The organism is Gilliamella bombi, from assembly GCF_900103255.1.
GTDB classification, from domain to species: Bacteria; Pseudomonadota; Gammaproteobacteria; order Enterobacterales; family Orbaceae; genus Gilliamella; species Gilliamella bombi.
The window spans coordinates 1-57,671 of the sequence record NZ_FMWS01000042.1; the positions used below are offsets into that span (position 1 = coordinate 1).

Annotated in this window: 48 protein-coding genes and 1 pseudogene (1 of these 49 running past the window's edge); 7 read left to right on the plus strand and 42 right to left on the minus strand. The window is 33.3% G+C overall.

Annotated features, from left to right (window positions below; genetic code table 11):
• The first annotated feature begins 170 nt into the window (after positions 1–170).
• The 5 genes and pseudogenes from B9N71_RS08445 (at position 171) to B9N71_RS08465 (ending at position 6,952) form a co-directional block, all read left to right on the plus strand.
• Positions 171–2,141: an extracellular solute-binding protein gene (locus B9N71_RS08445; protein ID WP_085165510.1), complete on the plus strand. Its 1,971-nt coding sequence runs from the start codon at positions 171–173 to the stop codon at positions 2,139–2,141.
• A gap of 1 nt (position 2,142) precedes the next feature.
• Positions 2,143–3,231 (plus strand): microcin C ABC transporter permease YejB, encoded by a 1,089-nt coding sequence (locus B9N71_RS08450; RefSeq protein ID WP_034910220.1) that lies wholly within the window; start codon positions 2,143–2,145, stop codon positions 3,229–3,231.
• Positions 3,231–4,259: an ABC transporter permease gene (locus B9N71_RS08455; RefSeq protein WP_085165512.1), complete on the plus strand. Its 1,029-nt coding sequence runs from the start codon at positions 3,231–3,233 to the stop codon at positions 4,257–4,259. The genes B9N71_RS08450 and B9N71_RS08455 overlap by 1 nt, the downstream gene beginning before the upstream one ends.
• Positions 4,259–5,842 (plus strand): annotated as a pseudogene (gene yejF, locus B9N71_RS08460) (microcin C ABC transporter ATP-binding protein YejF); the annotation flags it as partial. The gene B9N71_RS08455 and the pseudogene yejF, both read left to right, overlap by 1 nt.
• Positions 5,843–6,088: 246 nt before the next feature.
• Positions 6,089–6,952 carry a hypothetical protein gene (locus B9N71_RS08465; protein ID WP_085165516.1) on the plus strand — a complete coding sequence of 288 codons (864 nt, stop codon included), beginning with the start codon at positions 6,089–6,091 and terminating at the stop codon, positions 6,950–6,952.
• An 83-nt stretch (positions 6,953–7,035) separates the two neighbouring features.
• Here B9N71_RS08465 and frdD read toward each other — a convergent pair whose 3' ends face one another.
• The 8 genes from frdD to moaC form a co-directional block, all read right to left on the minus strand.
• Entirely contained in the window at positions 7,036–7,392 is a 357-nt protein-coding gene (frdD, locus tag B9N71_RS08470; RefSeq protein WP_065560802.1) for a fumarate reductase subunit FrdD, read from the minus strand.
• A 14-nt stretch (positions 7,393–7,406) separates the two neighbouring features.
• On the minus strand, positions 7,407–7,802 hold the full coding sequence (locus B9N71_RS08475) for a succinate dehydrogenase/fumarate reductase transmembrane subunit (RefSeq protein WP_085165518.1): 396 nt from the start codon (positions 7,800–7,802) through the stop codon (positions 7,407–7,409).
• Positions 7,803–8,074: 272 nt separating this feature from the next.
• Positions 8,075–8,425, minus strand: a complete 351-nt coding sequence (locus B9N71_RS08480; RefSeq protein ID WP_065590373.1) for a hypothetical protein — start codon at positions 8,423–8,425, stop codon at positions 8,075–8,077.
• Between the two features lie 573 nt (positions 8,426–8,998).
• Entirely contained in the window at positions 8,999–10,843 is a 1,845-nt protein-coding gene (locus B9N71_RS08485) for a sulfatase-like hydrolase/transferase (protein WP_085165520.1), read from the minus strand.
• A gap of 170 nt (positions 10,844–11,013) precedes the next feature.
• Positions 11,014–11,712 carry a Bax inhibitor-1/YccA family protein gene (locus B9N71_RS08490; protein WP_085165522.1) on the minus strand — a complete coding sequence of 233 codons (699 nt, stop codon included), beginning with the start codon at positions 11,710–11,712 and terminating at the stop codon, positions 11,014–11,016.
• 60 nt (positions 11,713–11,772) lie between these two features.
• A complete protein-coding gene (moaE, locus tag B9N71_RS08495; RefSeq protein WP_143422094.1) occupies positions 11,773–12,216 on the minus strand; it encodes a molybdopterin synthase catalytic subunit MoaE in 444 nt (147 codons plus the stop codon).
• A gap of 4 nt (positions 12,217–12,220) precedes the next feature.
• The gene (gene moaD / locus B9N71_RS08500) at positions 12,221–12,466 is read right to left on the minus strand and encodes a molybdopterin synthase sulfur carrier subunit (protein ID WP_065590347.1); all 246 of its coding nucleotides are present in this window, start codon (positions 12,464–12,466) and stop codon (positions 12,221–12,223) included.
• 10 nt (positions 12,467–12,476) lie between these two features.
• Positions 12,477–12,962 (minus strand): cyclic pyranopterin monophosphate synthase MoaC, encoded by a 486-nt coding sequence (gene moaC, locus B9N71_RS08505; protein ID WP_065590346.1) that lies wholly within the window; start codon positions 12,960–12,962, stop codon positions 12,477–12,479.
• Positions 12,963–13,164: 202 nt separating this feature from the next.
• Between moaC and priA the strand changes: the two genes are divergently transcribed.
• Entirely contained in the window at positions 13,165–15,333 is a 2,169-nt protein-coding gene (gene priA, locus B9N71_RS08510) for a primosomal protein N' (protein ID WP_085165524.1), read from the plus strand.
• A gap of 43 nt (positions 15,334–15,376) precedes the next feature.
• Here the strand turns inward: priA and B9N71_RS08515 are convergent, their stop codons facing one another.
• The 21 genes from B9N71_RS08515 to accD form a co-directional block, all read right to left on the minus strand.
• Positions 15,377–15,688 carry a ComEA family DNA-binding protein gene (locus B9N71_RS08515; protein ID WP_065590344.1) on the minus strand — a complete coding sequence of 104 codons (312 nt, stop codon included), beginning with the start codon at positions 15,686–15,688 and terminating at the stop codon, positions 15,377–15,379.
• Positions 15,689–15,841: 153 nt separating this feature from the next.
• Entirely contained in the window at positions 15,842–17,701 is a 1,860-nt protein-coding gene (locus B9N71_RS08520; protein WP_085165526.1) for a SurA N-terminal domain-containing protein, read from the minus strand.
• 135 nt (positions 17,702–17,836) lie between these two features.
• Complete coding sequence (lon, locus tag B9N71_RS08525; RefSeq protein ID WP_065590342.1) at positions 17,837–20,251, minus strand: endopeptidase La; 2,415 nt, start codon at positions 20,249–20,251, stop codon at positions 17,837–17,839.
• Positions 20,252–20,439: 188 nt separating this feature from the next.
• Positions 20,440–21,714, minus strand: a complete 1,275-nt coding sequence (gene clpX, locus B9N71_RS08530) for an ATP-dependent protease ATP-binding subunit ClpX (RefSeq protein ID WP_085165528.1) — start codon at positions 21,712–21,714, stop codon at positions 20,440–20,442.
• Positions 21,715–21,724: 10 nt separating this feature from the next.
• Positions 21,725–22,327, minus strand: a complete 603-nt coding sequence (gene clpP / locus B9N71_RS08535) for an ATP-dependent Clp endopeptidase proteolytic subunit ClpP (RefSeq protein ID WP_065590340.1) — start codon at positions 22,325–22,327, stop codon at positions 21,725–21,727.
• A 93-nt stretch (positions 22,328–22,420) separates the two neighbouring features.
• Positions 22,421–23,722 carry a trigger factor gene (gene tig, locus B9N71_RS08540; RefSeq protein ID WP_065590339.1) on the minus strand — a complete coding sequence of 434 codons (1,302 nt, stop codon included), beginning with the start codon at positions 23,720–23,722 and terminating at the stop codon, positions 22,421–22,423.
• A gap of 106 nt (positions 23,723–23,828) precedes the next feature.
• Positions 23,829–24,857 (minus strand): UDP-3-O-(3-hydroxymyristoyl)glucosamine N-acyltransferase, encoded by a 1,029-nt coding sequence (lpxD, locus tag B9N71_RS08545; RefSeq protein ID WP_085165530.1) that lies wholly within the window; start codon positions 24,855–24,857, stop codon positions 23,829–23,831.
• Entirely contained in the window at positions 24,857–25,345 is a 489-nt protein-coding gene (locus tag B9N71_RS08550; protein ID WP_034910255.1) for an OmpH/Skp family outer membrane protein, read from the minus strand. The genes lpxD and B9N71_RS08550 overlap by 1 nt, the downstream gene beginning before the upstream one ends.
• Before the next feature lie 38 nt (positions 25,346–25,383).
• Positions 25,384–27,807 (minus strand): outer membrane protein assembly factor BamA, encoded by a 2,424-nt coding sequence (bamA, locus tag B9N71_RS08555; RefSeq protein ID WP_065610477.1) that lies wholly within the window; start codon positions 27,805–27,807, stop codon positions 25,384–25,386.
• A gap of 25 nt (positions 27,808–27,832) precedes the next feature.
• Complete coding sequence (gene rseP / locus B9N71_RS08560; RefSeq protein WP_085165532.1) at positions 27,833–29,152, minus strand: RIP metalloprotease RseP; 1,320 nt, start codon at positions 29,150–29,152, stop codon at positions 27,833–27,835.
• Positions 29,153–29,165: 13 nt separating this feature from the next.
• Positions 29,166–30,008 (minus strand): CDP-archaeol synthase, encoded by an 843-nt coding sequence (locus B9N71_RS08565; RefSeq protein WP_065590335.1) that lies wholly within the window; start codon positions 30,006–30,008, stop codon positions 29,166–29,168.
• Positions 30,002–30,733, minus strand: a complete 732-nt coding sequence (uppS, locus tag B9N71_RS08570) for an undecaprenyl pyrophosphate synthase (protein WP_218059337.1) — start codon at positions 30,731–30,733, stop codon at positions 30,002–30,004. Before uppS ends, B9N71_RS08565 begins: the two co-directional genes overlap by 7 nt.
• A gap of 52 nt (positions 30,734–30,785) precedes the next feature.
• On the minus strand, positions 30,786–31,415 hold the full coding sequence (gene crp / locus B9N71_RS08575; protein ID WP_034910269.1) for a cAMP-activated global transcriptional regulator CRP: 630 nt from the start codon (positions 31,413–31,415) through the stop codon (positions 30,786–30,788).
• Positions 31,416–31,498: 83 nt separating this feature from the next.
• Positions 31,499–31,705 carry a YheU family protein gene (locus B9N71_RS08580; RefSeq protein WP_065575078.1) on the minus strand — a complete coding sequence of 69 codons (207 nt, stop codon included), beginning with the start codon at positions 31,703–31,705 and terminating at the stop codon, positions 31,499–31,501.
• A 133-nt stretch (positions 31,706–31,838) separates the two neighbouring features.
• Positions 31,839–32,873, minus strand: a complete 1,035-nt coding sequence (locus B9N71_RS08585; protein ID WP_085165534.1) for a hypothetical protein — start codon at positions 32,871–32,873, stop codon at positions 31,839–31,841.
• A gap of 139 nt (positions 32,874–33,012) precedes the next feature.
• Complete coding sequence (locus B9N71_RS08590; protein WP_085165536.1) at positions 33,013–35,694, minus strand: inverse autotransporter beta domain-containing protein; 2,682 nt, start codon at positions 35,692–35,694, stop codon at positions 33,013–33,015.
• Between the two features lie 460 nt (positions 35,695–36,154).
• Complete coding sequence (purF, locus tag B9N71_RS08595; RefSeq protein WP_065590331.1) at positions 36,155–37,669, minus strand: amidophosphoribosyltransferase; 1,515 nt, start codon at positions 37,667–37,669, stop codon at positions 36,155–36,157.
• Positions 37,670–37,687: 18 nt separating this feature from the next.
• Positions 37,688–38,173 (minus strand): CvpA family protein, encoded by a 486-nt coding sequence (locus tag B9N71_RS08600; protein ID WP_085165571.1) that lies wholly within the window; start codon positions 38,171–38,173, stop codon positions 37,688–37,690.
• Positions 38,174–38,241: 68 nt separating this feature from the next.
• Positions 38,242–38,817 carry an SPOR domain-containing protein gene (locus B9N71_RS08605; RefSeq protein WP_085165538.1) on the minus strand — a complete coding sequence of 192 codons (576 nt, stop codon included), beginning with the start codon at positions 38,815–38,817 and terminating at the stop codon, positions 38,242–38,244.
• Between the two features lie 12 nt (positions 38,818–38,829).
• The gene (gene folC / locus B9N71_RS08610; RefSeq protein ID WP_065590329.1) at positions 38,830–40,101 is read right to left on the minus strand and encodes a bifunctional tetrahydrofolate synthase/dihydrofolate synthase; all 1,272 of its coding nucleotides are present in this window, start codon (positions 40,099–40,101) and stop codon (positions 38,830–38,832) included.
• A gap of 6 nt (positions 40,102–40,107) precedes the next feature.
• Positions 40,108–40,998, minus strand: coding sequence for an acetyl-CoA carboxylase, carboxyltransferase subunit beta (gene accD / locus B9N71_RS08615; RefSeq protein WP_085165539.1), 891 nt, complete (start codon positions 40,996–40,998; stop codon positions 40,108–40,110).
• A gap of 308 nt (positions 40,999–41,306) precedes the next feature.
• On the opposite strand from accD, the gene tmaR reads away from it, so the two are divergent.
• Positions 41,307–41,627: a PTS system regulator TmaR gene (gene tmaR / locus B9N71_RS08620; RefSeq protein ID WP_085165540.1), complete on the plus strand. Its 321-nt coding sequence runs from the start codon at positions 41,307–41,309 to the stop codon at positions 41,625–41,627.
• A 60-nt stretch (positions 41,628–41,687) separates the two neighbouring features.
• Here the strand turns inward: tmaR and yciH are convergent, their stop codons facing one another.
• The 13 genes from yciH to pcnB all read right to left on the minus strand — a co-directional run.
• On the minus strand, positions 41,688–42,008 hold the full coding sequence (yciH, locus tag B9N71_RS08625; RefSeq protein WP_085165542.1) for a stress response translation initiation inhibitor YciH: 321 nt from the start codon (positions 42,006–42,008) through the stop codon (positions 41,688–41,690).
• Between the two features lie 10 nt (positions 42,009–42,018).
• On the minus strand, positions 42,019–42,723 hold the full coding sequence (pyrF, locus tag B9N71_RS08630) for an orotidine-5'-phosphate decarboxylase (protein ID WP_034910287.1): 705 nt from the start codon (positions 42,721–42,723) through the stop codon (positions 42,019–42,021).
• Between the two features lie 29 nt (positions 42,724–42,752).
• Positions 42,753–43,928 carry a GDSL-type esterase/lipase family protein gene (locus B9N71_RS08635; RefSeq protein WP_065610250.1) on the minus strand — a complete coding sequence of 392 codons (1,176 nt, stop codon included), beginning with the start codon at positions 43,926–43,928 and terminating at the stop codon, positions 42,753–42,755.
• Positions 43,921–45,219: an SGNH/GDSL hydrolase family protein gene (locus B9N71_RS08640; protein ID WP_143422096.1), complete on the minus strand. Its 1,299-nt coding sequence runs from the start codon at positions 45,217–45,219 to the stop codon at positions 43,921–43,923. The genes B9N71_RS08635 and B9N71_RS08640 overlap by 8 nt, the downstream gene beginning before the upstream one ends.
• Positions 45,220–45,235: 16 nt before the next feature.
• Positions 45,236–46,636, minus strand: a complete 1,401-nt coding sequence (locus B9N71_RS08645; protein WP_065590324.1) for an MBOAT family O-acyltransferase — start codon at positions 46,634–46,636, stop codon at positions 45,236–45,238.
• 76 nt (positions 46,637–46,712) lie between these two features.
• Entirely contained in the window at positions 46,713–47,696 is a 984-nt protein-coding gene (gene holB, locus B9N71_RS08650) for a DNA polymerase III subunit delta' (protein ID WP_065590323.1), read from the minus strand.
• Positions 47,693–48,334 carry a dTMP kinase gene (tmk, locus tag B9N71_RS08655; RefSeq protein ID WP_085165546.1) on the minus strand — a complete coding sequence of 214 codons (642 nt, stop codon included), beginning with the start codon at positions 48,332–48,334 and terminating at the stop codon, positions 47,693–47,695. Before tmk ends, holB begins: the two co-directional genes overlap by 4 nt.
• 703 nt (positions 48,335–49,037) lie before the next feature.
• Complete coding sequence (sppA, locus tag B9N71_RS08660; RefSeq protein ID WP_143422097.1) at positions 49,038–50,870, minus strand: signal peptide peptidase SppA; 1,833 nt, start codon at positions 50,868–50,870, stop codon at positions 49,038–49,040.
• A 29-nt stretch (positions 50,871–50,899) separates the two neighbouring features.
• Positions 50,900–51,718, minus strand: a complete 819-nt coding sequence (apaH, locus tag B9N71_RS08665; protein ID WP_065590370.1) for a bis(5'-nucleosyl)-tetraphosphatase (symmetrical) ApaH — start codon at positions 51,716–51,718, stop codon at positions 50,900–50,902.
• 5 nt (positions 51,719–51,723) lie between these two features.
• Positions 51,724–52,521 (minus strand): 16S rRNA (adenine(1518)-N(6)/adenine(1519)-N(6))-dimethyltransferase RsmA, encoded by a 798-nt coding sequence (gene rsmA, locus B9N71_RS08670; RefSeq protein ID WP_085165550.1) that lies wholly within the window; start codon positions 52,519–52,521, stop codon positions 51,724–51,726.
• Positions 52,514–53,827, minus strand: coding sequence for a peptidylprolyl isomerase SurA (gene surA / locus B9N71_RS08675; RefSeq protein ID WP_085165552.1), 1,314 nt, complete (start codon positions 53,825–53,827; stop codon positions 52,514–52,516). Before surA ends, rsmA begins: the two co-directional genes overlap by 8 nt.
• Positions 53,828–53,906: 79 nt before the next feature.
• Positions 53,907–56,273: an LPS assembly protein LptD gene (gene lptD / locus B9N71_RS08680; RefSeq protein WP_085165554.1), complete on the minus strand. Its 2,367-nt coding sequence runs from the start codon at positions 56,271–56,273 to the stop codon at positions 53,907–53,909.
• Positions 56,274–56,348: 75 nt separating this feature from the next.
• A protein-coding gene (pcnB, locus tag B9N71_RS08685) for a polynucleotide adenylyltransferase PcnB (RefSeq protein WP_085165556.1) crosses the window boundary here: on the minus strand, positions 56,349–57,671 show its 3' portion. Its footprint extends 42 nt past the window's final position; 1,323 of the gene's 1,365 nt are visible here — the last part of the coding sequence; its start codon lies off the right edge, out of view — the gene reads right to left on this strand; the stop codon is at positions 56,349–56,351.

The window sequence follows — 57,671 nt, forward strand, 5'->3', positions numbered from 1 at the left end:
AGCAAAGATCAACAGCCCCTAATTAGTTTTTGCTCATTTAGTTGAAGTTTGGCAAAATAGACACCCTAGCTAGGCGATGATGATTGTCTTAAATGATTTGAATTTGTTAATAATAAATAAAAAGTAATATAAACATGTTATTGTTAAATAAAAGCAGGAACGGAATTAGGATGATTAGTCGAATTAAACAACCTACAAAAATATTATTCATCTTGAGTTGCCTAAGTGGTATAGCCATTTGTTCTGCACCTGCTTTTGCCGATGAAGAACAACAAATTTTACCGCAAACAATTTCACCTCAAACTGAGGAAGAAATCGATGTTAATATTCCTGTTCAATCATCTCAGGATAAACAAATTGATATCGTTATTCCTACTGAAAAACGTGAGGTAATTTACCACAAAACCATCTTTTCACTTTCAGGTCAACCAAAGTATCATGTTGACTTTCAACATGTTGATTATGTAAATCCTAATGCACCTAAAGGTGGAGTAATTAAACTGGCTGAAGTTGGCTCTTTTGATAATTTGAATCGCTATGCTAGCCGTGGAGCACCTGAGCGAAATTCGGGAGCGTTATATGACACGCTTTTTACCAATACGGCTGATGATATTACTAGTTTTTATCCACTTATTGCGACATCAATAACTTATTCTGATAGTTATCGTTGGGCTGAGGTTACTATTAATTCCAACGCTCGTTTTCAAGATGAGAAACCAATAACTGCCCATGATGTTGAGTTTACCTTTCACAAATTTATGACCGAAGGCGTGCCTCCGTATCGTGTTTATAATAAAGGCATTACAGTTAAGGCAATAGATGATCACCATGTGCGTGTTGATATTCCCGATTCCGATCGGGAAAAACTCTTTTCATTCGTTGGTAGTATGCGAGTTATACCGAAACATTTTTGGAAAGATCATGATCTTTCTGAACCACTAACTACACCACCAGTTGGTAGTGGTCCATACTACATTAGCGAATATAAATTAGGGCAATATGTTGTTTATCGACGTAATCCGAATTATTGGGCACGTAATTTACCTATTAATAAAGGCTTAGATAATTTTGACGAAAAACGTATTGATTATTATATGGATGATAACGTTTCGCTAGAAGCCTTTAAAGCTGGCGAATATGATTTGCGTGCTGAAGATCAACCTAAAAACTGGTTTACTCAATATCAAGGTAGATATTTTGATTCTAACCATATTATTAAACAAGAAAAACCAGTTCAAACAGCTACCGACACTAGATGGCTTGCGTTTAATTTACAAAAAGATCTATTCAAAGATATTAAAGTTCGTGAAGCCATTACCTTGGCATTTGATTTTGAATGGCTAAATCATGCCTTTTATTATGACAGTTACAAAAGACCTTATAGTTTTTTTGAAAATACCATTTATGCCGCAATCGGCACACCTAGTGAGCAAGAATTAAAATGGCTTAATGCTTATAAAGATATTATTCCAAAGCGTGCTTTCGGCAATGCCTATTATGTGCCAAAAAGTGATGGTCAGGGCTTTAATCGTGATAATTTATTAAAGGCAGCAGAATTATTAAAACAAGCGGGCTGGGAAGTTAAAGACGGTAAGCTGATTAACACTAAAACACAGCAACCATTTGAATTTGAACTGATCAGTTACCTCGGTAGTGATATTAAATATGCCATTCCCTTTCAACAAAATTTAGCACGTTTGGGGATCACCATGAATATTACCTTGCTAGATTCAGCACAACAATTACGACGTGTTCGTGAACGTGATTATGATATGGTTGCACGTGATTATTATGCCGTAAATTACCCAAGCTCTAATTTGCTAGTGCTTTGGGGAAGCGAGTATCTTAACTCATCATGGAATGCTTCGGGTTTGCATAATAAGGCTATTGATGCCATTATTGCTGAAATCACCAAACATGTGGATAATCAAGAAGAGTTAGTCCCGCTAGGACGAGCGCTTGATCGGATTTTAACGCAAGAATATCCAATGATTCCAATGTGGTATAACAGTAAAACGTATTATGCATACTGGAATAAATTTGGGCAACCAGCTATACAACCTACTTATGCAATCGGAGTTGATAGTTGGTGGTATGATGCAAACAAAGCAGCTAGCCTACCTAAAAATCGGAAACATTAATATGATCAATTACCTTATTCGTCGACTGTTGCTGATTATTCCAACATTGTTTGTGATTTTAACTATCAACTTTTTTATTGTACAAGTTGCGCCAGGTGGACCCGTTGATCAGGCGCTTGCTATGATTGAAAACGGACCGCAAGCAGGGCAAGGGCTATTGCCTGGGAGTGGTGGCTCATCTACGCCAGTGCAGCAATATAAAAATGAATCAAATTATCGCGGTTCACGCGGTCTTGATCCCCAAGTTGTCGCAATGATAGAAAAGCAGTACGGCTTTGATAAACCGATATTTGAACGTTATATCGAAACACTAAAGAAATATATATTATTTGATTTTGGTAATAGTTTTTTTAAAAGTGAATCGGTACTAGGTTTAATTGCCAAAAGTTTACCTGTTTCAATTTCATTAGGATTATGGAGTACTTTGATTGTTTATCTAATTTCAATCCCGTTAGGCATTCGCAAAGCAGTGAAGGATGGCTCTGCATTTGATTTTTGGTCAAGTACCTTAATTATTATTGGCTATGCGATACCTGCTTTTTTATTGGCAGTTTTATTTATTGTATTATTTGCTGGCGGTAGTTATTGGGATATTTTTCCTCTACGTGGGCTAATATCGAACCATTTTGATCAACTCGATTTTTGGGGCAAAATAAAAGACTACGCATGGCATATCTGTTTACCCACTATTGCAATGGTCATTGGCGGTTTTGCATCACTCACCATGCTAACTAAAAATTCATTTTTAGATGAAATCCGCAAACAATATGTAATAACCGCACGTGCTAAAGGATTAAGTGAAAGAAAAATTTTATATAAACATGTTTTTCGCAATGCAACATTACTGATTGTATCGGGCTTTCCTGCAGCTTTTGTTGGTATTTTATTTACTGGTTCATTATTGATTGAAATTATCTTTTCGCTTAATGGACTTGGGCTATTGGGATATGAGGCAATTATACAACGTGATTACCCAGTGATTTTTGGTTCATTGTATATTTTTACATTAATCAGCCTTATTACTAAATTATTATCTGATTTATCTTATATGATGATTGACCCACGTATTGACTTTGAGGCTCGCAACTAATGACCACCCATTACTCTATTAATCAACAGCGTTGGCAACGATTTAAACAGAATCGTCGTGGTTATTATTCACTTTGGTTATTTATGATCTGTTTTGTGATTAGCTTATTTGCTGATTTTATTGTTAACGATAGACCAATTTTTATTAAATATAAGGATAATTACTATTCGCCGATTTTTCATTTTTATCCAGAAACGGAATTTGGTGGACAATTAGCCACGCAAACCAACTTTCTTGATCCTGCTGTACAAAATAAAATAGAAGCTAATGGCTGGATTTTATGGGCGCCATTTCGTTATAGCTACAATACATTAATTTATGATACATCAAACACGTTTCCAACGCCGCCTTCGGCATCACATTGGTTAGGCACCACCGATGCAGGTTTCGATGTATTAGCCAATATTTTATACGGTTTTCGCATATCTATGTTTTTTGCGATTTTCTTGACGATTTTCACTTCAATTATTGGTGTCATTTTTGGGGCTATACAAGGCTATTATGGAGGTAAAATTGATCTAATCGGTCAACGTTTCATAGAAATATGGAGTGGGTTACCAGAGCTATTTGTTATTATTCTGTTAGCCAGTATTTTACCGCTTAATTTTTGGTGGTTATTAGGTATTACCGTATTATTTGGTTGGATGGCTTTAGTAGGTGTTGTGCGTACTGAATTTTTGCGTACTCGCAATTTTGATTATATTCGTGCAGCTAAAGCAATGGGAGTTAGTGATACTAAAATTATGTTTCGTCATATCTTGCCTAATGCCATGGTGGCAACATTAACCTTTTTACCTTTTATACTTTGTGGCTCGATAACAACACTAACAGCGCTAGATTTTTTAGGTTTTGGTTTACCGATTGATTCGCCATCACTAGGACGATTATTACTACAAGGTAAAAACAATCTACAAGCTCCTTGGCTTGGCATCAGTTCATTTTTAGTTATTGCAACTTTACTGTCACTGCTTATTTTTATTGGTGAAGCAGTAAGAGATGCATTTGATCCAAACAAAGGAGTGTATTAATGAGTTCTCCTTTATTATCCGTTCAGGATTTAAGTGTTGCATTTAAACGTGGTACGCATTTACTATCGCAAGTAGTAAGTAATGTTAGTTTTGATATTAATGAGCAAGAAACACTTGCTTTAGTGGGAGAGTCAGGCTCAGGGAAAAGCATTACCGCATTATCAATTTTACGACTACTACGTAAAGAACAAGTGGTATACCCTACTGGTGATATTTTGTTTGAAGGAAAATCATTATTACATGCGCCAGATAAAGAACTTCGTAAAGTTCGTGGCAATGAAATTAGCATGATCTTCCAAGAACCGATGGTGTCATTAAATCCTCTACATACAGTTGAAAAGCAACTTTATGAAGTGCTGGCGTTACATCGAGGAATGAAGCGTAATCAAGCTCGTGGCGAAATTTTACAATACCTTGATCGTGTAGGCATTAAGGAACCAAAAAGTAAATTATCAGCTTATCCTCATCAACTATCTGGTGGCGAAAGGCAGCGAGTAATGATTGCTATGGCAATATTAACGCATCCAAAGTTACTTATTGCTGACGAACCGACAACAGCACTAGATGTATCTGTACAGGCACAAATTATTCAGTTACTAAAAGAGTTAAAGAAAGAACTCAATATGAGTATGCTTTTTATTTCGCATAACCTTGGTATTGTTAAAAAGCTTGCTGATAAAGTGGCTGTTATGCAACAGGGCCAAATTATTGAATACAATAATAAACAGCGTGTCTTTTTACGTCCACAGCATGAATATACTCAAACACTATTGAATTCAGAGCCAAAAGGTGAACCTGTACCATTGCCCGATTCACCTGGAATATTACTTAATGTTAATCACCTTAATGTTGAAGTCATTACCAAAAAACGTTTATTTAGCAGCCAAAAGAAGAAAATTATCAACAATATTGGGTTTGCTGTACACCAAGGTGAAACGGTTGGCATTGTAGGTGAGTCAGGATCGGGTAAAAGCACTACAACACTAGCTATTTTACGATTGATTAAATCACAGGGCAAAATTGTATTTGACAGCCATCCGATACAAAATTTGACTGGTAAAAAATTATTACCATTTCGAAGCCGTATCCAAGTAGTATTTCAAGATCCGTTCTCTTCGCTTAATCCTCGCCTCAATGTTGAGCAAATTATTAGTGAAGGATTAATGACTCATAAAAAATTAAACAAAGTTCAGCGTGAACAAGCAGTAATCGATATTATGCAAGAAGTTGGGCTTGATCCAGATATGCGTTATCGCTATCCGACCGAGTTTTCTGGAGGGCAACGTCAACGAATAGCTATTGCTAGAGCTTTAATTTTACAGCCTGAATTATTGATTTTAGACGAACCTACTTCATCGTTGGATCATACTATTCAAAAACAAATTATTAATTTACTGAAATCATTGCAAGAAAAGCATCAGCTTAGTTATTTGTTTATTAGCCATGATTTAGCGTTGGTTTACACTATGTGTCACCAAGTGGTTGTTATGAAAGATGGTAGTATTATTGAGCAAGGCTCACGTGAGAAGATCTTCTATTCTCCTGAAGATGAATATACAAAAGCATTACTTTCATTTTTAGATAAGCCACCTCGAAAGAAAAGTAACACTATGATACATAAAGATAAAATTGATAAAACAGAGCAATTTACTCATAAGGATGAATCTCAACAAGATCTACAGCGAGATAAGAAAAAAGATAGAGAGGTCAGTTGGGAAGATGCCTTGTTAATGCGTAGAAAATAAATATGCAACGCAATAATTTAACAATGGTTTATAATAAAACCATTGTTAATAAGTCAATATACCAATCTATTTAGCAGGTTTATTATGCAAAAACGAATACTACCTTTTTTATTAACCCCTTGCTTATCAATAATTCCAATAAATGCCATGGCGATAACCTGTAGTGATAATCCTATTCAGAATATAGTTGAGGCAAATAACTATATCTTTCAAATCCTCGATTATATTGACTCACCAGTAAGAAATATTAAACAAGAGATTCGGACTTCAACTACCAAATTGGGAGCGGATGCTAACAGCTCTACAGCTAAGCACGAACTAGAATATGCTTCTAACGGACTTATCACACAAAGCCATTATGATCTTTATTCAGATAAAAATACCCGTATTTACTCGGAACACCTACAAAAAAATAAATCTGGTTGGGAAAATATCATTGAAGATGTAGAAGATAAAACTAACAGCATTATCCAATTTAATACCGATGAACAAGGCAAAATTGTCGTATCACAGCAAACTAAAAAAGCGACCGATTTTGTCTTTTTTGAAACAGATAATTATGTATACGACAATAATAATTGTCTTATCAATAAAAATGTACAATGGCAGCTTAAAGAAACTGATGAGAATGGTAACTATACAGGTAAAGAACAAAAAGGGGGTTCAATTTATACATTTGGATATCAAGAGCAACAGCTAGCCAAAGTGTTGTATCAATTTAGTAATAATATGAAAAATGAGAGTGATTTTTCGTATCAATATGATAATGGTCATCATCGATTAACAACCATTGAAGCTACTTATTTGTCATCAGGCAAAGAAGCGGCTCATTATGTAACTAATTTTTCAACCTTTAATGAAAAAAACGATTGGCTAACAGCAATTAAAATTAAAAATAATAACGGTGGTAAACAGACAACTATTACCCGCGAACTTACTTATTATTAGTCTTTAAAATACACAAAACGTGATTTGATTGATAACGTTTTGTGTATTTTTGCCGTTGTTCTTACAATTCAAAAAAATATCTCTTACATTCGAATAAACAATATATAAATAGCATGTAATGTCCATGCTAATGCTAATCCAAACGTCAGTAATTTTTCACGTTTAGGATAGATTTTACGCTCGTGTAAAATGGATAAAATTTGTTGTAATCCACACCAGATAGGTAATGAAATCATCAAAAATAAAAAAACTTTACCAATTTCTTTATTGGCTATTTTAAGAATATAAGAACGTGTTATTGCATCGCCAAAAGGAATAATAAATGCCAAAATGACAAGCACAACTGGTAAAAAAATTGCAGCCCATGTACCGCCTAAAGCAAATAATCCTTTTATGACTTTTCCATCAGTATTTTTAACTTGAATTTGTTGATTTTTCATTAATTCAATACCACTCACCTCAATACAAATAAAAATAAAAAAATCGAAACAGTTAGCATCACCATCCACAGTCCCGCAATCAGTAATAATGCGTCAGATTTTTTATTAAATATTGTGCAAGGTAAAGCTTTGGGTATTAAATTAAACCAAATTATTGAATGGTAAACACTAATAAATAATGCAATACAATTAAGCACCACAATAAAAGGGCTACGCAAAAAGAAGATAAAACGGTAAAACTCATCTTGTCCAACAGTGTTAGTGTACATACATATTACGCCATACATTAAAACTAAACTTACCCAAATCATCGAAAAAGGAACTAATTTATGCATAATTGAAATTATAAAAGAGCGTTTTACATCGGTTTGAGTCGTATCAAGGCAATTATTGGTATTTTGTTGATTCATAAATCTCTCTTGGTAGCATTGTGTTTTATGCTAGTAATAGTTTGGTAGTTTTTTACTTGGTTATTACAAGTGTTAATCTGCTTTATCTTGCTAACTTATAACAATTCATAATATAACCTTTTAATACAGCAATACTATAAAAAAGTACGTCTAATTTTAGTGAGTAGTCATGCTTGGATAAAAAAGAAAGCCCAATATAAAGTAAGTATCAGAATTATCATTGCTATATTACTTATATTTTTAATAATGCATAGCAAGGTAAATCCATCTAACTAAGGCGATCGAAAATATAAATATAATAAACCTAGTGGAGCAAGTAACCAAGCAAAACCAAAACACAGCGCCATTGTCCATATTTTTACTATTAAGAACAATTCTGTTCGTACAATAAATAAATTATCCCCAACTATGTAATTCACAACACCTTCATAAACAAATCTAGAATATGGATATAATCCCCATTGTATTAAAATACATACACCTAAATATATACTTTCAGGATTTTTAAACTTAAATATGATTAAACAAAAAAGCGGTACAACAAATATTAAACAAAATAGATATTGTCGTATCAAATAACCTAGAGTTAATGCCCCAAATGTTTTTTTTAGAAAATTAGCCATAAAACCCATTCTTAATATTTATCTTTTATTGTACTTTGATTTAAGAGATCATTTTTATAATTTTTAAATTCCAGAATCATACAAACCAGCCATATTTTTATAAATTAAAAATAATAATATTATATCGTTTTTGAATAATGCTTTAATTTGCTTCGGGTTTATTTTAACAAGGTATTTTTATAATGCAAATTAATGAAATTATAAAAGGGCCTTTACATCGGTTTTAGTGGTATCAAGGCAATTATTGTTACTTTATTGTCATAAGTGTTAATTTGCTCTATGTCGTTATTCTAAAAGCAAATCATAAAGAGTTTTTAATATATCATATGCTAAACAAAAGTACGCCAAAAACAACATTAATGTGATCTCTGTTTTATTGATATATAGGATCTTTATTAACACAAATGAAAACAATAAAATCAATTATATATCCAAATTTTTATCAATTATTTGTAAAAAAGAATTGAGCTATTCACACTTCATGATTGAAATAATCCTCTAAAAACATCATAAGATGTTTCACCTGAAATTGCTTTATATAATTTAACCGTATTATCAACTTAATATTAATAATTAATTGTTTTTATTTATTAAGCTATTTTTTCCTGATTGAGAAAAATAACGCATATGATTCATTGCTTCTTGAATATATTGATAATTTGGCACTTCATCAACTTCACGATTATGTAAATCCATATAATGACTAATACCTAATCGATTAACAAGATAAATATTATCAGATGTTCTCACCGCATAAGAACTATAATTAGACATCAAAAGCCAGTTACGGTCAGTTATAGGATTAAATAAATCATAACCTGTCGAATAATCACTTATATCATTTTTCACATATAAATAATGTTTCATTAAGGTAGGAACGACATCTTCATGGCTTGTTATTTTGGCACTATTATTTTTTAGGCTCTCTAATTCTTTACCACCAATAATAATAAAAGGCACCTTTGTTTGTGCATCTGTGTAATTACCATTATGCCCCCAAAATCCTAATTTATTATCATTCATCTCTTGAGCATGATCACCTGTAATAATCAATATTGTATTATCTAACGAACCTGATTCTACAAGCTCATCATAAATATTTTGTAGTAAATAATCATCATAATAAACACTTTGCTTGTAACGATTAAAAATAGGCAAAGGATCGGTGTCATTACTCAATGTCATATAATTAAGATCACCAATAGGTTTGAATTTCACCGAAAAATCGTCAGGAAAGTCATAAGCATGAGGAGCATCATAAAATAAAAAAGAAAATGTCGGTCTAGATGTATCTCGTAGTTTATACCATGCAAGCCAATCATCAGTAATTTGTTTATCTCGATTAGATGCCGAACCATCTTTACTACTAATTCTTAAATTTTTAATGGTAACAAAGGCTGTTCGATCAAATTCTGGAGCAGTCACTTTAGCTGACGTAAAAATCCCAATATTATAGTTTTCTTTCTGTAGTGTTGTGATAAAGAGTGAAGGAACACTATTTCGTAAAAATGAATCCCAATAAGTACCAGGAATACCATAAAACAAACCAAAAATACCTGTACGTGTTGCATTACCAGTTGAATAATGGTTATCAAAAATGACCCCATTATTCTGCTTAACAAAACGAAATGTATTAGGCGAAATTTCTTCACTAAACGTATCATATCGCCAAGAATCCAAAACAATAAACATAATATTTTTAGTTTTTTTATTTTCTGGATTAATCACCAAAGGATTTTTCGGGTAATCAACACTAGCATTACTATTATCTTTGTTATACACGACTTTTCGTTGCCCTTTTTCGTCAAAAAAATTCATGATTTTTTTCGACGTAAATGGTCGATAAAGTGGAATATATTCTTTCACTACCATAATAGGCGAATAAGCATAATAAAATGCAATCATGTGCACAACATGACTAATTAAAAATGAACTAAAAAGAAATATTGTTGATAATAAAACAATTCTTGAATTTTTATGCAATGAAGTTAATTTGTTATTGAGCAAGTAAAGAATAAAATACTCGGTGCAAAATACAACAACAATAAGCGTAAACATTAAAAAATAGGTAATTATCGAAAAATCGACAACCTGTCCAGACAAAACCATGGATAAGACAGATTGATTTACGTGAAATCGATACTGTTGAAATACAATAGTATCGATATATAATCCAATTTGAATAAAGCTAAATATTGCAGCTAAAATAATATTGCGAATAACTTGTTTAAACCATAAAAGAGGTATACAAACAACCAAAAGTAATAAATAAGCCGAGAAAAAATGCCCCAATACAGCAAATATTGAAAATGCCACACTCGGCCAATTAAATGATGCCTCAGGGACAAGAAAAAAACGAATTGATAGTATTGATGAAATAAATAGATTAATTAAGGCAAAATAGTATAATTTTTTCATAGTGTTAAGTAAGTTATTAATTCATTATAATAAGAATTTTACTGTATTTTATATTGAAACATAGTCTTTCCTGAAACTTTTTAACAAACTAGCACTAAAAAAATACGATTCTAATAAAATTTTAACAAAAAAGGCTCAATTTAGAGCCCTTTTAGTTGAATGAAATACAATTATCGACGATCTGCAAAAATTCTTAACAACATAATGAATAAGTTAATAAAATCAAGATAAAGGGTTAGTGCACCTAAAATAACAAATCGCCTAAACATATTAGGATCATCTTGCGATAATTGATCGCCTAACTCTTTCAGTTTTTGTGTATCATAAGCTGTTAATCCAGCAAAAACAAATACACCAATATACGTAATAGCCCACATTAATGGCTGGCTTTGCATGAAGATATTAACGAGCGAAGCAATTACAACACCTACTAATCCCATAAATAAAAAGCGTCCAAAACCAGACAAATCACGTTTAGTGGTATAACCATAAAGAGCCAAAGCTGCAAACATTCCAGCAGTAATAAAAAATACACTTGCTATTGATGATGAAGTATAAACAATAAAATAAATCGAAAATGTGCAACCATTTAAAACCGAATAAAGCATGAATAATGTTGTCGCAACAGCTCCAGAAAGGCGATTAATCAATGCAGAAATGGCAATAACTAAAGCAAATTCAGCAATAAGCAATACCCACATACCTTGATATAAAACGTTCAAAAGCTCATAGTTATTGGATGCAAACCAAGCAACCAGAGCTGTTAATAGTAATCCGACGGTCATCCAACCATAAACATGACTCATGTATGTTTGCACGCGATTACTAGATTGTTCAATAATCGAACCATTAGGTGAATAATTTCTCATTAATTACCTCTCGTTAAAAAAGAATGACATAACTTAATATCATTATATACTAAATAAATACTAATACCATTTTCTCAATGCTTCTTTATCTGTTTTTTTTGCTTCAACCCAAGTTTCACCTTCGGGCGTTCGTTCTTTTTTCCAAAAAGGTGCTTCGTTCTTTAATACATCCATAATGAACTCTACTGCTGCAAACGCATCTGAACGATGTGCGCTACTTGCTCCCACAAAAACAATCTTTTCGTTTGCGCTAATTTCACCTACTCGATGAATTACCGCAACTCGACTTAATTGCCACCGCTCTCTAGCTTGGGCTATGATATTAGCCAAGACTTTCTCTGTCATTCTTGCATAATGTTCTAAAAATAAGCTTATCGTTTGTTTTTCATTACTACGAACTTTGCCCATAAAAGAGACAACAGCACCATCTTGTGGTAATTGTGAAAGCCAATCGTTTAACTTATTAATATCAATCGGCTGCTCACTAACCTTGATAAGATCCATAATATTATCCACCTGTTACAGGAGGAAAGAAAGCGATTTCATCGCCTTCTTTCACAATATAATCAAAATCAACCAACGTTTGATTTACAGCGCATAAAACAGAGTTTTCCTTAAATGCCAAAAACCATTGTTCACCACGTTCACTTAACTGATCGATAAGATAGGAAACTGGAAGTTGATTAGCATCTAACATAACACTCTCAGTCCCAACTAATTCTCTAATTTGAGCGAAAAAAATAACTTTATTCATTTTCTATCTATTAAACCTTTTGAGCAATAAACTCCCCTGACCTACCACCACTTTTCGTCAACAATCTTACTTGAGAAATCACCATATCTTTTTGAACCGCTTTGCACATGTCGTAAATGGTTAATGCTGCAATAGATGCGGCAACCATTGCTTCCATTTCAACACCTGTTTGCCCATTCAATCGACAAAGCGATTGAACTCGGACACAATTTTTTATTTGATCTACTTCTATGTTAATTTCAATTTTACTCAAAAAAAGTGGATGACAAAGCGGAATAAGCTCCCAAGTCTTTTTAGCAGCTTGAATCCCTGCAATTCTTGCTGTTGCAAAAACATCGCCTTTATGATGTTTACCCTCAATAATCATCTTCAATGTTTCAGCATTCATTAAGACTAATGACTCAGCTCTTGCTTCGCGTGTTGTTATTAGTTTTTCTGAGACATCAACCATACAGGCTTCACCTCGCTGATTAATGTGCGAAAATGATTCACTCATCCTTTAATCCCTACTATTTTATTAATTATCAATTTTTACCAAGATAGCAAATTTTATTAATAGTTACTACTAATCCTTTTAAGGTTATTAATGTAATAAATCTAGATGAATAAAAACTAGATTGTTTTTATAACTTTTGCGGGTTATGTAAAAACTGCGTACAATATAGCTTTATATAAATTATAATATCTGTGATTTTTTAATGCTTATCGCTCATATAGCCTTACCTGTACCACTTTACCAAATATTTGATTATCAATTAACTAAACCAGCTCAAGTTGGAATGCGGGTTAAAGTTCCTTTTGGTAAACGTGACGCAATAGGAATTATTGTTAGTATTGACGAAAAAACCGAATTTGATATTGAAAGCTTAAAAACGATTACAACTGTTATTGATACTGAACCTGTTTTTACACCTTCTATTTGGCGGTTGTTAAACTGGGCTGCTAGTTATTACCATTATCCTATTGGCGAAGTTCTTTTTCATTCTATACCTGTTTTATTACGACAAGGGCGAAAAGCAATCAAGGAAGACATAAAACAATGGCAATTAACTCAATTGGGTAAAAATATTGATTTAGAATCGTTAGCACGGACTCCAAAACAAAAATTATTATTATCATCATTCAGAAATAATACTCTTTCTGAAAATGACGTAAGTAACACTATTTATAAAGAATTACAGAAAAAAAATCTTATAGAACAAGTAAACTGCCAATCAGATAGTATTCAATGGCAAACCAATTTTTCAACAAATACTAGTTCAATTCAGCTAAATAAAGAGCAAACCTATGCTATAGAAACAATCAACAAAAAAAATCATCAATTTGAAGTATTTTTATTAGAAGGAGTGACTGGTTCGGGTAAAACAGAAGTATATTTAAATATACTATCTAATATATTAGCTACAGGTAAGCAAGCATTAGTACTAGTTCCAGAAATTGGGTTAACACCACAAACAATTGGACGTTTCAAAAAACGCTTTAATGGGCCAATTGATATTTTGCACTCAGGATTAACGGATAAACAAAGACTCACTGTTTGGCTAAGAAGTAAACATGGTGAAAATGCTATTGTTGTTGGTACTCGCTCATCACTTTTTACTCCTTTTAAAGACTTAGGAATGATTATTATTGATGAAGAGCATGATAGTTCCTATAAACAACAAGAAGGTTGGCGTTATCATGCCCGAGATCTAGCAATTATCCGAGCAAAATTTAATAATATTCCAATTGTTTTAGGTTCCGCAACACCGTCACTTGAAACACTCAATAATGCACAAAATCACAAATATCATTTATTACAATTAACCGAAAGAGCCGGTAATGCAATGCTAGCCAAACAGTCAATTTTGGATCTTCGTGGGTTAGTACTTACTGCAGGTTTATCTCAACCATTAATTGAACAAATAAAAAAACATTTATCAAATAATAATCAGGTAATACTATTTTTAAATCGCCGAGGTTTTTCACCATTATTAATATGCCATGATTGCGGTTGGATTGCTGAATGTCCTCGCTGTGATAGACCTTATACACTACATCAAAAACAACACAAACTTATATGTCATTATTGTGATACACCAAGGATGGTTCCTAAACAATGCCCAAAATGTGGATCAACTCATTTAATGCCAATTGGGTTTGGGACAGAACAACTTGAACAACAACTTGAAATCCTTTTTCCTAATATCAAGATTAGTCGCATTGATCGAGACACAGTGAGTAAAAAAGGTGCATTAGATAACTATTTACAAAGTATCCAACAAGGAGGTGCACACATTCTAGTTGGTACACAAATTTTAGCTAAAGGACATCATTTTCCAGATGTAACCTTGGTTGGAATTGTTGATGTAGATGGTGCTTTATTTTCAAATGATTTTCGGGCAACTGAACGATTTGCCCAAATTTATACTCAAGTATCAGGAAGAGCGGGGCGAGAAGCTAAAGTTGGGCAAGTTATTTTACAAACATATCATCCAGATCACCCTTTACTCAATATTTTACTAACTCAAGGTTATGAAAAATTTGCTAAATTAACGTTACAAGAACGGCAACATACACAATTACCTCCGTTTAGTTACCAAACATTAATTCGTGCAGCTGATCGTAACAATCATTACGCTCCAGCATTCTTACAACATGTGCATGATTGGCTAAAAGAACATAGTAATAATACTTTATGGCAGTTGGGGCCAATGCCTGCAAGTCAACCGAAAAAAGCAGGATATCATCGTTGGCAATTACTACTTCAACATACAAGTAGACAACAATTACAGAAAATTTTGGATCAACTATTAATCGTAATAGGAAAATGGAGTGAAACATCAAAAGTAAGATGGAGTATTGATGTCGATCCCATTGATAATTAAAGTGATATTATCTCCACCAATACTAATTAGTGGAGATAATAAATTATAATATTATTTTACCAGCATTTTTATCCAATGTTGCCTGTCCAATACCTGAAACTTCCTTTAGCTGCTCAACTGAAACAAAAGGGCCAAACTTTTCTCGGTATTCTATTATCTTCTGAGCTTTACTTGCCCCAATCCCAGTTAATACTTTTGATAATTCTTCTGCTGTTGCAGTATTGATATTTACTTGAGCAACTTGTTTTTGTTCTTGTTTAACGGAAGTTGGTGTTTCTGGAACCGAATTAGCAAAGCTTATGTTCGAAAAAATAAAACTTGATAATATAATACATAATAGTGAAAATACTTTCATTTGATTAACCTCATAAAATAGTTACGCAATTAAATTTGCTTTATAACTATCTCACTTCATCAAATAAAAAAATTTCATTAATAATAAAAATGAGAAAAGCCACCTAAGTGACTTTTCATTTTTTCAATTATTTCTACTATTTTGGGAGTTAAATCACAAATTGGAATCAGGCATAATTTCTATCTTAGCCTTAGAGCGTATGTCAGCAGCAAGATAATAATGCATATTATTAATAAATAAAGGTAATAACTCAGAAGAAATATCTTCATATTCTTTTGGGGTATCTACCTTAGTTAGCGCAACAATATAAGCATTTTTATCATCTAAAAATTCCACACCATAAACAGTCTTCCCAGATACTGAAGGATTTAAATTAAAGACCATATTAACAACTTTTTGATCAAGTTCTGTTGAATTTCGATTCAAAACATATTTTTTTGCAAATTGGACATTTTTGGCTTTTCCAGTTTCGTTAAGTTGAGTCAATATATTATCAACACTAGATTTAAACTGGCTTTGAGCCATCTCTGTAAAAAGTTTATTATGGATATCTTCTTTAACTTCATCAAATGGAGCTATACCTTCAGGACGATAATCAACTGTTTGTACAACAAAATCATACTTCCCAAAACTTCTATCTACAGGTATTAAATCAGAAACTTTATCCGTTGCCTTACCATCGACTATCATTTCTTCACTAAAAATCACATCCCTAACCTCTGGATGAGCAGCAAGTGAAAACTTATCGTTGAAAGATATCCAATTTGAGGTCTTTACTTCAAATCCAAGTTTGTTGGCAAGATCTTCAATACTTTTAGGAGAATCATGTAATGCAGTTTTAATTCTATTTTCTTCATTTTCTAATGCTTTTTGTATTTTTTGTTCAGTAAGCTTTAGCCTGATTTGGTATTTAGCATAATCAAAATCCATAACTTTTTTAGGTTGTATACCATCTAATTTCACTATTGCGTAACCATCATCAACGGCTATTGGAGATGAAATTTTCCCTACTTTTTTCAATTGAGCATCTTTAAAAACTTGAGGTAATGAATCATCATCAGCAAACCAGCCTAATGAACCATTTTTGCCATAAGGTGAAATATCATGATTCTGATTAACAGTTTTAGCAATAGTATCAAAATCAGATCCAGACAAAAGATCCTTTGCAATTTCATTAACTTGTTCTTTATTAGTCACAAAAATTACACTATAAGCTCTCTTAGCAGGATATGAATAAGTTTTAATATTTTTATCATACTCATTTTTAATTTCTTTTTCAGTGACACTAATTGTTTTTCTCACGATATCATCAGAAGTAACAATATATTTAACTTTTACACGCTCATTTTTAAAAAAATCTTTTAAATGTTCGTTATAATATTTTTGTTCATCATCTAACGTAATATTCAACTCATCAACATCACTTACAGAAGCATTAACTGAAGTAGCATATACACTTCTAGTTTGATTTTTAAGAGAAGCTATTTCAGAATCAATTGGCAAAATAAAATTACTATTTGTCAAAGCATTAATCACCTGTTGTTGCTGCAATACAGTTCTTATAATTTCGGCATAAGTACCTGGAGTGATACTATTTTCAGCTAGAAGTCTTAAATATTTTTGATTATCAAATTTACCATTTATAAAAAACTCTCTTTGTTCTTTAATAAACTTTTTAATTTGATCATTACTGGCAGTTGCACCAATATTTTTAGAAAATTTATAAGCTAAATAATTATCAATTTGATCTGATAATACACCTCGACGTACCCGTTTTATGAAAGAACTATCCCCTCCAGCATTCTTTGTTGCTCGTCTAGTTTGAGCTTCAAATTCGGCCCGACTAATACCTTCACCATCAACTTTTGCGATATATTCCTGTTGATCTTGAACACTTACACTGCCACCAAAACCTAAGAATCCGACGCCAGTGAAAATAAAACATAAAATAATTATTGCAAAAATAATCTTAACAACAATATTATTTGCTGCTGTTCGGATTGTCTCCATCATTTATTGCGATTCTCCATACCAAATGTTGAATTATAAAAGTATAGCATATTTAACTAATATGGCTATTGTCCGAATGTTATGTAGCATAAAAAAAAGATCAACATAGAGTTGATCTTTTATTAAATTAATAAATAACTAGTTTAATATAGCTGAATTATCGACGCTATTTTTTAATTTCTTAATAGCTTTTCTAGTTGTTGGTACTGGCTCTATACCAAATGGATTATTCTGCAATGCAATTGTAAGCACATCATCAATCCATTTTACTGGATGTATATCAACTTCAGATTTTACATTATCAGGAATATCTTCCAAGTCTTTAACATTATCCATTGGAATCAATACAGTTTTAATTCCTCCTCGGTGTGCAGCTAATAATTTTTCTTTTAATCCGCCGATAGGTAAAACTTCACCACGTAATGTTATTTCGCCAGTCATAGCAACATCAGAACGAACTGGATTACCCGTTAAGGTTGAAATTAGTGAAGTACACATTGCGATACCTGCACTCGGTCCATCTTTTGGCGTTGCTCCATCAGGCACATGTACATGGATATCGCGTTTTTCATAAAAATCACTATTAATACCCAATTTTTCTGCACGAGATCGAACAACTGTTAATGCCGTTTGAATCGATTCTTGCATAACATCACCTAATGAACCAGTGTAAGTCAATTTTCCTTTACCTAGTACACTTACTGATTCAATAGTAAGTAAGTCTCCACCAACTTCTGTCCACGCAAGACCAATAACTTGCCCAATACGGTTTTCATTATCTGCCTTACCGTAATCAAAACGCTGTATTCCCAAGAAATCTTTTAAGTTATCTTGTGTTACCGTTACTTTTTTCAATTTGCTATTTAATGCTAATTGCTTAACAACTTTACGACAAATTTTTGCAATCTCTCTTTCTAGATTTCGAACTCCAGCTTCCCGTGTATAATAACGAATGATTCCAATAATAGCTGAGTCATCAATACTAATTTCTTTTGATTTCAAACCATTATTTTCTATCTGCTTAGCAATTAAGTGTTGTTTTGCTATATTCAATTTCTCATCTTCTGTATAGCCAGAAAGACGAATAACTTCCATCCTATCCAATAATGGCGCAGGAATATTCATAGAGTTAGCCGTTGCAACAAACATCACATCAGATAAATCGTAGTCAACTTCTAAATAATGGTCACTAAAAGCATTATTTTGTTCAGGATCAAGCACTTCCAATAATGCAGATGCAGGGTCGCCACGCATATCCGATGCCATCTTATCTATCTCATCTAATAAAAATAACGGATTCTTAACCCCCACTTTTACCATACGTTGAATTAATTTACCTGGCATTGAACCTATATATGTACGCCTATGTCCACGTATCTCAGCTTCGTCACGTACACCACCAAGCGCCATTCGTATATACTGACGTCCTGTCGCTTTAGCAATTGATTGTCCAAGTGAGGTCTTCCCCACACCAGGAGGACCAACTAAACATAAAATTGGACCTTTAACTTTATTAACACGCCCTTGAACTGCTAAATATTCTAAAATTCTATCTTTTACACGTTCAAGTCCATAATGATCTTTATCTAAAACTTTTTGTGCAGCTTCAATATCTTTTTTAACGTTACTACGCTTATACCAAGGAACTTGAAGCATCCAATCAATATATCCCCGAACAACCGTTGCCTCAGCAGACATCGCTGGCATCATTTTAAGTTTATTAAGCTCAGCTAATGCTTTGTCTGTAGCTTCTTTTGGCATTTTAGCTTTAGTAATTTTTTCTTTTAATTCTTCATATTCATCAGGTTTATTATCTATATCGCCTAACTCTTTACGAATCGCTTTAATTTGCTCATTGAGGTAATACTCCCTTTGAGCCTTTTCCATTTGTTGTTTAACTCGGTGTCGAATATTTTTTTCAACTTGTAGTAAATCAATTTCTGATTCCATCAATGAAATAAGCAATTCAAAACGCTTTATAAGATTAGCGGTTTCTAAAATCTCTTGTTTTTGTTCAACTTTCAAAAATAAAGTTGCAGCAATAGAGTCGGCTAAACGTGAAGGTTCCTTCAAAAAATGTATAGAATCAACAATTTCCTGAGTTATTTTTTTGTTTAGTTTTGAGTATTCATCAAAGTTAGATAAAGTCAAGCGTATCATGGCTTCACTTATATCCGCGGCTTTTTTTACTTCACTTAATGGTTTGACTTTTGCAATAAAATATTCATTGTCGTTGTTCTCAACAATGTCATTCATTTTAGCTCTTGCAATACCTTCAACAAGAACTTTTACTGTTCCATCTGGCAATTGAAGTAATTGTAAAACATTAGCCACAGTTCCGACATCATATAAATCATCTATATCAGGATCATCTTGAGAAGGATTTTTTTGGGTTACAAGAAAGACTTGCTTATCCATTTCCATTGCACCTTCTAAGCAACGTATTGATTTACTTCTACCAACAAAGAGAGGAATTACCATATGTGGAAATACAACAACATCACGCAATGGTAAAATAGGCATAATCATTTGTTTAGTTCGTTTTATTTTCATTTTATTCTCTCTAGTAGTACAAATCTATTAGATAGATATTGGGTTCATTTTTAGATATTCAAGCCTATCTTTTTTGTTTTAACATACATTAATTCTAGAACATCTTGACAGTATTTACTGAAATTTTGCTTTAATATTAATTTGAGGTATAGCTCTTGCCATCATATTTATGATGGCAAATATATATTTCAAGCCGAGATTTCAGCATCTTCACGATGGATTAATTCCGGTGCTAGAGATTGTTCAACGGTGTCTTTTTCAACAATTACTTTGTTAATAGTATTCATTGATGGTAAGTCATACATTGTATCTAATAATATATTTTCAACAATTGAACGCAAACCTCTCGCTCCTGTTTTTCTTTGCATCGCCTTTATAGCGATAGCATCCAAGGCTTCTCTCGTAAACTCAAGCTCAACACCATCTAACTCAAACAAAGTTTGAAATTGTTTAGTTAAAGCGTTTTTAGGTTCCGTTAGAATATTAATTAAGGCATTTTTATCTAATTCGGATAATGTTCCTATAACAGGTAATCTTCCGATAAACTCAGGAATTAAACCAAACTTAACTAAGTCTTCTGCTTCAATTTTTGCTAATAGCTCCGACTCAGAAAGTTTATTTTTAGTGCTTGTTACCTCAGCACCAAAACCTATTCCTGTATTAATTGATACACGATTCTCAATGACTTTATCCAAACCACTAAATGCACCACCACAAATAAATAGAATTTTTGAAGTATCTACTTGCAAAAACTCCTGCTGAGGATGTTTACGTCCACCTTTTGGCGGAACAGAAGCGATAGTGCCTTCAATAATTTTCAATAAAGCCTGTTGAACTCCCTCACCAGAAACATCTCTAGTAATAGATGGGTTATCCGATTTTCGTGAAATTTTATCGATTTCATCAACGTAAATAATCCCCCTCTGAGCTTTTTCAACATCATAATCACAATTCTGTAATAACTTTTGAATAATATTTTCTACATCTTCACCAACATAACCAGCTTCAGTTAGTGTTGTTGCATCAGCCATAGCAAAAGGTACATCTAAAAAACGAGCTAATGTTTCAGCTAATAATGTTTTACCGCTACCAGTAGGTCCTATAAGCAAAATATTACTTTTGCCTAATTCAACATCACTACGACTAGCATGGTTACGTAAGCGCTTATAATGATTATAAACAGCAACAGATAAAACTTTTTTAGCTCTTTCTTGACCAATTACGTATTCATCAAGATGCTCTCTAATTTCGTGTGGTGTTGGTAATGGTTTACTAATAAACTCTTCATGAGAAAGAAAACTTTTTTTCTCTTCTTTTAAAATATCATTACATAATCCTATACATTCATTACAAATATAAATAGATGATGGACCAGCAATAAGTTTACGGACTTCATGCTCACTTTTACCACAAAAAGTACAATAGAGTAATTTTTCTGAACTTTCTTTATTCACGTTTATCACCTACCCAACATTAAGATCGTTTACTATATATGGCATCAACTAAACCATATTCAACTGCTTTATCGGCAGACATAAAATTATCACGGTCGGTATCTTTTTCAATCACACTAATATCTTGACCTGTGTGCATTGCTAAAATATTATTTAGCCGGTTTTTTACCTGTAAAATCTCTTGTGCATGTATTTGGATATCAGAAGCCTGTCCTTGAAAACCACCTAATGGTTGGTGAATCATGACACGTGCATTTGGTAAGCAATAACGTTTACCTTTAGCTCCAGCTGTTAAAAGCAATGACCCCATTGAACAAGCTTGTCCCAAACAAATTGTACTAACATCTGGTTTTATAAATTGCATTGTATCATAAATAGCCATGCCAGCTGTAACAACCCCACCAGGTGAATTGATATACAAATAGATATCTTTATCAGGATTCTCTGCTTCTAGAAATAACATTTGAGCAATAATAAGGTTTGCCATATTATCTTCAACTTGACCCGTCAAAAATATAACTCGCTCTTTTAATAACCGTGAGTAAATATCATAAGCTCGTTCACCCCGAGAGCTTTGTTCAACTACCATTGGAATAACACCCATATATGATTCAAAAGGCATTTTTATCTCCTAATTAACAAAATAGCCCAAACAGATAATACATATTTGGGCTTAAAAGTGAGCGTTTTTAAATTAAATGAAAAAGCTAATAGATTAAGCTATCTGCTGATTCATTAATTCAGAAAATGAATAATTCTTTTCTGTTACTTTCGCACTAGCTAATAACAGATCTACAACTTGATCTTCTAATGCAACAGCTCGAATATTCTCCATCGCTTTTTTATCTTTATGATAATATTCTGAAACTTCTTTTGGATCTTCATATGCAGTCGCAATTTCATCAATTAATGCTTGAACACGCGATTCGTCTGCAGTTAATTTATTACTTTCAATTATTTCACTAAATAATAAGCCTGTAGCAACACGTTTTTTAGCCTCAGCTTCAAATAGTTCTTTCGGTAATTCCATACCTTGTTTGACATTACCGCCAAAGCGAGATAAGGCTTGTTGACGTAACACATCAATTTCACGATCGATTAATGCCACAGGTACATCAATCTCATTATTTTTAACTAAACCATCAATAGCTTGTGTTTTAACTTTGTTACGAATTGTTGCGTTGAGTTCTCTTGTCATATTTTTACGAACTTCAGCTCTCAAACTTTCAACGGTACCATCTACAATACCAAAGCGTTTAACAACGTCTTCGGTAAGTTCAGGTAATTCAAGTTCTTCAACCTTTTTAAGTGTAGATGCAAATACAGCAGGTTTACCTTTTAGGTTTTCAGCATGATAGTCCTCAGGGAAAGTCACATTAATATCAAACTTATCACCTACTTTATGACCAATAATTGCATCTTCAAAACCTGGAATCATACGACCTTGCCCTAACACTAAAGCAAAATCATTAGCCTTACCACCTTCAAACTCGGCACCATCAACTTGACCGACAAAATCCAAAGTAACACGATATTGCTCTTCAGCCGCTTTTTCAACTTCTTTCCAAGTACCTTGTTGTTTGCGTAATGTTTCAATCATTGTTTCAACATCTGCATCAGCAACTTCTGCAACTGGTTTTTCAACTTCAATTTTATCTAAATTTTCAACTTTTATTTCTGGGTAAACTTCAAATTCAACAGTAAATGTATAATCTTCACCATTTTTATATTCTTGTGGAGTATAAGTCGGAGCTCCAGCTGGATTTAATTTTTCTTGAATAATAGCGTCAACAAAATTCCGTTGCATCAAATCGCCTAAAGCATCTTGTAAAATAGAAGCACCATAACGTTGTTCAACAATTTTTAAAGGCACTTTTCCTTTACGAAAACCATCAATGCGTACTTTTTTTGCTGTATTAATAAGCTCTTTATCAACCGCTTTTTTAATATCTTCAGCTTTAATTGTAATAGATAAACGTCGACCTAATCCTTGTGTTGTTTCTACCGAAACTTGCATGTTTATACCTCGAAATTATTGAATATTATTTGCTCATAATTATATAAAAACGATAATTGAGCTAAAAAATTAAAAAATAGGCATGCATTATACCGACCGCAATCGTCTACGTCGAGACATTTAATAGTTTCTTCTCAAGCGCTTTCAAGCGTTTATTCATTTCGTCAATATGTAAAACTAATGATGCCGTTTTTCGCCATACTTTGTTTTCTTGCAATGGAATACCTGATGAATAAACACCTGGCTGTGTAATTGGGCGCATTACCATACCCATACCTGTTACTGTAACTTGGTCACATATTTCCATATGTCCATTAATAACACTTGCACCACCAATCAAACAATGTCGACCAATAGTTAAACTTCCAGCCATAATAACGCCACCAGCAACGGCCGTATGATCTCCAATTACATCGTTATGAGCAATCTGACATTGATTGTCAATAATAACACCATTACCAATAATAGTATCATCAAGAGCACCGCGATCAATTGTCGTTGAGGCACCAATTTCAACGTTATTGCCAATGACAACACGCCCTAATTGAGGAATTTTAACCCACTTCCCTTTATCATTAGCATAACCAAATCCATCTGCACCAATTACAGTCCCAGATTGAATCAGGCAATTTTCTCCAATAATACAATTATGATAAATAGAAACATTAGCCCATAATTTTGTACCTGCACCTATTGTTGTATTTTTTCCAACAAAACACCCTGCACCAATGATACAATCGTCTCCTAATATCACACCGCTTTCGATAACAGCGTTAGCGCCAATAGAAACATTACTACCTAATTGAGCAGTCGAATCAATCACTGCTGATGTAGCTATATCCTTAGCTGGAGCTGGAGTAGTATCTAGGTATTGTGCTAATTTTGCATATGCAAGGTATGGATCTTTTACAATAAGGGCTGCACCATTCCAATGCTCAAGACCCTCTTCTGTCATTACCACAGCAGAAGCTTTGCATTCTAATAAATTCTTTTGTAATTTCTTATCAGATAAAAATGTAATTTGACCTGATATAGCACTATTCATTGATGCTATACCAGTGATGGCTAAATCACCATCACCATGTAACCTAGCATCAAGTTGCTTAGCTAATTGCTCTAAACGAAAGGAAAACATTATTTTTTAACCTTTTCCAACACTTTGTCTGAAATGTCAACCGCATCTGAAGCTGATAAGGTGGCTTCTGCTTTTAAAATAATATCGTATTTTTCTTTTGCGACTATATCTTTAATAGCTTCTTGGATTTTAATTAATAATTTCTCTGCTTCTTCTGTTTCACGCTTACGATAATCTGCAGAAAAAGCCTTAGCTTTATTTTCAAAATCAGAAATTGTTTTATTTAATTTCGTTTTTTCAGATGAAGATAATGTTAAACCATCTTTTTTTAATCGTGCAGCAGCTTCATTTGCTTTCTTTTCTTCAGCTTGTAATGATTTAGCTCTTGCTTCAAATTCACTATCCAATGCTTTACCAACCGATTCGCGTTGAGGCATGCGTTGTAATACTGACATAACATCGACTACACCAATCTTTACTTCAGCATTTACAAAGCCTGCAAAAAGTAATGCCGTACTAACACTAAGAAAATATATAATTTTTTTCACTTTAATCACCTATTTGTTTTCTATTTTATAACATGGAATTACCATGTAGAACCTATATTAAATTGAAACTGTTGAGTTGAATCGCCATCATATTTCTTAAACGGTTGAGCATAAGAAAAGACTAAAGGACCTAATGGAGACATCCATTGCACGGCAAGCCCAGCAGACATCCTAATATCCGATGGGGAACTATAATCAGGGATATTTTTTCCTTTTAAATTCCATTCAGTATCCCATACAGTACCTGCATCGAAAAATAGTGATGTTCTAATATTATCAGCATATTTTTCGCTAGCAAATGGCGTTGGAAGAATTAGCTCTGTACTTGCAAAAGCTATAGCATTACCACCTACAGCATCTTTTGATTTTGTACATCCAGATGTATTATCTAAGCTATCGCAAACTCCACTTTTATTAAGATATACCGCTTTAGGACCTACAGTATTTGATTTAAACCCACGTAGTACTGAGGCACCACCAGCATAGAAGTTTTCATAAAAAGGTAACTCTTTTCCACCTAAACCGCCACCGTAGCCTAATCGAGCACGAGTTAAAAAGATCCAGTTATGGTCATTGTCAATGGGATAATAGTAAGACGCATCTGAAACTAGTTTATAGAACCTATTTTCAAATAATGGTGCTGTGACTTTAGCATTAGCTGTTATTTTAAGTCCATCAGTAGGGAAAAATCCACGATCTAAAGAGTTATATGTCCAATAAGCATTTAATAATAAATCATTAGTATCAAATGAAATAGAACTTTTATTATTCACTTTTTCACCCATAGAGTTGAAATAACGCCACATTCCATATTGCGCTTGCATACCAGATAACTTATGGTTAGCAAATTCAGAACCAAAACGAACAAAATTATTTTCACTAATTGGGAATCCTAAATTAGCTGATGCGCCCCAAGTTTTACTCGAATATTCTGATTCATCATCTTTATCGTCATTTTTATAGGTATTATAATAAATACTACCCCCTAAACTTACACCATCAACGGTAAAATAAGGATCAACGATAGAAATAGATGCAGTTTTATCTGTATCAGTTGTGTTAACATCAAATGAGACACTGTTACCTGTTCCCAACCAGTTATCTTGAGAAATACCGGCATTGAAACTAACACCACTATCAGAACCAACACCAATACCAAATTTGATACTACCAGTATTACGTTCAGCAACTTTATAAATAATATCGACTTGATCATCAATACCAGGCACACGTTCAGTATTTGCTTCAACAGTATCAAAAAATCCAAGTCGGTTTAAACGTTCTTTACCCAATTCAACTAATCCATTACTTAACCAAGCCCCCTCCATTTGTCGAAGCTCACGGCGAATTACACTTTCGCTGGTTACAGTATTGCCAACTATTTTAATTTTACGAACATAAAAACGTTCACCCACATCAACAAGAACAACTAATTTAACCGTATGTGCGACATCATCCATTTCAGGCTGAATTGATACTCTAGGGTACGCATAACCGAAATTAGCAAGTAGACGCTTAACGCCATCTTCAATTTCAGTAATTTTTTTACCATTATAAAGTTCACCAACTTTTACTTTTTCATTAGCAATTTTGGAAATCTCGCCTTTATGACCAGCAAAATTACCCATAAATTCAAGTTGAGATAACTTATACTGTTCACCTTCATGAATATTAATTGTAACGTATATGCCTTTTTTGTCTGGCGTTAAACTAACTTGCGTTGACTCAATGTTAAAACGAGCATAACCACGATTTAAATAAAAACTTTGTAATTCATCTAAATCTGCTGCCAATTTTTGTTTTTGATATTTGCGATCTCCAAGCATATTCCACCAAGGTACTTCATCACGCAAAGTAAAACGCGAAATAAGTTCTTCAGATGAAAAAGCTTTAGCACCAACAATATTAATCTGATCAATTAGTGCCGATTTACCTTCAGCTACAACTAATTTTAAATCAACACGATTACGTGACAACGGAGTTACAACAGCTTTGATTTGAGCATTATATTTACCAACACTATAGTAAAAATCTTCTAAGCCTTTTTCTATACCAGAAAGCATAGTACGATCTAATGCTTCACCTTCACGAATACCCGAACTATCTAGGTTTTTTTTCAGCATCTCATCTTTAACAGACTTATTACCAGAAAAAGTTATGCTAGCAATAGTAGGGCGTTCTTGAACATGAACAATTAACCTATCACCATCACGAGAAACGGTAATATTATCAAAGTTTCCACTAGAATATAGTGATTTAATGATACGGCCTAAATCAGCTTCATTAACATAATCACCGACTTGAATAGGCATTTCAAGTAATGCTGCTCCAACAGTAACACGTTGCAAACCTTCAAATTTGATGTCTTTTACTACAAAATCATCAACACAAAATGCATTGGAACTATATACTGCTGTAGTACTAAACAACAAAGATGCTATAAGTAATTTATTTATTTTCATCGTAAATGTTTATAACCTCATCCCATCACAATCGTAAAATATCATTAAATAGTGCAATTCCCATTATTACCATCAATAAAAAAAAGCCAATACGAGAAAATCGTTCTTGTACTTCATTTGATAAGGCTTTACCTTTTATCTTTTCAAATAATAAAAAAACAAGGTGCCCGCCATCTAACATAGGTAATGGAACAAGATTGATAACGCCCAAACTTATACTAATAAAAGCTAGAAAATATAAGTAAGAGGTAAAACCATAACTTGCTGTTTGCCCTGCGCTTTTTGCTATTGTTATTGGTCCAGACAAATGTTTTAGACCAATAACACCTGTTACTGATTGATAAAGCGAACGAATCGTTAACTTCGTGGTTAACACTGTTTGCGCCATACCTTTATTAAAACTTTCTAAAAAACCATACTGCATAATTCTTGCATCAGACTTGGGATACAAACCAGCGACACCTTTTCCATCTATTCCAATAGTTGGCACGAGTTTAAGATAAATATCTATATTTCCTCGATTAACCTTTAACATCATTGCTTGAGCTGTTTTAATTGTATTGGAAAAATCATTCCAATCAACGTATGAGTGATCATTATAACCAATAATTTTATCCCCAACACGCAAACCTGCTTTCTCAGCAGCCGAACCCGATACAATTTTACTCACAATTGGATAAACTTTCACCTTTTCAGGAACAAAACCAAATGCGGTAATTGTCGAATCCTTTTCTATATCAAAATGCCAATTACTGATATCTACATTTTTTTTAACTTCTTTCTGGTTATCATCACCAAAGCTATCGATATAAGAAAAAGACACATTAGCTTTTCCCATTGCCGCAATTAAGGCTAAATTTACGTCATTCCATGTTTCTACTTTTATATTATCAATAGTTTTCAATTCTGCACCAGCTGGAATTATTACTTTAGAAGCTGGTGTATTAGGTATAACTTCTTTTATTTTAACAGGATAAACAACTACACCCATCAAAAAAATGATCCAATAGATAATTAAGGCTAATATAAAATTAGCAAATGGACCAGCAAAAATAATTGCAGTTCTTTGCCAAATTTTTTTTCTATCAAATGCAAAGTTTTCGTTATCGCTTGATAATGTTGTTGCTCTACCGTCGAGCATTTTAACATAACCACCAAGCGGAATCATAGCAATTACCAATTCGGTTCCGCTTAAAAATTTATGAGACCATATTTTTTTACCAAAACCAATTGAGAAACATTCAACTTGAACCTTGCACAAGCGAGCAACACAAAAATGTCCAAACTCATGAATAGTAACTAATATACTCATGGTAATAACAAACAATAACAGCGACCACAACAAAATCTATTACCTTTTATAATAAGTAAAAAGCTAATGTAGCAAAAACAGGAACGGCAGCAGTTAAGCTATCAATGCGATCTAAAATTCCACCATGACCAGGAATTAAGTGACCACTATCTTTAATATTTGCTTCACGCTTAAACATACTTTCAGTTAAATCACCTAAAACCGAAACTAAAATCGCTAACAAAGAGCTAATAAAAAATGTACTGAAAGTCATGTCAAACATGTTAAGTATGTAAGCAATTAAACTAATTGCAATTGCTACACTAATACCGCCTATGAATCCTTCTATAGTTTTACCCGGGGATACTTTTGCCGCTAATTTTCGTTTACCAAATGATCGCCCAACAAAATAAGCTCCAGTATCTGTCGCCCATACTAGCACAAAGACGTAAAGCAACCAAATTGCACCCGTATAAGAATTAGAATTGTAGTTAATTGCTCTTAATTCGACCATACTAATAAAGAACGGTGCTAGCGTAAAAAAAGCAAATAGTAACTTTATAAAGATTGAATTACACCAATACTTTGTCGTGGTTGGATAGCTACTTACTAAAAACAAAGCAGTTAACCACCATATGATTGATAAAAATAAAATTATACTATATAAATTCATTTTAAATTCAATAGAATCCGGAACCAAATAAAGTATGCCCAATAAAATAACTGTTGAAAAAGAAAAAATTAATTTTAAATATTTTTTTCTAATATGAAGAAACTGAGTCCACTCCCATGCGGCTAATCCACAAACCAGAATAATAGTGAAAGAAAACACGGGTAATGGAACAAAAAAAAGAACTGCTACCACAAGCGGAATAAGCACAATTGCAGCAAGTATGCGATGGATTAACATGAATGCTCCTTATTATGAATACCACCAAAGCGTCGTTCTCTGGCATTAAATGCATTGATTGCTTCATCGAATAAAGATTGATTAAAATCAGGCCATAAGGTATTGGTAAAATAGAGTTCAGAATAAGCAATTTGCCATAACAAAAAATTACTAATTCGATATTCTCCGCCAGTACGAATAACTAAATCAACTTCAGGAAATTCGCTCATACACATTGTTGAGCCAAAACGATCCTCAGTAATATCATCTAAACTGATTTCTCCGTTAGTAACTTGCATAGCAATTTTTTTTGCTGACTGCAAAATATCCCAACGTCCGCCATAGTTAGCTGCAATATTTAGTACTAGTCCAGAATTGTTTTTCGTTAAATTTTGCGCATGAATAATCATATTTTGTAAATGTTCACTAAAGCGAGAAATATCACCAATAATATTCAAACGAACATTATTTTTATTTAAACTTTTTATCTCACGATTTAATGCATAAATAAAAAGGGAAATTAGGGCAGAAACTTCATTGTGTGGACGTTTCCAATTTTCACTACTAAAAGCATATAAAGTAAGGACTTTTATCTTTATTTTTGCCGCATAAGCTACAATTTTTCGAACTGCTTTCAAGCCTGCTCGATGACCAATAACTCGTAACTGATTATGTTGCTGTGCCCAGCGACCATTACCATCCATAATTATAGCCACATGACTAGGAATAGATCTTTCTTGTGTCATGCAATATCTCATATTGTCGCAATCATTATATTAATTATATTATTTTGTCCAATTAACGCGTACCATAAACTACAATTGTTTTACCATGTGCAGAAATCAAATGTTGATCTTCAAGCATTTTTAAAATTCGACCAACTGTTTCACGCGAACAGCCAACAATTTGACCTATTTCTTGACGCGTAATTTTGATTTGCATACCATCTGGGTGTGTCATTGCATCGGGTTGTTTAGCAAGATTTAGAAGTGTTTGTGCTATACGCCCTGCAACATCTAAAAATGCTAAATTACTAACTTTTTCAGATGTTACTTGTAATCGGCTAGCCATTTGACTGGCAAGACGCATTAAAATATCAGGATTAACTTGAACAAGTTGCTTAAATTTTTTGTATGAAATTTCGGCTACTTCACAACTTGTTTTAGCTTTAACCCAAGCACTTCGCTCTGTGTCTTCTTCAAAAAGACCTAATTCACCTAAAAACTGATTTTGATTTAAATAAGACAAAATCATCTCGTTGCCTTCATCATCTTTAATCAATACCGCAACAGAGCCTTTCAAAATATAATAGAGGGTTTCTGCTTTTTCGCCTTGATGTATAAGGGTACTCTTAGCTGGATATTTATGAATATGGCAATGAGATAAAAACCATTCTAACGTTGTATCCGACTGTTGTTTACCAATCATATCCTATCTCTCCATTTTATTTACAACACTAACACTATAACAAAATTACGCACTAAATCATATACAAACAATCATTTTAACTACTATTTAATTAGTTTAATATCAATTGTTTCATGTAATTGAGACCAAAAAAGTGCTGCCGAACCATTCTCTAATTGAAGTTTAACATCATTAACTTTTTCTTGGAGTGATTTTTCTTGTAAACCGTAGTCAGTGCCTTCACGTAATACAAAATATTCAATTAGGTTATTTAATGTTTGTGGATCAAGATTTTGCCAAGGAATAATCATATTTGATAATAGTAAATTAGATTTGTGATTATTTTATAACAGCATTTAAATAATATAAAGCATCACTAAGTTATGCGTATAATCAATAAAAAACCACTCCGAAGAGTGGTTTTTGGTAGCAACATGGTTTAACTTACTTTGATCTAACTTCAAGTTTATAACCTTGAATACCTGCCTTATGAGTTGTAAATTCGTTGTAGATGCTATTATGCTTAGCTCCAGAATCTGAACCTAATAAGATAGCATCGTGAACTTTTTTCTCTTCATCTTTCTCTACTCTATTATATGCGTTAGGAAGAGGTCTAGGTTCTGCAGGTATAGCGCCGTCTAAATAATTACCTGTTACGTACCATTCATAAGTATAGAGCTGGGTAAGGTCTTTGCCAGTTGCCGTGTCTTTTACTACTACAGTAAATTTTTCGCCATATTTAGGGATAGCTTCTTTGCTTCCATCTTTAGTATAGTCACGCCCTTCTATTGGATTACCATCTTCACCTAGTTTGTAAATATAAACTTGATATTGTTCAGGTTCAATTGGCCCAGGACGAGGGATATTACCAGGATCTATCTGACCAGGTCCTGTCGGTTTTGCTGGATTACCTGGGTTACCTGGATCATTTTTGCCAGGGTTATACGGATCAGCTGGAGTTTTGCTTGGTTCACCATTAGCAAAAATATCACTTACAGTTAACCATTGGTTTGCTACTGGATAACCAAAGTCTGTTCTTTCTAAAATTTTAAAACCAATTTGAGTTTTACCAACAAAATCATTAGTAATAGTGAATGAAATTTCACCTACTCCGTCATCACTATACGTAGGCTTACTGGCATCTATATCTACAGGTTTCCATTCACTTCCTTCTTTAACAAAGACTTGTAAAGACTTGCTTATACCTAAAGTATCAGTATCACCATCTGCATCGACTAATTGATATTGAATGTGAACTGTATCGCCTACTTTAAGCGTATCTTCGTTAGTAAGAAGATTACCACCACGTTTGAAAGAGACTGCCATTGTATGATCTTCAGCTGAACTGCTAGCTTTCATTACAGGTGCATTACCTTCAATAAATCTTTGAGTTGTCCCTCCTATTGCAAATGCACTGCTTGCTGCATAACCAGCTAAAAATAAGCCTAATGCAACTTTTTTAATTGTAAAATTTTTCATGTTTAACTTCCTATTTTTCTCTATAAATTAACATGTTGTATTTATATAAATACACCATTTTGTTGGTGTTCCCTATTATAGGCTACCGAATTCATTCGCTAGCCTAAAATCTATTACTCTACTAGCCTTTTAATCACTATTAGTTAACAACTACTTGCAGTTTAAATCCTTGATCTCCTGCACATGCTAGCTGTGATACATTTATTGGTTCTAAATTTAAATACGTTGGTGCTCCAGCAACCTTATCGATACTTTTGCCCAATGAAGCATAACTATTTGTTTTTAAACTTTTTATTGTGTAGTGTGCATTTTCTCCCATGGCAACATTAAACCATGGACCATTGGCATTTGATAATGAGTCTGGCAACTCAGCTGTTGCAGCTTGACCTGGACATGCCTTTTCATTTGAACCAACCAATGACCAGATAACAAAAGGATTCACAATTTCGGTTATGCCATCAGAAGCATAAGCTTTAACGTAATATTCACTATCGACTTTCCACTCTTTTGGTCCTTGAGGATCAAATACAAGTAAATGACCGTTTTGTTGAGCAACTAATGTACCATCCTTACGATAAACTTCTAATAATCCAGCTTTACCGCCAGAAAAATCTACAGACGCTTTATTAAATGAGGAGCCAAACTGCTCAATCTCGATAGAAAAATCAACAATACCCTCAACATTTGAGGCAACATCTAAAGTATAACTATCACCAATTACTTCAACACCAGCTGCAGTCGAGGCCTTAGCTGATACTTTTTGCCCTTTTTTGACTTTTTCAAAAGACTTTACAATAACGCATGCTTCTTGAGCAGGACAAGCAGTAACATTTCCAGATGTACCATTAATCAGTGTTAATTTTTTACCATTACTTGTTGCTGTCCAACCTTTTAGTACTGATTCAAAAGTATTTGGTATACGTTCCATAAGTTCTTCGTCACTAAAACCATCTACATCTTGCCCTGATGCAATTGAACCATTCGGAACCTTAGGTTTAACCAATGTCGCCAACACTGTGACTGTACTTACACCATCGGCTGGATTCATCGCCATTGCTGTTTTATTTCCACCTTTATCAATTGCCCATACACCAATTTTACGCACTGCTGGGTCGGGTAACACTTCAAAACTTACAGCATTAGATGTTGCAGATTTTCCTCGGCTATCAGTGACTGATACTGATAAAGAATATTTGCCATTTGTACTAACTGGGCGACGCTGACCATCTTGATCAACATAACTAGGAGCAACAATTTGCCAATTATTTACATCAGCTGGTGGATTAAGCCATGAAGAAGCCGTACATCCACCTGTAGCAATACATAAAAAACCACCTCCAGCGTCAATTTCAAGCATATCACCAGACCATACTAAACTTGATAAGTTCTTAGCATTGTGAACACTGATATTTAGCGGATAGGCTTGTCCTTCAATTAACTGAGTTTGCTCAAGCCCTAAATCGACCGATATTTTCTTTTCTTTATATTCAAGAACGATATAGTTATTACGATCAACTAAATCATAACGACTACCTTTTAAGGAACGAGCAGATTGAACCATATCTGGATCTAACTGATCTTTTAACGGTGTACCTATACGATAGTTCATTGTAAGTTCAGCTTTAGTTGCCTTTTTATTGTCTTGACCTCGTTTATGCTCAGCCTTAATAGTGAAAAGTGGAACTGGTGTATAATCAAGACCGACAGTAATTGCTCGCGGGTCTTTTTGTAAATTATCTTTACCAAATAAAGCAACTTTATCACCATAGTATTGTTCATACATCAGTGATCCGCCCAAATGTGGATATTGTGGTAAATATCCTTGGAATCGAACATCAAAGCCTCTTGCTGCTCGTTCTAAATAATCATCAAAATCTTTAGAATCTTTCCAGTCTGACAACGGATGATAATAGTTAGCAGCAAATTTCATATAATCAGTCCAAGCTTCGGCACCAATACCTAAGCGATTGTGTGCACGCTGGAAATCATGGTCAAAAAATACGTTATAACCAAGTAACCATTTTTTATCAGCAACATCCCAACGCTGACCAATACCAAAGTTACCTATTCGACGGTTGTGTTCATATTCCTGAAATGATATTTGACTAAATATTAATGTATCTTCTGTGTCATACCATGGGCTAAATAACTTCAAATTGACATTGTTAAATTCGCCTTTATCACTTAAATCAAATTGTAACTGAGCAGTACCAAAACGGCCTAAAAAATCCTGTACAGCATTACGTACTGGATCAACAACTTGGTTTTTAACCCCATTTCGTACATAACTTTCTGCGTAATCTTTACCCTTATTCTTTAAATGTTGGGATAGACCACCATTGTCTGGCGAAGTTATTTGTTTCCAGTCTTGGCTAGCTAAAGTTTGTAATGTTGAAGCTATTTGAGTTGATAGTGCGTCTTTATCCTTTTTTACATCGTAATTATCATCTGATCCTAATTGAGGCAAATTGGCGTGTTCATCTTTTTTATCATCGTTTAATTTAATTGCAGGTAACAATGGTGAATTCTCAGGCAGAACGATACGCTCACCAATCTCAACAACATCTTTTTTATCAAAACGCCCCGCATTCATTGCACGTAATTCTGAAATAGAGATACTACTTAAAAGTGCAATTTGATAAAGACTGCGTTGCTGATTGTTAAGCATCTCACGAGCTTTCGTACCATCTTTTAACTCAATTATTTTATTGCTATCTATAGGACCTTGCGATACTTGAGCTTCAGAAGCAAAAGCAGATTGCCATCCTAATGTAGCTATTACAAATGCAGAGATAATCGTTAAATTAAGATTCTTTCTCATCTTAATATTCCTTATATTTCACCGATAAAGCGCATAATATGAAATCTATTGCCAATATCAATTTCTAATTTTAAATAGCAATATAATTATTTCTTATTAACTTTTACTATTTAGATTTTTACAACTATTTTTTAATTTTTGCAATTCTATTACAAAAATGTCATTTATCAAAATAATTTATTACCTTTTTGTTATGTTTTTTGTTGAGTTTTTTATATATTTTTTATTTATCATTATTATTCAATTTATTAAGTAAAGATTTATTAAGATTTGTAAAGTTTTGTAAATTTAATAGTGGATGTAGATCTAGTTGAGTAGTGAGGAATTGCTATTTCTTTTGATATTAAAGAATTTATTGTAGGCAACTAGCTAAATAAATTATAAAATTATTCTCTAAATAAAAAAAAGACCTAATTGATAATTTAGGCCTTTATATTGTATTTTATATTTTCACAATTTATTAACCTTCATTATAAATCTCTAAGTTTTCTGATTCTTTAATGTCTGAAGATTTTTTAGTTTCATTTCTTTTCTGTTCTAATAATGATAAATAGCTATCATCAATTCCTTCGGTAACATATTTTCCATCAAAAACAGAACACTCTAAATGATGAATGTTGGAGTTTTGTTCTGTAATTGAATTAATTAAATCAGATAAATCTTGAAATATAACCTTATCAGCACCAATATTTTTTGCTATTTCATCAACTGTTCGGTTATAAGCAATAAGTTCACGGGCAACTGGCATATCTATCCCATAAACATTTGGATGCCTGATTTCTGGCGCAGCAGACGCTAAATAGACTTTTTTAGCTCCAACAGAACGTACCATTTCGAGAATTTCTTTTGAGGTTGTTCCTCGTACAATCGAATCATCAACTAATAAGACATTTTTGCCTTCAAATTCAATACGGTTAGCATTGAGTTTTCGTCTTACAGACAATTTACGTGCGCTTTGCCCTGGCATAATAAAGGTGCGTCCAACATAGCGATTTTTAACAAACCCTTGCCGGTAAGGTTTATTTAAAATACGTGCAATTTCAAGAGCGGCATCACAAGATGTTTCGGGAATAGGGATGACTACATCAATATCAACATCTTTCCATTCTCTTGCTATTTTAGCCCCCAATTTTTGCCCCATTTGAATACGTGATTGATAAACTGAGACACCATTCATTAAAGAATCAGGTCTTGCAAAATAAACATATTCAAAAATACATGGATAATATTGAGGGTTATCCGAACATTGCTGAGAATACAATTGTCCATCTTGAGTAATATAAATTGCCTCACCTGGTTCGACATCACGTATAAACTCAAAATCGAGAATATCTAATGCTACACTTTCAGAGGCAACCATGTACTCAATTTTCTGATTCTCAAGTACCCGTTTACCAATAACTAATGGCCGTATTCCATAAGGATCACGAAAAGCAACAAGACCATGCCCAATAATCATTGCAACACAGGCATATGCGCCTTTAATTATGTTATGAACATTATGTATTGCTGTAAAAATATTGTCGGCAGTTAGTGGATAGGTGGGAAATTTGTCAAGTTCATTAGCAAGAATATTGAGTAGCACCTCTGAGTCGGAATTGGTATTAATATGACGCCTTGCAAGTTCGAACACTTTATTACGCAACTGATCAGTATTGGTTAAATTTCCATTATGAGCAAGCGCAATACCATAAGGTGAATTGACATAAAAAGGTTGCGCTTCGGATGGGCTTGAGCTACCTGCGGTAGGATAACGAATATGTCCTATGCCCAAATTACCTTGCAACCGTTGCATATGATGCTCTTGAAACACATCTTTGACTAAACCATTCGCTTTGCGTAAACGAAATCGATTTTGATTATCGATAGTCACAATACCTGCTGCATCTTGCCCTCGATGTTGCAAAACAGTCAATGCATCATAAATAGATTGATTAACAGAACTATTCCCAACAATACCAACAACACCACACATACTATGGTTACCCCAAATTTATTGTATTAAAAACGAAGAAGACTGTTGTATAAAATCAAAAAACCAGCGAATAATAAAACTAAAATGCGGAATTAGCTGAGATTGAATCCAGTAAGGTGATTGTGATAACGGCGTAAAAGTATCAACTAAAAAAAGAATAGCTGCAACAACTAAAACGCCTCGTAATACACCAAAACAGATACCTAATAAACGATCAGTACCAGATAATCCCGTTTTTTTTAATAATTGTCCAATAACATAAGACACAATCGAACAAACCAATAAGGTAGCAATAAATAAAATAACAATTGCTACAGCAATACGTATAACATCACTATCAAAATAAGTTAAATAATCAGTAATATAAATATAAAATTGGCTGGAAATAAAAAAAGCTAATATCCAGCTAACTAATGATAACGCTTCTCGAACAAAACCACGAACAACGCTAATTAATGCAGAAAAAGCAATTACACCAATAATCGTAAAATCAGCCCAGTTCATCATAATAACTCACAACTTTTTATTAATAATAATTATTCTTTACAACTTAAAAACAAGTAGCACAACGGTCAATTAGTAATAATAATACCTTCTAATTTTGTTAGGTTATTTAAATTAATAATGACTTGTTCAGCTTGCTCTTTTTTAGCATAAGGGCCAACCTGTAACTTAATTAACTGATTAGGTTCTGGGTTATCAGGTATTGTTCTAACGCTATAATTATTTAATCGTAATAATGCAATTAACTCTTCTATTTTTTGTTTATTTTTTAAAGCCGTAAGTTGGATCATATAAGGTTTAGATTCTTGCTGTGACATTGAAGGTTGAGTTATATTTGTTGAATCGTCAGTATCATCAACAATATCAGATGAAACTGATGAATTTAGATCTTGATCTGAGCCAGATAGGTAAGGAACATCTGATATATTATGGGTAAAATTGTCATCAACATCATCAGATGGTACTACCACTTGATTTTGCTGCGTAACCACTTCAGGTTGCAAAATTGGTGTTGTTGTCGTTCGTAAGTTAGGTTTATCCGTTATAATCCACGGGGCTATTGCTGCAATAATAAGTAGTAATGTAGCAAAACCTACAAGGCAATTTCTTACTCTATTGGGATTATTTTCTTGAGTGTCTACCATGACTAATTCCACTTAATGCTCAATTTCAGTTAACACATCCGATACAGTATGAAATGAGCCACATACCACGATGATATCATCTTCTTTAGCATCTTGCATTGCCTTTTGATAGGCTTTAGATACAGTATCAAATGCTGATACATTAAACTCACCTTCATTAAATAAGTGCTGTTTTAATACTTCAGCACTACAACCTCGTTCACCATAAAGTGAAGCACAATACCATCTATCACCTTTTAAGATGGATAAGGTACTTTTAATATCTTTATCCTTAAGCATACCAACAACAAATCTAACTTTGCCTACTTGCAAATATTCTGCTTTTAGTTTTTCTAATTGTTGTGTTAAATAAGCTGCTGCATGTGGGTTATGTGCTACATCAAGAATAACCAGTGGCGATGTTTGAATAATTTGAAAACGCCCGATTAAATTTGATTTTGCCAATCCTTTAGTTATTTCATCTTGTGTTATTTTAAGTGATGAATAACTTATAGCTGCAATTGCAGTTGCTGCATTAGCTAAAGGAACATTGGCAATAGGTAAATTTTTATACTGTCTTATTGCCGATTCAAATGACCATAAATCTTTATTAAGTTGTTGGTAACGCCAATCACAATTTACCCTATAAATAGAGCAATTCACAGATTTAGCCACATTTAAAATAGATGCTGGTACATCTGGCTCACCAACAATAGCAATACTTTTAGGTTTAAAAATGCCTGCTTTTTCACGTCCGATACTTTCACGGGTATCACCTAAATAATCAACATGATCAATACCAATAGTTGTAATAACTGCCACATCAGCATCAACGATATTAGTTGCATCAAGTCGCCCACCAAGACCAACTTCTAATATAACTACATCTAATTTTGCTTGTTTAAATTGATAAAGTGCAGCAAGTGTTGCATATTCAAAATAGGTAAGCGATATATCACCTCTGGCTTGTTCTATTTCTACAAAGGCTTTTACGGTTTGTTGTTCACTTGATTCTTGATTATTAATACGTACCCGTTCAGTAAAACGTAATAAATGGGGAGAGCTATAAACACCAACTTTTAAATTCGCTTCAAGTAATATCATTTCAAGCGTTCGACAAGTTGTTCCTTTGCCATTAGTGCCAGCAACGGTAAAAATATAAGGCGCTGGTTGTAATAAATCTAGGCGCTGAGCTACAGCTTTTACTCGTTCTAAACCTAAGTCAATAGTTATAGGATGTAGTTGTTCTAAATAATAAAGCCATGTCTTTAGATCTGACATGGCATTCAGTTGGTTATTTGTCATACTCAATTAAGCTGTCTCGTTAAGAGTAACTTCATTAAACGGATCAGGTAGTTTCATTAATTTTGTTACTAAACTGGCAATTTTAGAACGCATATCTTTGCGATGAATGATCATATCAATTGCCCCTTTTTCAAGTAAAAATTCACTACGTTGAAACCCTTCTGGCAGTGTTTCACGAACAGTTTGTTGAATCACTCGTGGACCAGCAAAACCAATTAATGCTTTAGGTTCAGCAATATTAATGTCACCCAACATTGCCAGACTTGCCGATACACCTCCCATGGTAGGGTCGGTCATTACTGAAATATATGGTAAACCTTCATCTTGCATTTTAGCAAGAATAGCGCTCGTCTTTGCCATTTGCATTAATGAAAATAGCGCCTCTTGCATTCGTGCACCACCACTTGTTGAAAAGCAAATTAAAGGGCATTTATCCTCAATGGCCTGCTCTGCGGCGCGAGTGAATAATGCACCAACAACAGAAGACATTGAACCACCAATGAAGGCAAATTCAAAACAAGCAACAACTACTGGTACGCTAAGCAATGTTCCCTTCATGACAACCATTGCTTCTTTTTCGTGAGTTTCTTTTTGAGCTGCTGTTAATCGATCTTTATATTTTTTAGTATCTTTAAATTTTAAGATATCTTTAGGCATAAGATCTGCACCAATTTCGATATCCGAACCTTCGTCTAAAAAACGATATAAACGCACTCGGGCAGGGATATGCATATGGTGATCACATTTTGGACAGACCTCTAAATTAAGATCGAGTTCAGCTTGATAAATGACTTGATCACAGTTAGAGCATTTTGTCCAAACGCCACCAGGAATATTCGCCTTTTTATGATCTGACGATATATTATTTTTACTAAGAATTTTTTCAATCCAGCTCATTATGATTCTCTCATTCTGGCACTTTTTACAAATTTGAAGGTATTGTACAATACTTTGCACTAATTCTTAATAGCTGTTTTTATTTTTATGTTATTTTGCAAATAACCTTATAAAATAAAAAAATATTTTGATAAAGATTTAGAAATAAAATCTGCTTAAAATCGAATTTAAAATAGCTAACACTCAACAGATAACTAATCTACTGAAATATCATTTTGTTTAAAAATATAATTAATATGATCTTAAAAAATTATTGGTATATAATTGGTAAAAGTTTATTTTCCATTTTTTGAAATAAGGGGTTATAGATGGACAAGGAAAAAACAACCGCACCATCGTTTCAAGATGTATTAGAATACATTCGTTTATCACGCCGTTTGAATAAATTAAAACGTGAAATATCAGATAACGAGAAGAAAATTCGTGACAACCAAAAAAGAGTACTGCTACTTGAAAACTTGAGCGAATATATTAAACCAGATATGACTTATGAAGAGCTTCAAGCAATTATTGCGAACATGAAAAGCGATTACGATGATCGTGTTGATGATTACATTATTAAAAATGCTGAAATTTCAAAAGAACGTCGAGAGATCAGTAAAAAAATGCGTAGTTATCGTTCTAATTAAAATCTATTGTGCTGTAATTAGCGTCCATTTTTATTGTGGGCGCTAATTTTATAAACTAAATCAGCCACCTGCTAGCTTTACTTTAAATCCTTTATCTTCTAGCAATGACTTTAATAAATCACGTTTATCACCTTGTATTTCAATAACACCATCTTTAACTGCTCCCCCACAACCACAACGTTTTTTTAATTCTGCTGCTAACTGTAATAATTGAGTATGATCGATATCAAATCCAGTAATAACACAAACACCTTTACCTTTACGGCCTGATGTTTGTCGTTGAATTCGAATAATACCATCTCCCTTAGGGCGTGAGATAAGTGTTTGGGTCGGTTTAATTCGACCTTTATCGGTCGAGTAAACAAGTGAATTATCAGACATAATAATATTATTAACTCTTACTTGTATCTAGTGTTGCTAAAATTGTTTGTAAAGCTTTAGCAGGATCTTCTGCTTGGGTAATTGGGCGTCCAATGACTAAATAATCAGAACCTGCAGCTTGAGCTCGCTGAGGCGTCATAATACGCCTTTGGTCATCAGAATTAGTACCCACTGGTCTAATACCTGGTGTCACCAATTTAAAATCACTGCCCAAACGGGTTTTAAAACTTTGTACTTCTTTCGCTGAACATACTACACCATCAAGCCCGCAGTTTTTAGCAAGTATTGCTAATCTGGTTGCTTGCTCTAAAGGTGATACGTTAATACCAATTTCTTGTAGATCTGCTAACTCCATGCTAGTTAATACTGTTACTGCAATCAAAATAGGGGCATCTTTACCATATGAATAAAGCGCATCTTTAGCAGCTGTCATCATGCGTGAACCACCGCTAGCATGAACATTGGTCATCCACACACCAAGGTCAGCAGTTGCAGCAATTGCTTTTGCGACAGTATTTGGAATATCATGGAATTTAAGATCTAAAAAAACATCAAAACCTTTTTTCATAATTTGCTTGATAAAGTCAGGTCCTGCATGTGTAAAAAGCTCTTTACCAATTTTAATGCGACAATCTTTGGGATCTACACGATCAATAAAATTCCATGCTGATTTAACATCTGGAAAATCAACTGCAACAATAATTGGTGATGCCATAACTCATTTATTCCTTCTAATCAAAATTCTTAGCTATTCTTTCTAACAAATTCATTCAAATCAGCATAAAAAATACGAGCGCTTTCTTTATAACCTCGTAAAGTTTGATGCACTAAATCTGGGCGTGCTAACCCCCGTTTTCGCCACTGCTTAATAGAATACTTTCCCCCCATTGCCACTTGCCAATCCCAAAATAATGTTTTTTCAGATTTAGCAACTTGTTTTTGAATATCCATTATCTTTGCAAAGGACTTAGGCATATTTGTTTCATTTGCCATAGTATCAGGCGGTGTCATTATCAAGATCGTAGCATTGGGTAATGTTTTACGAATCAGTCTAATATTATTCACTAAATTTTTTCGATATTGATTAGCATCTAATGCTCCATCAAAACTTTCATTTGTCCCGTATTCTAAAATAATTAAATCACTTTGTGATATAGACAGTTCTTTAAACCAATCTTTCCCCCACTTTTGCCAAATTGTCTGTTTAGCTCCATTAGTGGCAATAGATGAAACAATAACACCTGGTTGTTGATAACGAGTCAACCAAATTCCACCAAGCTCTATATCTTTTTGACCTTTTATAACCAATGGCATTTTAGAAACAACCGAAGCTGTTTGCCAAGTATTTGATTTTGGAGTATTGCTTAAATTAATTTTATGATTATTAGCATCATAAAGCGCTAATGAATTTGTGTTATTTTTAAGTGTTTTAAAGGTTAACTTAACTTGCCAATCTTTATTATTAGAGCCTCTTGGTGTAATTCGGATAGTGGCTAAATCTTTATTTGGTTTAGCAATAAAACCACCCATAGGAAAATCTAAGTTACTTAAAGTTCGGCTACTTAGCACATTCCAATTTTTAGAACTCCACGTAACAGCTGCATGGCTTTGTCCTTTTATAGCTACAGGCGTTATCCAGCCAATACCAGCATTACCATACTTTTGTTGCATTAATGTTCTTAACTCACCAGTAAAAAAATCAGCGGCTGAATGCGAATCACCAAATTGAGTAATATTGACCACTTGATCCGTTTTTTTATTATCCTCTAACGATTTTAAACGCATTGCAAATTGTTTAGCATTAGGATCACCAAAATCAACAATAGTAGATACCGTGGTGGTTTTACTTTCAGCTACACTACAACCAACGGTAATTGTTACTGCAATTACGGTTATAATATACTTTAAAGATTTAATCATTAAAGGTATCCTCTAATTCTTTATAAATTATTTGTTCCATAATCGCTTTTGCCAAAATTTTTTGACCAGTTGGTGTGAAATGAACCCCATCATCAACTCTTACTTTAATTTTGGCTTTATCGGTTTCTATGAAATTACTGAACTTTTCGTATGTGCAACCCAATAATTCGTTTGTTGTTAAGAAATGTTGTTGAGTTTTTTCTATTTCAGATTTATATAAATTATTTAGATAAACCATTCCATTATTTAATTTGTGTTTACGCATACAAGGCGCAGCAAGCCAAAGTACTTGAACATCATTTTCTATAGCACTATTTAAAATAGATGCAATACGCAAACGGTAGTGCTCTTCCCATAATTCAGATTTAAATTTAGCGTATTTGGCATAACCTTTAACAGGAAAATCCCAAGGATCATTAGCACCAAGAAAAACAACCAATAATTTTATTGAAGGATCAGCAATTAAATTATCATTAATTGTTTTTGGCCAATCGAAGGCACTTGGATAAGCAAGTCCTGTACTTTGTTTGCTCAAATCAATACTTTCTATTTTATACTGCTTAAACAACATTTTTTTTACATATGGTGCAACGCCTTGCATTAAAGAGTCACCTGCAAAAAATACCTTATCATTACTTGTTAGAACAATCGGTAGTGGTTCATGGATTGATTCAATATCCTTATGAACTTCATCATTCCTATCTTGAAGTACAGATACTATTTCTTGCTTATTTTGATTAGTAGTATCAGAATATATCTCTAAATTGTAATCCGCACCAGTATCTTCACTTTTTAGATTTTTGTCTGTAACTACTTCTTCGATTTTTTTATTTTGTTTTATCTCATCAAACTCATCCGTTGCTAACTTGGATGTTTTATTTTCAGTAACGGGTAAAGCAACATCAATCGGTTGAGTAAGTGAAGTTGATGCTTGTGTGATTATATGTTCTTGATCATTTTGCTCATCAATGTAGTTTTTTTCAATATCTTGTGGTGAAATTTCTTGGGAAGCAATCGTATTACCATCAAATAAATCAGTATGGTATGCTTGCTGGCAATAAATCAATATAGATTTATAATAAATCGCAATTAATGCAATAGCAGTAACAGACATTATAACTAATATATAACGAGCTGATAAAGGGCTGCCAGTAAAAACGAGAGGTGTGTTTGTTTTTTTGTGAAGATTTTTTTTAATTACACTTTTATTCAGCGATTTATGACGTTGCCGTTTCAAACTAGATTTTGGTTTTTTATTATTTTTTGAGAACGATTTTTTATATATCATCATAATTAAATTAATATAATTAAAAATTAGCGTAAATAAAGTTTGGCATACCTGATGGTGCAATATAAATAACCAACCACAGAATTAAAATAAAAATCAATGGTAAATATAAATGCGGTATTTTGGTTAACTGCATAATAAACCAATCAGTAAAAGTTTTACACATCGGGTAGGCAAAGTAAATGAAACAAATCACTAAAAATGCCCCTGCATGATGTGGTTCTATCAAGAAGTTATGCATTAATGCTGTCATATAATCTACTGAATCAGGTAAACTGTCACTATTAAAAAATAACCATGTGAAACAGACATAATGCCATGTTAATAACCGTGCTATCCATGGTGAACGTGTAGCTATCCAATCTTGCCCAAAATAACGATCGCCAATGTTGAGTGCCACAATACCAATGCCGTGACATGCCCCCCAAATAATAAAATTAATGCCAGCGCCATGCCATAATCCAGATAGTAACATTGCCAACATGACATTGATTTGAGTCCGAATAAAACCTCGACGACTTCCTCCTAAAGGAATATAAATATAATCGCGAATCCAACGAGATAAGCTAATATGCCAACGTGCCCAAAAATCTCTCAAATTTAATGCTAAATAAGGGAAATTAAAGTTAATTGGTAAACGAAATCCTAGCAATAAGGCAATACCTGTAACTAAATCAGTATACCCTGAAAAATTTAAATAAATTTGCATTGCATAAGAATAAAGACCTACTAGTAAATCAATTACACTAAATTCTAACGGGTTAGCAAATATTGGTTTAACCCAATATTCATTGATTAAACCACCTAAACAGTAAACCTTAATTACGGCCAAGATAAGCAACGTAAATGCACGAAATGGCTCTAAAATTTTACGAGGCTGACTGATGCTAATTTGAGGTAAAAATTCTTTAGCTCGGTTAATAGGACCGGCAATAATACTTGGAAAAAAAGACAAAAATAAGGCAAAATCCCAAAAGTTAGCGACGGGTAACTCTTTCTTTTTTACCGAAACTAAATAACTTACCGAATGGAAAGTATAAAATGAGATGCCTATTGGAATTAGTACGGTTATAACAGGTAGTAAAACTGGTAAATTTAATAAATTAAGTAGATCCTGCAACTCATAACGAAAAAAATCAAAATATTTAAACAACGCCAGATTAATTATTGATAAGCATAATCCTAAAATTAACCATCGTTTTGAGTGACGCTCAGATGTAGCAATCAGTACTGAGAACAAATAGATTGCACATGTATAAATAAAAAGAATAAGCGAAAATTGCCAGCTATAACTGCCAACAATAAGATAACTTGCTACTAAAAGTAGAATATTTTGTATTTTGGGTGATAAGTGACATCCCCAATACAAGGCAAAGAAAGCGATAAAGAGTAAACCAAACTCTATAGATAAATAACTCACTGCAATCCTTATTACTTAACAGTATACTTTACTGAAAATTTTTGACTAAACCCTTTATAAAATACTTTACTTTTTGCTAGCTAATCAATTCGGATTGAGCAAGTACATTATAAACAATCAATTCTTTATTCAATCCAGTAACAGTTAATAACTGATTTCTTGCCTGCAACCATAAATTATAGAGCTCAGAAATTTTTTCATTGCTTTTAGTGGCGAGCAGTCGAACCAATGGGACTTGATCACGATTAACAATAAAACGCCCCACTTTTTGCTTCGCTTTAAGCGCATCACTTAATAAAGCACAAAACCAAATAACTCTTTCAATAAATTCTTCATGATCAAAGGTTTTAGCTAGTTGCCAATAATTGTTTTGTGGTACAACTTCTAACAAATGATCACAAAATGCTTTTCGTTGTTGCCACTTTTCAGGTACCAATAGTGCAAGTGCTTTTAGAGGTGCATTTTCGCTCAATAATAATGCTGAAGCAAGCTCATTATCGCTGTATTGCTGATTGCGTTGACTTTTTAACCATTCAATGGATTGTTCCAATTTAGGAATAGGTAAAAAATAAGAAAAACAGCGACTGTGAATTGTTGGAAGCAATTTGCTGTTATGTTCATCACTTAAAATAAAATATGTGTTTTCTGGTGGTTCTTCTAACGTTTTTAACAATGCATTGGCGGCAGCTTCGGTCATTAAAGCTGCGTTTTTTATCCAAATAACTTTATTTCCACCTTGCTGAGATTTTTCGTAAACTTTGTTTGATATTTTACGGATTTGATCAATACCTATTGACTGTTTAGATTGTTCATTGGTTATTACATAATAATCAGGGTGATGGTGAGACAAAAATAATTGGCAACTATGGCAGTTTAAGCACGGCTCCAATTGCTGTGAAGATTGGCATAATAAACGGCTTGCAATCTTTGAAACAAACTCATCTTCACCACTACCTTGGACATAATTAATTAATAAAGCATGATGAGCCCGTTTGTGCATAATTCCAGAAGCTAATTGCTGATACGGCAAAGAAAGCCAAGGATAGTCATTTAAGATCATTCAATATCAACCTGTTTAGTTAACCATGCAGTTAAAATTTGTTCAATTTGCCCATTCACATTGTCGATTGATTTTCCTGCATCAACTGTAATGATGGTTTTATCTTGTTTAGCAAGTTCTAAATAACTTTGACGAGTTCGTTCAAAAAACGGCAATGACTGTTGCTCGATGCGATCGAGTTTACCTCGAGATCTTGCTCGCATTAATCCTATTTGAGGATCAATATCCAAATATAAAGTAAGATCAGGTTTAAAATCACCTAACACTTGTTTTTTCAATGTCATCATAAAAACTTTATCTAACTGGCGCCCACCTCCTTGATAAGCTTGCGTTGATAAGTCATGACGATCACCAATAACCCATCTACCTGCATGAAGTGCTGGTTTAATTACATTATCGATCAGCTGAATACGTGCGGCATATAACATCAATAATTCGGCTTTATCAGTCAAAAGCTCATTATCTAAACCATTTTTAATAATATTGCGTAATGCCTCAGCAATCGCTGTTCCACCTGGCTCTCGAGTAAACTGCAAATCGCCAATATTGTGTCGATTTAAAATACGAGAAACGATATCAATAGCGGTGGTCTTACCTGCCCCTTCAAGCCCTTCGACGACAATAAATTTGCCGGTCATACTAAATTCCTAATCTATTTATAATAAGCTTGTGTTTAATATTGCGCTATTGTACGCTATTTTTACTGATTATTTTAGTTTGAATTATTAATACTTTTTTCAATTTTACAATTAATACCTTCATTATTAAATTTTATCAATGGCAACTAAACTTCTACCAGCTAGTGAAATACAAGGGAGATAAATAAGATATATATTTAATTGTAGGAATTATTTGCGCTTTTTGTGGCTATTTGACAATAGTCTTACTGGATATAAAACACTAAAACAAGCAACAAATTTTAACCTAAGTTGTAAACTAACTATAAGGTATTTACATAACTATTCACTTTTGGGGTTATATTTTGTAAAAAATATTCAGGATTTTATACTGTTTTATGATTAATTGAAAATTCACAGTATTTCATTTGTTAGATTTTGTAATAGTCATCTTATCAATCAAAAATATACTAAACCAACTTGCCTTCAAATGAATTAGAAGGCAAAAAACGTATATATCCTTTAATCAAGATACCATATAATAAGCAAATATTTAATAATTTGAAAGAGATAAAACCAGATTTTAAGCAACTGCCTATAAGTAGTTTAGAAGATTATTTTAATCGTGCAGTAAAACAACTCACGTTTTTCCTCAAATTATAAATTAGAGTGAGAAAGAAATTATTATCTGCCACAACAGTGGCAGATAATAAGCAAAAGTATATTAACGAACATCAGCACAATTTAAGCAATAAATATAGCGATTTTGTGGATCATTAAACTTATTCCATAAAGAAACATGCTGTTGAAGTTGTTTTGCTGCAGGAAGTTGTTCAAAAAATATTTCTGCCGTTGATTTAGGTAACATGGCTATCATATCTGAATAAAATGCATTAAACCAATTTCCTTTTGGTTTTTGCCAGTCAATTTCATAATCAGTTAAATTAGCTAATGTTGCAGCTGTTTCAATCGCATCATCAAAGTCACCTAATTTATCAACAAGTCCAATCTTACTTGCTTCTGAACCTAACCAAACTTGTCCTTGTCCAATTTTATCGACTTGTTCGGTTGTCATATTTCGTGCTTTTGCTACTAACGAAATAAATGTTTGATAGCCATTATCAATATTTAATTGAATTAGTTGGTTCATTTCGGTTGGTAGATCTTGCGCAAAGTTATTACTTGCTAATGGAGAGGTAGTTACACCATCGCTATAAACACCAATATGAGATAAAGATTTTTCGAATGTTGGAATAATACCGAAGATACCAATAGAGCCAGTAATTGTATTTGGGCTTGCAACTATGTAATCCGATGCAGTTGATATCCAGTATCCACCCGATGCAGCCATTCCTCCCATAGAGATAACAACAGGAATCTGGTAATCACGTAATACTTCTAATTCACTACGAATTGCTTCTGACGCATCCACACTTCCTCCTGGGCTATTTACTCGCAATACTATTGCTTGTGTGTTATGTTTATTTAAGTTTATACGGATATTTCTCAATTGTTCAACAATGTCTCGACTACCAGCGATATTACTACTATTTTCACCATCGGTAATAGTGCCATTTACAAATACAACCGCAATTAGTGGTTTATTGCTTCCGTTATCGCTATCTAAATTTGTATCTTTTGACTTAAGTTGATAATCATAAATGCTGATTTGATGCTGCTTATTAAGCTCAGATTCAAATTGGTAATTAGATGCAATTTCATCGACCAATCCATTAGACATAGCATATTGAGCCATATTACCATTAGCCTCTTTTAAATTGGTCAACATAGCCTCTGGAGTTGGAACCAATTGAGTATCGGCCTTTTTCCGTTGTGTTGAAATGTCTTGAAGATAATTGTTCCACATAAGTGTTAACCAACGTGTCGTATTGCTTTTTGCTTCTTCTGACATGTCATCACGAATAAATGGTTCGATGGCTGACTTATAAGTTCCTACTCTAAAAACATGTGTGTTAATTTTTAAATTATCAAGCAAAGTTTTATAGTATAGATTGTTGGCCGCTAGACCATATACATTAACTGAGCCAAGTGGTGTTAAATATATTTTATCAGCATAGCTGGCTAAATAATATTGGCTTTGATTGAAGTTAGAACCATAAGCATAAATTGGTTTATTCGCCTTACTAAATTTGGTTAAATATTTACCAATATACTGTAGCGAACTCACATCAGCACCGACAAAATGATCTAATTTAAGAACCATACTTGTAATCTTTGGATCTGCTGTGGCTTGAGCTATTTTTTGAGTTAATTCAAATAAACTATTTTCACGAGAAGTGTTTACTTTCTTACCGTAGATTTTGCTTTGTAAAGCATAAATTTCATCACCGTATAATGTATTGTCAACAATTACTCCTTCAATATCCAACACCAATGCTCCATATTGTGGAATAATTTCTTTTTTTTGTGTTTCTTGGACTAATGCGATGACACTAAAGATTAAAATAATAATAATTAGAAATATTAGATTAAGAAATATTTCTCTTATTAAGTTAATCACTTTCCATATTGATTTAATGACAGATAAAGCAGACATAATAAATGATCCTTTCATAGATAGTTTATCTAATTTTTTACTTCAATATTTTTCTTTTTAAAGTATTTTTTATCTTCAAATCGTAAGCACGTTAATTTCCCCCCCCAACAACATCCTGTATCGAGTGCATAAACATTATCTGGTGTACCTTTTCCATTTAATGCAGCCCAGTGGCCAAAGGCAACTGCATACTCGTTTGGAATTTTGCTTGGTAATAAAAACCAAGGTTTAAGTTTCGAAGGTGCTTGCTCAGGTGATTTTTTGTAATAAAAATCTAATCGACCATCTTCATAACAAAAACGCATACGAGTTAATGCATTAGCAATATAACGCAATCTATCTAATCCTTGTAGTTCAGGAAACCATTCATCCGGAAAGTTGCCATACATTTTATCAAGGAATAGGATATAGGAATCACTAGATAACATAACATTCAGATCATGAGCACATTTTTTTAGTGTTTCGATATCCCATTGTGGTGAAATGCCAGCGTGGGTCATAATTAACTTTAATGATTCGTCAATTTGGACCAATGGCTGTCTACGTAGCCATTCCATTAATTCACCAAAATCTGGTGCACGAATAATTTCATCAAGATTATCCTTCTTTTTAGAAGGGGTAACATTGGCATAAATTGATAATAAATGTAGGTCATGATTACCTAATACCAATCGAATTTGGTTAGTATTATGTTTAACAAATCTTAGAACTTCTAATGATTTTGGACCTCTAGCAACTAGATCTCCTGTTAACCATAAAATATCCGATGATGAGAATTTTGCTTTTTCAAGTAAACGCATAAACTCATCATAACAACCATGAATATCACCAATAAGTAAGTTTGCCATTCCTGTTAACTCCATGAATTTGCAAGTTGACAGTATTGCTGTACTGTTAAGTTTTCGGCACGTAAATTAGGATCAATATTTAATTCAGTTAATTGTTCAACAGTAAACAAGTTACTTAAACTGTTACGGATAGTTTTACGTCGTTGGTTAAATGCCTCTGTAGTTACGCGAGAAAGTATTTTTATATCATTAACAAGATAAGGCTTTTCTTTATAAGGTATTAATTTAACAACAGCAGAGTCAACTTTTGGAGCAGGTTTAAATGATGTTGGTGGTACTTCAAGAACAGGAATAATCTGACAATAATATTGAGCCATAACGCTCAATCTACCATAATGTTTACTGTTAGGCGATGCAACTAATCGAGTTACCACTTCTTTTTGTAGCATAAAATGCATGTCAGTGATGATATTTGTATGTTCAAATAAATGAAACATTAACGGTGTCGAGATATTATAAGGTAAGTTACCAAATACTCTTAATGGTTTACCTAATTGAGCGGCTAACTGATTAAAGTCAAAGGTCAGGGCATCTTGTTCAATAACCGTTAATTTATTATTTAAAAATGGATTTTCAATTAATCTATTAGCTAGATCTCTATCTATCTCTATAACAGTCAAATTATCAATATGTTTACTGATAGGTATTGTTAATGCCGCAAGACCAGGACCGATTTCGACTAGTGCTTGATCTTTTTTAGGTTGTATAGCTGAAACAATACTTTCGATAATGTAATCATCATGTAAAAAATTTTGCCCGAATCTTTTACGGGCAAAATGCCCTTGGTGAACACGGTTATTCATGTTTATCTTCACCTGTAATTTTAATATAAGCGTCGCCTTTTATTTCTTGAATCCATACTTGGGCTTCTTCAGAAAATTTACGATTAAAAATGAGTCGATAAGCTTGATCTTTATTCATTGCATTTGTTCCATCAGCTTTTCTTTTATCAATTAATTGGATTAAGTGCCAACCGTAGGCTGATTTTATTGGTTGGCTAATTTCTCCTTTTTTTAACTGAATCAGAGCAGTCCTAAAGCTATTATCATAAATTTCAGGACGATTCCAACCTAAGTTGCCCCCTTTACTTGCCGAGCCTGTATCTTCAGAGTTAGCTTTAGCTGCTGCTTCAAAAGTTGTGGCTCCACTAGTAATTGATTTACGGATATCACTTAGCTTTTGTTTTGCAATTTGGTCGGTGACTAATACATTTGTTTTAATCAGTATATGGCGCGCATTTACCTCTTCAATTGTGAAGGTTCTTGGTGCTTCTGAACGAGTATCATCAACTTTTAGAATATGTAGACCAACCCCAGAACGGATAGGTCCAATAATACTACCTTTTGTAGCTCGTACTAATCGCTCTTCAAAGATAGTAGGTAATTCATTAAGTTTACGCCACCCCATACTACCACCTTTTAATGCAAAATCATCGTTTGAATATGAAGTGGCTAATTTAGCAAAACTTTCCCCTTTTTGAGCTCGATTAATGATATCTCGTGCTTTATTTGTTGCATTATCAATTTGTTGTTTTGATGCTTTTTCTGGAACAGAAATCAAAATATGGCTTATTTTTACATCAATATTATTGGTTGGTTGACGAGCAATATTTTTTGCTAAATTTTCTATTTCTTTTTCTGAAATTCTGACTCTTGATCTAACTTCATGCATTCGAGTCTTATCTATTAGCATATCATTGTGAATTCTTTCACGATAGGCACCATAACTTATTCTCATCATCGAAAGTCTACTTCTAAGTTGGTCGATGCTCATACCATTTTCTGCTGCAATTCTATTAATAGCATCAGTTACCTCGTCATCACTAACTGTAATTTTAGCTTTAGCTGCTTTTTGTAAAATTAAATTTTCAATAATTAAACGTTCAATAATTTGTTGTCTAAGTATTTTATCATTAGGTAGATTTTTAGGATCTGAGCTAGCTTTAATCGTTTTTAACATATCATTAACATCACTTTCTAAAATGACATTGTTATTAACAACCGCAGCAACTTGTTCTACAACTTTCGGAGCTGCATTAGCAGATAACGGAGTTATAATTCCTAAAGTTATGCTTAGATTTAATGCTATTAATAGTTTTAATAATTTCATATTCACTTAACTCATTTTGTTTTTCAGCATAGACAGCTAGTAATAAATTTATTGGTAATCTTATAGTTACAAAAATATTTTATTCAAATGCTGTATTATACGGTAGTTTACCGAAATTAAGCATTTTAGCTTTGGTATCTCGGTTGCTACCCAATCCTTTTAATTCGAAGTTAATCGATAGTTTATTTTCATATTTACTTTTGCGAGAAGTATTATCCCAGTCCGTCAATTTTCTACCATATTGTACTGTTGTTCCCCAACAACAATCACTATAATTCAATCCGATAGAACCATCTGTAGTTTGTTCTAATTTAACGTCATAATAATATGAACCAACAGCATTGAATGTTTGCGATAATGGCCAAGCGGTCATCATTCCTGCCTGTGAAATATCTTGTCTATAGCCTCTATAAAATGGATTCTTATCGACAGTATCAATATAGTTACGGTTTGCATATCGGTATGATAATTGGATTAACTTATCGCCAGTTGGCCGGTATTCAAATATTGCATTGGCTAATGATATTGTATCAATTCGAGTATCATACTGAACGCCACTTCTAAAGATTATATCATTACTTATACGCCAAAAGTTATCCGATGCCCAAGTAATACTGCCTGTATCGGAGTTTTCATCTAAATCATTATTGTGTTCACTCGTTTTTGATTTGGTGAAATAAGTAATTTGCCCAATAGATAAGTTAAATTTTTCAACCTTGTTATTATCATAAAATCGAGTTGTTACACCAGTTGATATTTTATTGGTTGAAGCAATCCTATCTAAACCACTATATGGTTGATCTCTAAATAGACCAATATAATCTGACTGTAATATAGTGGAATCATAGTCGCTAATATTAGATTGGTTTCGATAGGGAATATAGATATATTTTACTCGAGGCTCTAAGGTTTGCGTATAGCCATTAATAAATGGAACATCACGCTCGAAGATGACTTTACCATCAATGCTAAACTTAGGCAAAAAGCGATTTACCTTTTTATCTAAATATTTATATTGTTCAATATTTTTATTGATATTATCTTGATTATAATGAGTTGCCATAATCCCAGTTTCAGTGGTTAATAATGACCAAGAATTGGATAAAGTATAATTAAGCGTTGGTTCAAAATGTGCTCGCCATGCCTTAGGTTTACTTTTTCCAGACGTCAAGAAGCGAGATACTTGAGAGAATACTCTAAATTTGAATGGCCCCAAATCATTATTATAATAATTCATATCCAATTGTGGTTGAGTTTGATAAAGCGAGTTTTTTAATTCTGAATGGAATGGTTGAAAGTGTCGATAGCCTAACATAATATCCCAATTTTCATCATTATAAGCAATTTTATAATACTGCGTTAAATATCCTGCAGTTTGGGAGGCGTATTTAGAACTTAAGTTTGTAAGATACTGATTGTCACTAACTCGAGTTGTATCTGCATAAAAGCGCCAATTATAGTTAATTAATTCATCATTTTTCCAATGAAATAACCAACGGTGACGATTGTCGTCATAATTGTTACCATTAAAACGATTGTCTCTATCTTCATTATATTTAGTATCGTGTTGAAGCCAGTCAAATGCAAGTGTACCTAAACCTATTTCGTTTAAATAACGAAATTCTGTTTGCAATTGTAGACCTCGTTTTTCTAATACTCTTGGGGTAAAGGTTGCATCATAATTTGGTGCAATATTCCAATAAACAGGTATTGAAAAATCAATGCCATCGATACTGTCATAGCCGAAATTAGGCATTAATAATCCTGAACGGCGTTTATTACCAGTTGGTAATTGTAAATAAGGCGAGTATAGAACAGGCACTTTACCAATACTAAATACAGCGTTCCAGACCTCTAGAAATTGCTCCTCGTTGTCATGAATAACGGTCGTTCCTTTAATATCCCATGTGCTGTCATTAATAGGACAAGATGTAAAACTACCTTTTTTTAAAATAACATAACGATTTTTTTCAAGTTGCATTTTATCTGCATTACCGCGACCAAGCCTATTGACAAGATGATACTCACTTGGGATCATATCTGCATCATTGTTATTTAGATTCATTGATGCTTTATCGCCTTTCATTTTTATTAAATTATCTTGATAAGTAATATCACCTTCTAATGTTACTATTCTATTATTACTATCTTGAGTATCAATTGTTACTTTGTCTGCTTGAACCGTTCGGTTGCCTTGTTCTATTAATACTTCACCTTTATATATAGCAATATTAGGGTAGATTGCTTCAAGTTGATTAGCTTCAGCATTTACGGGTAAAGTATCTATATCTCCATTAACTAAAGGGCGATCAAACCTAGGAACGTCTATAAGGCATTGAGGATTATTGCTTACAACGGTTTTAGGTAAATCTAAAGCATAACTAGAGCTATTATACAAAAAAAGAGTAACGGCTATAGCAATAAGAGAAGGCGTTAAATTTTTCATCAATGATTATAAAGCTATTTTGATTATTTTAATTGCAGCATTATAGCGGTTATTTATAAAAGTGCGAATTAAAAATTAACGTTTCCCTATGCGTTTATTTATTTTATTAAGCTGTTTTACCATTGCTATTCTTTTTTCGGCTGAAGTATTTTGAAACTCATCCCACCACCTAGCTAACTGCAAGAGCTCTCCTTTTTCGATTGAGGCTCGCATTTCTAAAAGGTCATAAGCAGCTCTAAACTTAGGATGTTCTAAAATGGCAAACGCACGTTTACCATTCCGTTTTTTCATTCGTAGCTGTAAACGCCAAATATCACCCATTATGGTCGTTAAACGTCTAGGTATAGCAATACTTTTACATTGTTCACTTAGTACTTCGTTAATTGCCATCGAAAACGAATCATGAAATGGCAAACCACTTTCGATACACGTTGCTTGTGTTTGTTCAATTATTGGATACCAGAAAAAGGCTGCAAACAAAAATGCTGGATTAATTCGCTTATTGTTGGCAATGCGATAATCAGTATTTTTTAAAACTTGTTCGATGATTTTCTCTAAATAACTGTTTGGATTGTTAGCAAATAGATGCTCAATAACAGGAAATAGTTGTTCAAAAAGGCCATACTCTCTTAGTAACTTATAAGTTTTGTAACCATTCCCAGTTTGTAATAATTTAATGGACTCATCAAAAAGTCGTGCTGAAGGTACGTTTCTTAATAATGATGCAAGCTGTTTAATTGGCTTAGCAGTAGCTAGTTCAATTTTCATATTCAGTTTTGCGGCAAAACGGACTGTCCTTAGCATTCTAACAGGATCTTCTCGATAACGTGTTTGCGGATCACCAATTAATCGAATAATGCCTTTTTGTAAATCTTCTAATCCTCCGCAATAATCACGTAAAGTAAAATCATTTACATTATAGTAAAGTGCATTCATAGTGAAATCCCGACGGATAGCATCTTGCTCAATGGTTCCGTAGACATTATCACGTAATAGCATACCTGACTGCGAACGTTTAGATATATTGGTTTGTCCTTTTTGAGAATCGTGCTCACCGCGGAATGTTGCAACTTCAATAATTTCTTTCCCAAATATAATATGAGCAAGACGAAATCGTCTTCCTACTAAGCGACAGTTACGGAAAATTTTCTGAATTTGTTCTGGCGTAGCATTCGTTGTGATATCGAAATCCTTTGGTGTTTTACCTAAGATAAGATCTCTGATACATCCCCCGACTAGATAGGCTTCGTACCCTTGTTTATTTAATCGATAAAGGACTTTTAATGCGTTTTCACTAATCTCTTTACGAGATATATTATGTTCATTACGAGGAATGGACACATAGCTAGCTTTTTGTTCGTCTTCATTGTGAAAAAACTTTCGATAAAAGCGTGAAAC

What these genes read in the sequence shown, in the direction of transcription:
- B9N71_RS08635 (WP_065610250.1), bottom strand. Translation starts at nt 43,928, where the DNA reads ATGATTAAATCTTTAAAGTATATTATAACCGTAATTGCAGTAACAATT.
- apaH (WP_065590370.1), bottom strand. Translation starts at nt 51,718, where the DNA reads ATGGCAAACTTACTTATTGGTGATATTCATGGTTGTTATGATGAGTTT.
- lpxD (WP_085165530.1), bottom strand. Translation starts at nt 24,857, where the DNA reads ATGTTTTCCTTTCGTTTAGAGCAATTAGCTAAGCAACTTGATGCTAGG.
- bamA (WP_065610477.1), bottom strand. Translation starts at nt 27,807, where the DNA reads ATGAAAATAAATAAATTACTTATAGCATCTTTGTTGTTTAGTACTACA.
- B9N71_RS08445 (WP_085165510.1), top strand. Translation starts at nt 171, where the DNA reads ATGATTAGTCGAATTAAACAACCTACAAAAATATTATTCATCTTGAGT.
- B9N71_RS08590 (WP_085165536.1), bottom strand. Translation starts at nt 35,694, where the DNA reads ATGAGAAAGAATCTTAATTTAACGATTATCTCTGCATTTGTAATAGCT.
- B9N71_RS08450 (WP_034910220.1), top strand. Translation starts at nt 2,143, where the DNA reads ATGATCAATTACCTTATTCGTCGACTGTTGCTGATTATTCCAACATTG.
- crp (WP_034910269.1), bottom strand. Translation starts at nt 31,415, where the DNA reads ATGATTGGTAAACAACAGTCGGATACAACGTTAGAATGGTTTTTATCT.
- purF (WP_065590331.1), bottom strand. Translation starts at nt 37,669, where the DNA reads ATGTGTGGTGTTGTTGGTATTGTTGGGAATAGTTCTGTTAATCAATCT.
- uppS (WP_218059337.1), bottom strand. Translation starts at nt 30,733, where the DNA reads ATGACACAAGAAAGATCTATTCCTAGTCATGTGGCTATAATTATGGAT.
- moaE (WP_143422094.1), bottom strand. Translation starts at nt 12,216, where the DNA reads ATGGATCTTATCAAGGTTAGTGAGCAGCCGATTGATATTAATAAGTTA.
- lptD (WP_085165554.1), bottom strand. Translation starts at nt 56,273, where the DNA reads ATGAAAAATTTAACGCCTTCTCTTATTGCTATAGCCGTTACTCTTTTT.
- lon (WP_065590342.1), bottom strand. Translation starts at nt 20,251, where the DNA reads ATGAAAATAAAACGAACTAAACAAATGATTATGCCTATTTTACCATTG.
- moaD (WP_065590347.1), bottom strand. Translation starts at nt 12,466, where the DNA reads ATGAATAAAGTTATTTTTTTCGCTCAAATTAGAGAATTAGTTGGGACT.
- frdD (WP_065560802.1), bottom strand. Translation starts at nt 7,392, where the DNA reads ATGAAAAATCAACAAATTCAAGTTAAAAATACTGATGGAAAAGTCATA.
- priA (WP_085165524.1), top strand. Translation starts at nt 13,165, where the DNA reads ATGCTTATCGCTCATATAGCCTTACCTGTACCACTTTACCAAATATTT.
- B9N71_RS08515 (WP_065590344.1), bottom strand. Translation starts at nt 15,688, where the DNA reads ATGAAAGTATTTTCACTATTATGTATTATATTATCAAGTTTTATTTTT.
- accD (WP_085165539.1), bottom strand. Translation starts at nt 40,998, where the DNA reads ATGAGCTGGATTGAAAAAATTCTTAGTAAAAATAATATATCGTCAGAT.
- B9N71_RS08475 (WP_085165518.1), bottom strand. Translation starts at nt 7,802, where the DNA reads ATGAATCAACAAAATACCAATAATTGCCTTGATACGACTCAAACCGAT.
- surA (WP_085165552.1), bottom strand. Translation starts at nt 53,827, where the DNA reads ATGAAATTATTAAAACTATTAATAGCATTAAATCTAAGCATAACTTTA.
- B9N71_RS08490 (WP_085165522.1), bottom strand. Translation starts at nt 11,712, where the DNA reads ATGAGAAATTATTCACCTAATGGTTCGATTATTGAACAATCTAGTAAT.
- B9N71_RS08465 (WP_085165516.1), top strand. Translation starts at nt 6,089, where the DNA reads ATGCAAAAACGAATACTACCTTTTTTATTAACCCCTTGCTTATCAATA.
- B9N71_RS08580 (WP_065575078.1), bottom strand. Translation starts at nt 31,705, where the DNA reads ATGATTATTCCTTGGCAAAATCTTGATCCACAAACATTAAATAACCTA.
- tmk (WP_085165546.1), bottom strand. Translation starts at nt 48,334, where the DNA reads ATGACCGGCAAATTTATTGTCGTCGAAGGGCTTGAAGGGGCAGGTAAG.
- B9N71_RS08480 (WP_065590373.1), bottom strand. Translation starts at nt 8,425, where the DNA reads ATGGCTAATTTTCTAAAAAAAACATTTGGGGCATTAACTCTAGGTTAT.
- folC (WP_065590329.1), bottom strand. Translation starts at nt 40,101, where the DNA reads ATGACAAATAACCAACTGAATGCCATGTCAGATCTAAAGACATGGCTT.
- B9N71_RS08600 (WP_085165571.1), bottom strand. Translation starts at nt 38,173, where the DNA reads ATGAACTGGGCTGATTTTACGATTATTGGTGTAATTGCTTTTTCTGCA.
- pyrF (WP_034910287.1), bottom strand. Translation starts at nt 42,723, where the DNA reads ATGGCATCACCAATTATTGTTGCAGTTGATTTTCCAGATGTTAAATCA.
- sppA (WP_143422097.1), bottom strand. Translation starts at nt 50,870, where the DNA reads ATGTCTGCTTTATCTGTCATTAAATCAATATGGAAAGTGATTAACTTA.
- clpP (WP_065590340.1), bottom strand. Translation starts at nt 22,327, where the DNA reads ATGCCTTTTGAATCATATATGGGTGTTATTCCAATGGTAGTTGAACAA.
- B9N71_RS08520 (WP_085165526.1), bottom strand. Translation starts at nt 17,701, where the DNA reads ATGATGGAGACAATCCGAACAGCAGCAAATAATATTGTTGTTAAGATT.
- B9N71_RS08640 (WP_143422096.1), bottom strand. Translation starts at nt 45,219, where the DNA reads ATGATGATATATAAAAAATCGTTCTCAAAAAATAATAAAAAACCAAAA.
- rsmA (WP_085165550.1), bottom strand. Translation starts at nt 52,521, where the DNA reads ATGAATAACCGTGTTCACCAAGGGCATTTTGCCCGTAAAAGATTCGGG.
- tmaR (WP_085165540.1), top strand. Translation starts at nt 41,307, where the DNA reads ATGGACAAGGAAAAAACAACCGCACCATCGTTTCAAGATGTATTAGAA.
- B9N71_RS08565 (WP_065590335.1), bottom strand. Translation starts at nt 30,008, where the DNA reads ATGTTAATCCATCGCATACTTGCTGCAATTGTGCTTATTCCGCTTGTG.
- tig (WP_065590339.1), bottom strand. Translation starts at nt 23,722, where the DNA reads ATGCAAGTTTCGGTAGAAACAACACAAGGATTAGGTCGACGTTTATCT.
- B9N71_RS08455 (WP_085165512.1), top strand. Translation starts at nt 3,231, where the DNA reads ATGACCACCCATTACTCTATTAATCAACAGCGTTGGCAACGATTTAAA.
- B9N71_RS08605 (WP_085165538.1), bottom strand. Translation starts at nt 38,817, where the DNA reads ATGGTAGACACTCAAGAAAATAATCCCAATAGAGTAAGAAATTGCCTT.
- yciH (WP_085165542.1), bottom strand. Translation starts at nt 42,008, where the DNA reads ATGTCTGATAATTCACTTGTTTACTCGACCGATAAAGGTCGAATTAAA.
- B9N71_RS08485 (WP_085165520.1), bottom strand. Translation starts at nt 10,843, where the DNA reads ATGAAAAAATTATACTATTTTGCCTTAATTAATCTATTTATTTCATCA.
- holB (WP_065590323.1), bottom strand. Translation starts at nt 47,696, where the DNA reads ATGATCTTAAATGACTATCCTTGGCTTTCTTTGCCGTATCAGCAATTA.
- moaC (WP_065590346.1), bottom strand. Translation starts at nt 12,962, where the DNA reads ATGAGTGAATCATTTTCGCACATTAATCAGCGAGGTGAAGCCTGTATG.
- B9N71_RS08585 (WP_085165534.1), bottom strand. Translation starts at nt 32,873, where the DNA reads ATGAAAAATTTTACAATTAAAAAAGTTGCATTAGGCTTATTTTTAGCT.